This window comes from Serratia liquefaciens, from assembly GCF_027594825.1.
In the GTDB taxonomy this organism is placed as follows: domain Bacteria; phylum Pseudomonadota; class Gammaproteobacteria; order Enterobacterales; family Enterobacteriaceae; genus Serratia; species Serratia liquefaciens_A.
Map to the genome: position 1 here is coordinate 2774149 of NZ_CP088930.1, position 57267 is coordinate 2831415.

At 56.2% G+C, this 57267-nt stretch carries 54 protein-coding genes and 1 riboswitch (1 of these 55 only partly in view); of the genes, 28 read left to right on the top strand and 26 right to left on the bottom strand.

The annotated features are described in order from the left end of the window. Positions 1 to 202: 202 nt before the first annotated feature. Positions 203 to 1066 (bottom strand): glutamate racemase, encoded by an 864-nt coding sequence (gene murI, locus LQ945_RS12585; RefSeq protein WP_182823517.1) that lies wholly within the window; start codon positions 1064 to 1066, stop codon positions 203 to 205. Continuing rightward, positions 1011 to 2882, bottom strand: a complete 1872-nt coding sequence (gene btuB, locus LQ945_RS12590; RefSeq protein WP_182823519.1) for a TonB-dependent vitamin B12 receptor BtuB — start codon at positions 2880 to 2882, stop codon at positions 1011 to 1013. Before btuB ends, murI begins: the two co-directional genes overlap by 56 nt. Positions 2883 to 2949: 67 nt before the next feature. Beyond that, a riboswitch (cobalamin riboswitch) is annotated at positions 2950 to 3163 on the bottom strand. Positions 3164 to 3283: 120 nt separating this feature from the next. Here btuB and trmA point away from each other — a divergent pair. Continuing rightward, positions 3284 to 4387, top strand: a complete 1104-nt coding sequence (gene trmA, locus LQ945_RS12595; RefSeq protein WP_182823521.1) for a tRNA (uridine(54)-C5)-methyltransferase TrmA — start codon at positions 3284 to 3286, stop codon at positions 4385 to 4387. A gap of 43 nt (positions 4388 to 4430) precedes the next feature. Here the strand turns inward: trmA and LQ945_RS12600 are convergent, their stop codons facing one another. Both LQ945_RS12600 and fabR read right to left on the bottom strand, forming a co-directional pair. Beyond that, positions 4431 to 4799 carry a YijD family membrane protein gene (locus LQ945_RS12600; protein WP_020837513.1) on the bottom strand — a complete coding sequence of 123 codons (369 nt, stop codon included), beginning with the start codon at positions 4797 to 4799 and terminating at the stop codon, positions 4431 to 4433. A 12-nt stretch (positions 4800 to 4811) separates the two neighbouring features. Beyond that, positions 4812 to 5444, bottom strand: coding sequence for an HTH-type transcriptional repressor FabR (fabR, locus tag LQ945_RS12605; protein ID WP_020837514.1), 633 nt, complete (start codon positions 5442 to 5444; stop codon positions 4812 to 4814). Positions 5445 to 5659: 215 nt separating this feature from the next. Here fabR and sthA point away from each other — a divergent pair, with 215 nt between their 5' ends. Continuing rightward, a complete protein-coding gene (gene sthA / locus LQ945_RS12610; RefSeq protein WP_020837515.1) occupies positions 5660 to 7057 on the top strand; it encodes a Si-specific NAD(P)(+) transhydrogenase in 1398 nt (465 codons plus the stop codon). Here sthA and oxyR read toward each other — a convergent pair. Then, positions 7040 to 7957, bottom strand: a complete 918-nt coding sequence (gene oxyR, locus LQ945_RS12615; protein WP_020837516.1) for a DNA-binding transcriptional regulator OxyR — start codon at positions 7955 to 7957, stop codon at positions 7040 to 7042. The two genes, sthA and oxyR, sit on opposite strands and share 18 nt — an antisense overlap. A gap of 151 nt (positions 7958 to 8108) precedes the next feature. Here oxyR and LQ945_RS12620 point away from each other — a divergent pair, with 151 nt between their 5' ends. Together LQ945_RS12620 and LQ945_RS12625 are read left to right on the top strand one after the other, a co-directional pair. Continuing rightward, positions 8109 to 8840 (top strand): glutathione peroxidase, encoded by a 732-nt coding sequence (locus tag LQ945_RS12620; protein ID WP_044554933.1) that lies wholly within the window; start codon positions 8109 to 8111, stop codon positions 8838 to 8840. 77 nt (positions 8841 to 8917) lie between these two features. Then, positions 8918 to 10366, top strand: coding sequence for a dihydrolipoyl dehydrogenase (locus LQ945_RS12625; RefSeq protein ID WP_270100895.1), 1449 nt, complete (start codon positions 8918 to 8920; stop codon positions 10364 to 10366). Positions 10367 to 10427: 61 nt separating this feature from the next. On the opposite strand, the gene LQ945_RS12630 is transcribed toward LQ945_RS12625, so the two are convergent. The 5 genes from LQ945_RS12630 to argC form a co-directional block, all read right to left on the bottom strand. After that, complete coding sequence (locus LQ945_RS12630) at positions 10428 to 10703, bottom strand: hypothetical protein (RefSeq protein ID WP_270100896.1); 276 nt, start codon at positions 10701 to 10703, stop codon at positions 10428 to 10430. A 116-nt stretch (positions 10704 to 10819) separates the two neighbouring features. Then, positions 10820 to 12193 (bottom strand): argininosuccinate lyase, encoded by a 1374-nt coding sequence (argH, locus tag LQ945_RS12635; protein WP_270100897.1) that lies wholly within the window; start codon positions 12191 to 12193, stop codon positions 10820 to 10822. 78 nt (positions 12194 to 12271) lie between these two features. Further along, entirely contained in the window at positions 12272 to 13492 is a 1221-nt protein-coding gene (locus tag LQ945_RS12640) for an argininosuccinate synthase (protein ID WP_270100898.1), read from the bottom strand. Positions 13493 to 13517: 25 nt separating this feature from the next. Then, a complete protein-coding gene (gene argB, locus LQ945_RS12645) occupies positions 13518 to 14291 on the bottom strand; it encodes an acetylglutamate kinase (RefSeq protein WP_269936099.1) in 774 nt (257 codons plus the stop codon). Between the two features lie 29 nt (positions 14292 to 14320). Next, positions 14321 to 15325 carry an N-acetyl-gamma-glutamyl-phosphate reductase gene (gene argC / locus LQ945_RS12650; RefSeq protein WP_269936098.1) on the bottom strand — a complete coding sequence of 335 codons (1005 nt, stop codon included), beginning with the start codon at positions 15323 to 15325 and terminating at the stop codon, positions 14321 to 14323. Between the two features lie 216 nt (positions 15326 to 15541). Here argC and argE point away from each other — a divergent pair, with 216 nt between their 5' ends. Beyond that, positions 15542 to 16687 carry an acetylornithine deacetylase gene (argE, locus tag LQ945_RS12655; RefSeq protein ID WP_020837529.1) on the top strand — a complete coding sequence of 382 codons (1146 nt, stop codon included), beginning with the start codon at positions 15542 to 15544 and terminating at the stop codon, positions 16685 to 16687. 259 nt (positions 16688 to 16946) lie between these two features. After that, positions 16947 to 19583, top strand: a complete 2637-nt coding sequence (ppc, locus tag LQ945_RS12660; RefSeq protein WP_270100899.1) for a phosphoenolpyruvate carboxylase — start codon at positions 16947 to 16949, stop codon at positions 19581 to 19583. Positions 19584 to 19750: 167 nt separating this feature from the next. Here ppc and metF read toward each other — a convergent pair whose 3' ends face one another. From metF to metB, 3 genes are all read right to left on the bottom strand, one after another. Beyond that, on the bottom strand, positions 19751 to 20644 hold the full coding sequence (gene metF, locus LQ945_RS12665; RefSeq protein WP_269936096.1) for a methylenetetrahydrofolate reductase: 894 nt from the start codon (positions 20642 to 20644) through the stop codon (positions 19751 to 19753). A 226-nt stretch (positions 20645 to 20870) separates the two neighbouring features. Further along, positions 20871 to 23306, bottom strand: a complete 2436-nt coding sequence (locus LQ945_RS12670) for a bifunctional aspartate kinase/homoserine dehydrogenase II (RefSeq protein WP_262242464.1) — start codon at positions 23304 to 23306, stop codon at positions 20871 to 20873. 2 nt (positions 23307 to 23308) lie between these two features. Then, on the bottom strand, positions 23309 to 24469 hold the full coding sequence (gene metB, locus LQ945_RS12675) for a cystathionine gamma-synthase (RefSeq protein WP_020837533.1): 1161 nt from the start codon (positions 24467 to 24469) through the stop codon (positions 23309 to 23311). A 317-nt stretch (positions 24470 to 24786) separates the two neighbouring features. Between metB and metJ the strand changes: the two genes are divergently transcribed. Further along, positions 24787 to 25104 carry a met regulon transcriptional regulator MetJ gene (gene metJ / locus LQ945_RS12680; protein ID WP_012147461.1) on the top strand — a complete coding sequence of 106 codons (318 nt, stop codon included), beginning with the start codon at positions 24787 to 24789 and terminating at the stop codon, positions 25102 to 25104. Between the two features lie 77 nt (positions 25105 to 25181). On the opposite strand, the gene rpmE is transcribed toward metJ, so the two are convergent. Further along, the gene (gene rpmE / locus LQ945_RS12685) at positions 25182 to 25397 is read right to left on the bottom strand and encodes a 50S ribosomal protein L31 (RefSeq protein WP_012147462.1); all 216 of its coding nucleotides are present in this window, start codon (positions 25395 to 25397) and stop codon (positions 25182 to 25184) included. 199 nt (positions 25398 to 25596) lie between these two features. Between rpmE and priA the strand changes: the two genes are divergently transcribed. The 7 genes from priA (at position 25597) to rraA (ending at position 33680) form a co-directional block, all read left to right on the top strand. Further along, the gene (gene priA, locus LQ945_RS12690; protein WP_270100900.1) at positions 25597 to 27792 is read left to right on the top strand and encodes a primosomal protein N'; all 2196 of its coding nucleotides are present in this window, start codon (positions 25597 to 25599) and stop codon (positions 27790 to 27792) included. A 288-nt stretch (positions 27793 to 28080) separates the two neighbouring features. Further along, positions 28081 to 29109, top strand: a complete 1029-nt coding sequence (cytR, locus tag LQ945_RS12695; RefSeq protein ID WP_020837535.1) for a DNA-binding transcriptional regulator CytR — start codon at positions 28081 to 28083, stop codon at positions 29107 to 29109. A 65-nt stretch (positions 29110 to 29174) separates the two neighbouring features. Beyond that, positions 29175 to 30125: a cell division protein FtsN gene (gene ftsN / locus LQ945_RS12700; RefSeq protein WP_269936093.1), complete on the top strand. Its 951-nt coding sequence runs from the start codon at positions 29175 to 29177 to the stop codon at positions 30123 to 30125. A gap of 102 nt (positions 30126 to 30227) precedes the next feature. Further along, the gene (gene hslV / locus LQ945_RS12705) at positions 30228 to 30758 is read left to right on the top strand and encodes an ATP-dependent protease subunit HslV (protein WP_012147466.1); all 531 of its coding nucleotides are present in this window, start codon (positions 30228 to 30230) and stop codon (positions 30756 to 30758) included. Between the two features lie 12 nt (positions 30759 to 30770). After that, positions 30771 to 32105: an HslU--HslV peptidase ATPase subunit gene (gene hslU, locus LQ945_RS12710; protein ID WP_020837542.1), complete on the top strand. Its 1335-nt coding sequence runs from the start codon at positions 30771 to 30773 to the stop codon at positions 32103 to 32105. Between the two features lie 91 nt (positions 32106 to 32196). Beyond that, positions 32197 to 33114, top strand: a complete 918-nt coding sequence (locus tag LQ945_RS12715; protein ID WP_020837544.1) for a 1,4-dihydroxy-2-naphthoate polyprenyltransferase — start codon at positions 32197 to 32199, stop codon at positions 33112 to 33114. Positions 33115 to 33194: 80 nt separating this feature from the next. Continuing rightward, positions 33195 to 33680 (top strand): ribonuclease E activity regulator RraA, encoded by a 486-nt coding sequence (gene rraA / locus LQ945_RS12720; RefSeq protein ID WP_020837546.1) that lies wholly within the window; start codon positions 33195 to 33197, stop codon positions 33678 to 33680. Between the two features lie 56 nt (positions 33681 to 33736). On the opposite strand, the gene zapB is transcribed toward rraA, so the two are convergent. After that, the gene (gene zapB / locus LQ945_RS12725; protein ID WP_020837547.1) at positions 33737 to 33976 is read right to left on the bottom strand and encodes a septal ring assembly protein ZapB; all 240 of its coding nucleotides are present in this window, start codon (positions 33974 to 33976) and stop codon (positions 33737 to 33739) included. Between the two features lie 539 nt (positions 33977 to 34515). Here zapB and LQ945_RS12730 point away from each other — a divergent pair. The 3 genes from LQ945_RS12730 to glpX all read left to right on the top strand — a co-directional run bounded on the left by LQ945_RS12730 (position 34516) and on the right by glpX (position 38055). Beyond that, on the top strand, positions 34516 to 35361 hold the full coding sequence (locus LQ945_RS12730; RefSeq protein WP_270100901.1) for an MIP/aquaporin family protein: 846 nt from the start codon (positions 34516 to 34518) through the stop codon (positions 35359 to 35361). A gap of 43 nt (positions 35362 to 35404) precedes the next feature. Next, complete coding sequence (gene glpK / locus LQ945_RS12735; protein ID WP_270100902.1) at positions 35405 to 36913, top strand: glycerol kinase GlpK; 1509 nt, start codon at positions 35405 to 35407, stop codon at positions 36911 to 36913. 131 nt (positions 36914 to 37044) lie between these two features. Then, entirely contained in the window at positions 37045 to 38055 is a 1011-nt protein-coding gene (gene glpX, locus LQ945_RS12740) for a class II fructose-bisphosphatase (protein ID WP_270100903.1), read from the top strand. Positions 38056 to 38088: 33 nt separating this feature from the next. Here glpX and emrD read toward each other — a convergent pair whose 3' ends face one another. Further along, the gene (gene emrD / locus LQ945_RS12745) at positions 38089 to 39273 is read right to left on the bottom strand and encodes a multidrug efflux MFS transporter EmrD (protein WP_270100904.1); all 1185 of its coding nucleotides are present in this window, start codon (positions 39271 to 39273) and stop codon (positions 38089 to 38091) included. 296 nt (positions 39274 to 39569) lie between these two features. Here emrD and LQ945_RS12750 point away from each other — a divergent pair, with 296 nt between their 5' ends. Together LQ945_RS12750 and fpr are read left to right on the top strand one after the other, a co-directional pair. Next, positions 39570 to 40193 (top strand): helix-turn-helix transcriptional regulator, encoded by a 624-nt coding sequence (locus tag LQ945_RS12750; RefSeq protein WP_270100905.1) that lies wholly within the window; start codon positions 39570 to 39572, stop codon positions 40191 to 40193. 3 nt (positions 40194 to 40196) lie between these two features. Then, positions 40197 to 40943: a ferredoxin--NADP(+) reductase gene (gene fpr / locus LQ945_RS12755; protein ID WP_044554917.1), complete on the top strand. Its 747-nt coding sequence runs from the start codon at positions 40197 to 40199 to the stop codon at positions 40941 to 40943. A gap of 16 nt (positions 40944 to 40959) precedes the next feature. On the opposite strand, the gene LQ945_RS12760 is transcribed toward fpr, so the two are convergent. Then, positions 40960 to 41385 (bottom strand): DUF805 domain-containing protein, encoded by a 426-nt coding sequence (locus LQ945_RS12760; protein WP_041415101.1) that lies wholly within the window; start codon positions 41383 to 41385, stop codon positions 40960 to 40962. Positions 41386 to 41584: 199 nt separating this feature from the next. Between LQ945_RS12760 and LQ945_RS12765 the strand changes: the two genes are divergently transcribed. Then, positions 41585 to 42175 carry a DUF1454 family protein gene (locus LQ945_RS12765; RefSeq protein WP_182823549.1) on the top strand — a complete coding sequence of 197 codons (591 nt, stop codon included), beginning with the start codon at positions 41585 to 41587 and terminating at the stop codon, positions 42173 to 42175. Positions 42176 to 42302: 127 nt separating this feature from the next. After that, the gene (gene tpiA / locus LQ945_RS12770) at positions 42303 to 43070 is read left to right on the top strand and encodes a triose-phosphate isomerase (protein ID WP_041415104.1); all 768 of its coding nucleotides are present in this window, start codon (positions 42303 to 42305) and stop codon (positions 43068 to 43070) included. A 66-nt stretch (positions 43071 to 43136) separates the two neighbouring features. On the opposite strand, the gene LQ945_RS12775 is transcribed toward tpiA, so the two are convergent. From LQ945_RS12775 to cpxP, 4 genes are all read right to left on the bottom strand, one after another. After that, a complete protein-coding gene (locus LQ945_RS12775; protein ID WP_044554942.1) occupies positions 43137 to 44126 on the bottom strand; it encodes a sulfate ABC transporter substrate-binding protein in 990 nt (329 codons plus the stop codon). A 192-nt stretch (positions 44127 to 44318) separates the two neighbouring features. Beyond that, a complete protein-coding gene (gene pfkA / locus LQ945_RS12780) occupies positions 44319 to 45281 on the bottom strand; it encodes a 6-phosphofructokinase (protein WP_020837567.1) in 963 nt (320 codons plus the stop codon). Between the two features lie 231 nt (positions 45282 to 45512). After that, positions 45513 to 46415 (bottom strand): CDF family cation-efflux transporter FieF, encoded by a 903-nt coding sequence (fieF, locus tag LQ945_RS12785; protein ID WP_262241296.1) that lies wholly within the window; start codon positions 46413 to 46415, stop codon positions 45513 to 45515. A gap of 297 nt (positions 46416 to 46712) precedes the next feature. Then, on the bottom strand, positions 46713 to 47207 hold the full coding sequence (gene cpxP, locus LQ945_RS12790) for a cell-envelope stress modulator CpxP (protein ID WP_041415106.1): 495 nt from the start codon (positions 47205 to 47207) through the stop codon (positions 46713 to 46715). Between the two features lie 148 nt (positions 47208 to 47355). Between cpxP and cpxR the strand changes: the two genes are divergently transcribed. From cpxR to LQ945_RS12815, 5 genes are all read left to right on the top strand, one after another. Further along, positions 47356 to 48054: an envelope stress response regulator transcription factor CpxR gene (gene cpxR, locus LQ945_RS12795; RefSeq protein WP_004953234.1), complete on the top strand. Its 699-nt coding sequence runs from the start codon at positions 47356 to 47358 to the stop codon at positions 48052 to 48054. Beyond that, positions 48051 to 49424, top strand: coding sequence for an envelope stress sensor histidine kinase CpxA (cpxA, locus tag LQ945_RS12800; RefSeq protein ID WP_270100906.1), 1374 nt, complete (start codon positions 48051 to 48053; stop codon positions 49422 to 49424). The genes cpxR and cpxA overlap by 4 nt, the downstream gene beginning before the upstream one ends. 63 nt (positions 49425 to 49487) lie before the next feature. Next, on the top strand, positions 49488 to 49961 hold the full coding sequence (gene trmL / locus LQ945_RS12805; RefSeq protein WP_012147485.1) for a tRNA (uridine(34)/cytosine(34)/5-carboxymethylaminomethyluridine(34)-2'-O)-methyltransferase TrmL: 474 nt from the start codon (positions 49488 to 49490) through the stop codon (positions 49959 to 49961). Between the two features lie 62 nt (positions 49962 to 50023). Beyond that, positions 50024 to 50773, top strand: a complete 750-nt coding sequence (locus LQ945_RS12810; RefSeq protein WP_270100907.1) for a CHAD domain-containing protein — start codon at positions 50024 to 50026, stop codon at positions 50771 to 50773. A gap of 133 nt (positions 50774 to 50906) precedes the next feature. After that, complete coding sequence (locus LQ945_RS12815; RefSeq protein WP_270100908.1) at positions 50907 to 51578, top strand: DUF3313 domain-containing protein; 672 nt, start codon at positions 50907 to 50909, stop codon at positions 51576 to 51578. A gap of 69 nt (positions 51579 to 51647) precedes the next feature. Here the strand turns inward: LQ945_RS12815 and cysE are convergent, their stop codons facing one another. From cysE to LQ945_RS12840, 5 genes are all read right to left on the bottom strand, one after another. After that, entirely contained in the window at positions 51648 to 52469 is an 822-nt protein-coding gene (gene cysE, locus LQ945_RS12820) for a serine O-acetyltransferase (RefSeq protein WP_044554910.1), read from the bottom strand. A 106-nt stretch (positions 52470 to 52575) separates the two neighbouring features. Next, entirely contained in the window at positions 52576 to 53595 is a 1020-nt protein-coding gene (gene gpsA / locus LQ945_RS12825; protein ID WP_270100909.1) for an NAD(P)H-dependent glycerol-3-phosphate dehydrogenase, read from the bottom strand. Then, the gene (gene secB / locus LQ945_RS12830; RefSeq protein WP_020837579.1) at positions 53595 to 54065 is read right to left on the bottom strand and encodes a protein-export chaperone SecB; all 471 of its coding nucleotides are present in this window, start codon (positions 54063 to 54065) and stop codon (positions 53595 to 53597) included. Before secB ends, gpsA begins: the two co-directional genes overlap by 1 nt. Before the next feature lie 59 nt (positions 54066 to 54124). Beyond that, positions 54125 to 54373, bottom strand: a complete 249-nt coding sequence (gene grxC, locus LQ945_RS12835; protein WP_012147490.1) for a glutaredoxin 3 — start codon at positions 54371 to 54373, stop codon at positions 54125 to 54127. 28 nt (positions 54374 to 54401) lie between these two features. Next, on the bottom strand, positions 54402 to 54836 hold the full coding sequence (locus LQ945_RS12840) for a rhodanese-like domain-containing protein (protein ID WP_020837580.1): 435 nt from the start codon (positions 54834 to 54836) through the stop codon (positions 54402 to 54404). Positions 54837 to 55134: 298 nt separating this feature from the next. On the opposite strand from LQ945_RS12840, the gene gpmM reads away from it, so the two are divergent. Both gpmM and envC read left to right on the top strand, forming a co-directional pair. Beyond that, positions 55135 to 56679 carry a 2,3-bisphosphoglycerate-independent phosphoglycerate mutase gene (gpmM, locus tag LQ945_RS12845; protein ID WP_270100910.1) on the top strand — a complete coding sequence of 515 codons (1545 nt, stop codon included), beginning with the start codon at positions 55135 to 55137 and terminating at the stop codon, positions 56677 to 56679. A gap of 9 nt (positions 56680 to 56688) precedes the next feature. Then, positions 56689 to 57267, top strand: the start of a protein-coding gene (gene envC, locus LQ945_RS12850) for a murein hydrolase activator EnvC (RefSeq protein WP_044554906.1). The gene runs 756 nt beyond the window's last position; the window shows 579 of its 1335 coding nt (coding positions 1–579); its start codon is at positions 56689 to 56691; its stop codon lies off the right edge, out of view.

Here is a 57267-nt window from a genome sequence, read left to right on the forward strand (position 1 = left end):
CTTTTCACCTGAAGAGTCAAGCTTTTTTCTTATTAAGAAACGGTGTTTTCACCGGCTTGAATCTTTCTGGCTGGGCGACTGGTTCTCGTTAGAGGAGTCGTTGTTCCCGGTCAGTGGAGGCGCATTATAGGGAGTTCTCAGAAGGCCGCAACCCCTAATTTCAATATTTTTTCCGACAGTTTAACATTTAACCAAAACAGCCTTAAAGAGGCAGTTTTTTCAACGATTTAAAGCCATATCCCTGCAGAACGGGCAATAAAGCGTCAGTATCTTCATTTAACGCCATGCAATACGCCAGATTCTCTTCCTGCGTCGACACCAGATTTTCCTGCGTCGAAATCAGCCATGCGGTACGACGGGCAATCGCCGCGCCGGAATCGATCAGTCGGGTTCCCTCAGGCAACACCTGCATCAGCTCTTCTGCTAATAAAGGGAAATGGGTGCAACCGAGTACCACGGTATCCGGTGGCTCGCGCATGCTCAGCCATGGATGGAGAATTTTCTTCAGCGCCGGCAGCGGTACGGCTTCGCCATGCAGCTTGGCTTCAGCCAGTTCCACCAGCTCAGAGGAGCCAAGCAGCTCGATCTTGCAATCGGTAGCGAAACGGGCGATCAGCTCATGGGTATAAGTACGCTGTACGGTACCGCGGGTAGCCAGCAGGCCCACCACACCATTGGCGGTCAGGCGGGCTGCGGGCTTGATGGCAGGCACCACGCCGACAACCGGGAAGGTAAAGCGTTCGCGCAGGGCCGGCAGGGAGACCGTACTGGCCGTGTTACAAGCGATGATGACTATCGCCAGAGGATGCCGGTGCTGCACCGCGCTGACAATCTCCAGCACGCGCTCAACAATAAACTCTTCGGATTTCTCGCCGTAGGGAAACGCCACATTATCGAAGGCGTATATATAGTGGAGGTCCGGCAGCAATTGCCGAACCTCTTGGTACACCGATAACCCGCCGACGCCGGAATCAAATACCAGCACCGTCGGACGGGCCGTAGCAGGGGTGTTAGAAGGTATAGCTTCCAGTGAGGTAGTATTCTCTTCCTGGAGTAGCGTAGCCATAAGCCGTCTCATAATCTTTATCAAACAGGTTGGCGATTCTACCACGAACTGTCAGATGAGATGTGACCGGATACGAAACTGCGAGATCCCACAGGCTGACACCGCCGAGTTTGACGCTTTGCTCTGGATAGGTGCTGTAGTCTTTATCATAACGCTCACCCAGGTATTGATAGGTGACCGCCCAGTCAAAATCATAGACCTGCCAATCCAGCTCATACTTCACCTGCTGTTTGGCACGACGCAACAGCACTTCGTTGGTTTTGGCATTGCGCGGATCGACATAGTCGTAACCAATGTGATGGGTTAACGGCCCCGTGTCGAATGAAGCCGTTGCTTCAATACCTTTAATAGTGGCTTTGCCAACATTGTAATAAACGTAGTTGGTCTCGCCGGTGGAATCAATCAGGTTATCAATGTCGTTGCGGTATCCGGACACGCGCCAGGTTACCGGCCCGGTCAAACCTTCAAAGCCCCCTTCCCACTGCTTGCTTTCTTCCGGCTTCAGATCGGTATTATTGCCGAAGTTGCCATACAGTTGACCCATATTAGGGGCTTTGAATGCCGTGCCGTAGGAAGCGATGAAACGGTACCCTTCAATGAACTCCCAGCCCGCGCTGGTTTGCCAGGTGCCATGCCAACCGAATTCTGAGTGATCGTCGCCGCGAACCGCCCCTTCCAGGGTGACCGGCCCGACCAACTGCTGCGCAGTAAGATAAACACCGGCGTTGCGCTGCGTTTTCTCACCGTTAACCGTGGTGGAGTCTGGCTTGATTTGCTGATGTTGCCAGTCAATCCCTGAGCTGACCGTACCCTGACCCACCTGAAGGGTATTTCCCCATTGCAGGTTGTACTGCTCGGAGTCAACCAGGCTGGCTGAGCTGTCATGCATGCCGCGACGAGGATCGTAATCATAATCCTTGCTGTGGCTGTAGCTGCCAATCAACTGCGTTGCGTAGATACCTTCCTTATAACGCAGGCCGGTATCCCAGGTCTGGCTATACAGCTTACGGGTATCAACCAGCGCGCTGGTTGGCGAAGAGTAATAAGCGTCGTAAGCCGTGCGGTTGTCATAACCGTAACCACGAACAAAACCGCTGATAGCCTCGTTGAACTGATGATCAACAGCGCCGTACAACGACTTGCTCATAAAGCCGTCGCGATCCTGCTGGCTTTGCATGCCGGTACTGCCGTAGGCCACCACATCATAGCCTTTGGTATAGGTGTAGTTACCGGCGACCGTGGCAACCGTGCTGTCGCCCAGCTGTTGCTGAGTAGACGCGTCATAGGCCTGGTAGCCGTTAGACCCCACACCGGCGGAAAGCGTAGTGCCGTTCTTTTCGCGGGTGGTAATAATGTTAACCACGCCGCCAATGGCATCGGAGCCATAAACGGCCGAACGTGGGCCACGAATATATTCAACTTTCTGCACCAGCGAGATCGGGATCTGGCTGAGATCGGAAGAGCCGCTGATACCGGCCTGATTAAGACGAATACCGTCAATCAGTACCAGCACGTGGCTGGAATTGGTGCCGCGAATGAACAGCGAGCTTTTTTGCCCCAGACCACCGTTTTGCCCCACGTCTACGCCCGGCAGGCGGCGCATCACGTCGGTCAGGCTTTTTGCCTGCCAGCGGTCGATTTCATCACGGGTGACGACGGACGTGGGTGCCAGCACGGAAGAAACCGGCTGTGGGAAGCGGTTGGCGGAAACCACCAGATTATCGCTGTTATTGGCTGTGGTGTTGTCTTGCGCCCATCCAGAAAAAGCCGTGACGGAGGAAACCACCGCCAGCAGCGTATTTTTTGTAATTGTCATGAAAAAGCATCCAAACTTAATTGGCGGATGCCGCAGGATCATGGCCGGTATTTCGCGACGGCCACGGACATTGCGACGTAACACCGGCAGGTCTTCGGGCTTGGGAGTTGCGGGCGACCTCTTGGCTACCCGCACCGGGCGATGACTTCCCGTCCTGCAATGGACAGTGTCTGCGTAAAACGCTATCGCCGTGACTTCCCCTTACCGCTGCGCGTCAGCTCCGGATTCACACCGGATTCCCTTTTCACTCGCTGCTTGAGGCCGGACGACAATGCTACGATCAATGTAAATAGATGTCTAGACTGCTATCAATGTTACAAATAATAAACAAGACAAAACTGGACTTCACGGACTGATTCCCTACAATCCCCGCTGATCAAATTTGCCTGACGAGAAGAAACATGACGCCCGAGAATTTGCCTATTGAACGTTACGATGACCAACTGGCGGAAAAAACTGCCCGGCTGAAGACGCTGATGTCACCGTTCACGGCACCCGAGCCGGAAGTGTTCCGCTCGCAAGTCGAACACTACCGCATGCGCGCCGAATTCCGCATCTGGCATGATGAAGACGAGATGTACCACATCATGTTTGACCAGCAGACCAAGCAACGCATCCGCGTCGAGCAGTTTCCTGCCGCCAGCGAATTGATTAACCGCCTGATGAGCGCACTGATCGCCGCCATCAAGCCGGATCCTATTTTGCGCCGCAAGCTGTTCCAGATTGATTACCTGTCTACGCGCAGCGGCAAAATCATCGCCTCGCTGCTGTATCACCGTAAGCTGGACGACGAATGGCAGCGGCAGGCAGAAAAGCTGCGGGATGATCTCCGTGCCCAGGGCTTTGACCTGCAGTTGATTGGTCGCGCGTCGAAGATGAAAATCATGCTGGATCAGGATTATGTAGACGAAGTCCTGCCGGTCGCCGGCCGCGACATGATTTACCGTCAGGTGGAAAACAGCTTTACCCAGCCGAATGCGGCGATGAACATACAGATGCTGGAATGGGCGCTGGACGTGACCGCCGGCTCTAAAGGCGATCTGCTGGAGCTGTATTGCGGCAACGGCAACTTCTCCCTGGCGCTGGCGCGTAACTTCGAGCGGGTGCTGGCCACAGAAATAGCCAAGCCTTCCGTTGCTGCGGCGCAATACAACATTGCCGCCAATCATATCGACAACGTACAGATTATCCGTATGGCGGCGGAAGACTTTACCCAGGCGATGAACGGAGTACGCGAGTTTAATCGTTTGAAGGGTATCGATCTGAGCAGCTATAACTGCGAAACCATTTTCGTCGATCCGCCGCGCAGCGGGCTGGATGATGAAACGGTAAAAATGGTGCAGGCCTATCCGCGTATTTTGTATATCTCATGCAACCCGGAAACGCTGTGCGCCAATCTGGAGACGTTGCAGGAAACGCATCAAATCAGCCGTCTGGCATTGTTCGATCAGTTCCCGTACACCCATCATATGGAATGCGGCGTACTGTTGGAAAAACGCGTTTAATCCCACAGGGGCGCCACGCTTGCTGCGCCCCTGCTTTTGCCCTTTACGCCGGGGTATTCTCATCCAGCGCCTTGCGCGCTTTCAGCTTCATACCAATCCAGAACACCAGCGCCACGGAAATAATCGCCGGCAGGAAGTTAGAGCCGATCTGCGGGTATTCGGCACGCACTATCGCACTGTACAGCAGTACCCCCAGCAGGAAGGTCGCCGCCGCCAGCTTAGGTATGCCATCCGGCATCGCACGGTGCAGATAACGTTGATGCAGGCAATACACCGCCAACACCAGGGCAATAATCGGGAAAATCGAAAACGGCACCACCGAGCTGAACAGCGCGGCGAACGAACCGTTGATTGAAAGGCCGGCAATCAACGCCAGCAGTAAGGTGCCATTCTCACGGCCTGGTTTTTCCATCGTTTTCTACCTTTATACGTGGGATACAGAAGTTTTTTCTTGTTCGCGGCGATACCAATAATAAGCGCCTTTGGAAATCATCCGCAGTTGCAACACTAACCGCTCTTCGAGCCGACGCCGCTGATCGATGTCGATATCCAGCGCTTCAGCACCGGCGCTAAAGACAATGGTGACCATCGCTTCCGCCTGCGCTTCGGTGAAACTGCGCGGCATGTGGTTTTCCAGCTCGAGGTAATCCGCCAGTTCGGCGATAAAATGTTGGATCTCACGCGCCACCGCCGCACGAAAGGCCGCCGAGGTCCCGGAACGTTCACGCAACAGCAGGCGGAAGGCGTTGGGATTATTGCCGATAAACTCCATAAAGGTGGATACCGAGGTGCGGATCACGCTGCCCCCCTTGGCGATACGCTGCCGCGCCTGTCGCATCAGTTGACGCAGCATCAGGCCGCTCTCATCAACCATGGTTAACCCCAGCTCGTCCACATCACGGAAGTGGCGATAAAATGACGTCGGCGCGATACCCGCTTCGCGCGAGACCTCGCGCAGGCTCAGACTGGCAAAGCTGCGTTCGGCGCTCAGTTGGCTGAAGGCCGCTTCGATGAGGGAACGACGAGTCCGTTCTTTTTGTTGTGCTCTGACGCCCATATGCATATCCAGATAAGATCCATTTTGTCAGTCTAACGCCGTAGACCCGGCAATATAGCAAATTTTATTGCAACAGCATTTATACAAACGCGCCCTGTCACAGTTTCAGCCTGCACCATTTGTGCTTTGCCTCAAAAAGCCTAATGGTGATTGGGCACTCAGCGCTATGATGTTAAGATACCGTTGTAATTTTGTATAAGACAGGTCTCTCCCCTATGCAACAGCACTATCAATTTGATGCCATAGTTATTGGCTCGGGCCCAGGTGGTGAAGGTGCCGCTATGGGGTTGGTGAAACAGGGCGCCCGCGTGGCCGTGATAGAACGGTACAATAACGTAGGCGGTGGATGTACCCATTGGGGCACCATCCCATCCAAAGCCCTCCGCCACGCCGTTAGCCGCATTATCGAATTCAACCAAAACCCGCTTTATAACAATTCACGCACGCTCAGCGCGACATTCCCTGATATTTTACGCCACGCCGATAACGTCATTAATCAGCAAACCCGGATGCGTCAGGGATTCTATGAGCGCAACCAGTGCAAGCTGTTTGCCGGTGATGCGCGCTTTATCGACGCCAACACCGTCAGCGTCAGCTATATGGACGGCACCCAGGACACCATCCGCGCCGATCATATCGTTATTGCCTGCGGCTCACGCCCGTACAACCCGTCGAGCGTCGATTTTAACCATCCGCGTATTTATAACAGTGATTCCATTCTCGAACTGAACCACGAACCGCGTCACGTCATCATTTATGGTGCCGGGGTGATCGGTTGTGAATATGCATCTATCTTCCGCGGTTTGAACGTGAAGGTGGATCTGATCAACACCCGCGATCGTCTGCTGGCGTTCCTCGACCAGGAAATGTCGGACTCGCTGTCATATCACTTCTGGAACAACGGCGTGGTGATCCGCCACAACGAAGAGTTCGAGAAGATCGAAGGCACCGAAGACGGCGTGATTGTTCACCTGAAATCCGGCAAGAAAGTGAAGGCCGATTGCCTGCTGTACGCCAACGGCCGCACCGGTAATACCGATTCGCTGGGGCTGGAGAACGTCGGTCTGGAGTCAGACAGCCGTGGCCTGTTGAAAGTGAACAGCATGTACCAGACCGCGCTGCCGCACATTTATGCCGTGGGTGACGTGATTGGCTACCCGAGTCTGGCATCTGCAGCTTACGATCAGGGCCGCATTGCCGCGCAGGCGATTTCCTCCGGCGAAGCCAGTGGGCACCTGATTGAAGACATCCCGACCGGTATCTACACCATCCCGGAAATCAGCTCCGTCGGTAAAACCGAGCAGGAATTGACAGCGATGAAAGTGCCGTATGAAGTGGGTCGCGCACAGTTCAAGCATCTGGCCCGCGCGCAGATTGCCGGCATGAACGTCGGCAGCCTGAAGATCCTGTTCCATCGCGACACCCTGCAGATCCTCGGGATCCACTGCTTCGGCGAGCGTGCGGCAGAGATCATCCACATCGGCCAGGCAATCATGGAACAGAAAGGTGAAGGCAATACTATCGAATACTTCGTTAATACGACCTTCAACTATCCGACCATGGCCGAAGCCTACCGGGTAGCAGCGCTGAACGGCTTAAACCGCCTGTTTTAACGTGGTGCCCATATAGCTTTGCATGTGCTCGCGGATCGCCTCGGCCAATTGCTCATAACGACTGCGCAATGGGGAACCGGGGCGGTACACCAGCGCAATGGTGCGCTTGGGTTCAGGTTTGAAGCAGTCCAGGTAACAGACGCCGTCGCGCTCACGCTGCGGCGGTACCGCCAGTGACGGCAACAACGTAATCCCACTGCCCGCCGCGACCATATTACGCAGCGTTTCCAGGCTGGTCGCCCGGAAGTGGGTATCTTCGTCAGCCCCTGCCTGGAAACAAAAGCCCATCGCCTGATCGCGCAGGCAGTGGCCATCTTCCAGCATCAACAACTTTTCCCCGGCCAGATCCGGCATCGCCACGCGGTCACGCTGCGACCATGGGTGATCGGAATACACCGCCAACTTCATCGGTTCGTCAAACAGCGGCACTTCAATAAAGGCTTCCGTTTCCTTCACCAGCGCCAGGATGGCGCAGTCCAGTTTACCGCTGTCGAGCTGCGCCAACAGCTGTTGGGTTTGCGCTTCATGCAGGTACATTTCCAGCTTGGGAAAGGTTTTGTGCAGCGTAGGAATGATCTGCGGCAGCAGATAAGGCCCGACGGTGGGGATCAGGCCGATATGCAGCGGCCCGGACATGGCTTCACCTTGCTGGCTGGCCATCTCTTTCAGAACTTTGACTTCGCGCAGCACGGTACGCGCCTGTTCCACCAGCAACAGGCCCGCCTGGGTGAATAACACCTTGCGGCTGGTGCGTTCGAGCAGCATCACACCCAGCTCGTCTTCCAGCTTACGGATCTGCCCACTCAGCGTGGGTTGGCTAACATGGCAAGAATCGGCGGCACGGCGGAAATGCCGGTGCTCGGCCAAAGCGACCAGGTACTCTAAATCACGAATATTCATTGTTTCCCTCCAGACCACGATAGCTCATGGCGATAGATAAGATAGCAATGAGCGATTAGATCTATCAAGCCCCGACGTCAATAATGTCACCCAACGAAGCGATACCGCGCTAACAGCTAAAAATTATTTTTCCTAATTAAGGGGTTAATTCATGTTTACCAGTCAAGAAGGCAAAAAAGTTCCTCAGGTTACCTTCCACACCCGTCAGGGCGACCAATGGATTGACGTCACCACTGATGACCTGTTCAAAGATAAAACCGTCATCGTGTTTTCACTGCCGGGCGCGTTTACCCCAACCTGTTCTTCCAGCCACCTGCCGCGCTACAACGAACTGTCCAGCGTATTCAAACAGCACGGCGTTGACAGCATTCTGTGCGTTTCAGTGAACGACACCTTCGTCATGAACGCCTGGAAGGCCGATCAGCACGCAGAGAACATCACCTTCATTCCGGACGGCAACGGCGAGTTCACCAAAGGCATGGACATGCTGGTCGAGAAAGCGGATCTGGGCTTTGGCCCGCGCTCATGGCGTTATTCCATGCTGGTTCGCAACGGCGTGGTGGAAAAAATGTTCGTCGAACCTAACAAGCCGGGCGACCCGTTTGAAGTGTCTGACGCCGACACCATGCTGAAATACCTGGCGCCGGAATTCAAAGTGCAGGAGTCGGTTTCCCTGTTCACCAAACCGGGCTGCCCGTTCTGTGCCAAAGCCAAACAAATGCTGCAGGAACGTGGCATCCAGTATGAAGAGATCGTACTGGGTCAGGACGCCACCACCGTCAGCCTGCGCGCCGTCACCGGTCGCGCGACCGTACCGCAGGTGTTTATCGGCGGTCGTCATATCGGCGGTAGCGATGACCTGGAAACTTTCCTGTCAGCCTGATTTATAAGTAATAACAAAGCCAACGTGAACTTTTGGCGGGCTCCGGCCCGCCCTTTTTTTAGCTTTCAGGAGCGGATATGAAACAGTTGAATGTTGACGTCGCGGTCATCGGCGGCGGCACCGCCGGTCTGGGCGCCTATCGCGCCGCCAAGCTTGCCACCCCGAGCGTGGTGATGATCGAGGGCGGAGCTTATGGCACCACCTGTGCCCGCGTTGGCTGCATGCCATCAAAATTGCTGATTGCCGCCGCCGAGGCGGTGCATCAAATCGAGCGGGCACCGGGTTTTGGCGTGTATCCCGCCGGTAAAACCACCATTAACGGCCGTGAAGTCATGGACCGCGTTAAACGCGAGCGAGACCGTTTCGTCGGCTTTGTACTGGAAGGCGTCGACGAGATCCCGGCCACCGACAAAATTCAGGGTTACGCCCGCTTCATCGACGACAATACTCTGCAGGTGGACGATCACACTCGCATTGTGGCGCAACGTATCGTTATCGCCACCGGTTCCCGCCCAAGCTGGCCGGCAGCGTGGAATGCGTTGGGCGACCGATTGATCGTAAATGATGACGTGTTCAACTGGACTGATTTGCCAGACTCGGTGGCCGTGTTCGGGCCCGGCTTCATTGGTCTGGAACTGGGGCAGGCGCTGCATCGCCTCGGCGTCGAAACCAAGGTATTTGGCGTTGGTGGTGCCGTCGGGCCGCTAACCGACAGTACGGTACGCAATTATGCCGCCAAGGCGTTGGGTGAAGAGTTCTATCTTGATGCCGATGTGAAAGTGGACATGATGCAGCGCGAAGGCGACAAGGTCTTTATCCGCTACCGGGATCTGGGTGGTTTGCCGCAGGAGATCATGGTGGATTACGTCCTGGCTGCCACCGGTCGTCGGCCGAACGTCGATAATCTGGGCCTTGAGAATACCCGCCTGACGCTCGATGCCAGAGGCGTGCCTCAGGCCGATCGCCTGACGATGCAAACCAGCGTACCGCATATCTTTATCGCCGGTGATGCCAGCAACCAGCTGCCGCTGTTGCACGAAGCCAGCGATCAGACACGCATTGCCGGAACCAACGCCGGGAGCTTCCCGGAAGTCACTCCAGGCCTGCGGCGCAGCGCGATTTCGGTGGTGTTTTCCGATCCGCAGATCGCCATGGTCGGCTCCACCTTCCGTGAGCTGAATGAAAAATTCAGCGCCTGCGGCTGTTTCGAAATCGGTGAGGTGTCATTCGAAAATCAGGGCCGTTCACGGGTCATGCTGCGTAATAAAGGCATTCTGCACGTCTACGGCGAGCAAGGCACCGGGCGTTTCCTTGGTGCAGAAATGATGGGGCCGGACGTCGAGCATATCGCTCATCTATTGGCGTGGGCGCACCAGCAGAAAATGACCGTCAACCAGATGCTGGACATGCCGTTCTATCACCCGGTGATCGAGGAAGGCCTGCGTACCGCATTGCGCGATCTGCAGTCAAAACTCAAACTGGGCGAGGCCGAGGCAGAGCGCTGCCAACGCTGTCCGGGCGAGTAGCACTTCCAAAAACAAAGGGCGCAGTTCTGCATATGAACTTCGCCCTTTATACATGTCAGAATCAAACGGACTCAGCGTTTAACTCTTTCCATCCATCGCCTTCACTATCATTCGCCTTTAATTCCTGCAAAGTAACACTGAAGAAATATCGACGAGGATTCCCGCACATCCAGCAACTGCAATCAGGCGCTGTAGTAACTAACTTACCTGCTCTACGGGCAATTCCCTGCGCCGTAAATGACTCCGGATAAATTATTCCGCCGTAGTAATTTTTACGATTACTTTTTAGACGATAATAGTGATGACGACGTAATCCACGCTTTCTGTTTTTGTACATTGATTTCTCCATATCCGGCAGAGACTTTGTTTGCCTCTGCCTTGCGTATGTAGAAATCAGTAAAAACAGGCACTAACTGTAAATAATGCATAAACATCCTTGTTCTTTACTTTGAGTTAAGCCAAACGCTGTTTCGCCGCGGCGATCGCGCTAGCGACCTGCTGAGGAGAAACGCCCCCCTTCGCGGAACGTTTATCCAGGCATGATTGAAGTGCCAGAATCGGGTATACGTCGTCACCAATCACCGCGCTGAATTTCTGCAAATCAGTCAACGGCAAGGCTTCCAGCGCTTTCCCCTGGCGGATCGCCTCTACGACTGCTTCACCGACGATATGGTGCGCCTCACGGAATGGCACACCTTTGGCGACCAGATAATCCGCCAGTTCAGTCGAGTTGGCGTAGCCCTGCTCCGCCGCTTCCTTACAACGCGGACGTTTCACCTGAATGCCATCCAGCACCAGCGCCGCCATCTGCAGACAGTCCATCCAGGTGTCCAACGCATCGAACAGCCCTTCCTTGTCTTCCTGCATATCTTTGTTGTACGCCAGCGGCAGGCCTTTCAGCGTCATCATCATGCCCGTCAGTGCGCCCTGCACACGGCCGCATTTACCGCGGATCAGCTCCAGCGCATCCGGGTTTTTCTTCTGCGGCATCAGCGAGGAACCGGAAGTCACGCGGTCGGACAGATCGACAAAGGCCGCTTCGCCGCTGTTGAAGAAGATCAGGTCTTCGGCAAAGCGCGACAGGTGCACCATGCTGATAGAGGCGTTAGACAACAGTTCCAGCACGTGGTCACGATCGGAAACGCTGTCCAGACTGTTACGGGTTGCCGAAGCAAAGCCCAGCCAACCGGCCAGTTGCTCGCGGTCGATCGGGTACGCGGTACCGGCCAGTGCGCCGCTGCCCAGCGGGCTGACGTCCAGACGTTTCAGCGTATCCTGCAGACGGCTTTCATCACGCGCCAGCATTTCGACATAGGCCAGACACCAGTGGGCAAAGGTCACCGGCTGCGCACGCTGCAAGTGGGTATAGCCCGGCATCACCGCATCCTGGTTGGCTTCGGCGGTTTCCACCAGCGCCTGTTGCAGTTGCACGATGGCCTGATGCAGCTCACCAATTTGTTGTTTGCACCACAATTTCAGATCGGTCGCGACCTGATCGTTACGGCTACGGCCGGTGTGCAGTTTTTTACCCAGATCGCCGACCTTGTCGATCAGCTTTTGCTCCACCCAGCTGTGAATATCTTCCGCATCGCTGCTGACAATCGCCTGCGGATCGGCCTGCACCTCTTCCAACAGCACGCTCAGCGCCTGTTCCAGCTGTTGCTGCTCGGTCGCCGTCAATACGTTGACGGTCACCAGCGCTTTCGACCAGGCTACTGACCCTACGATGTCCTGTTCTGCCAGGCGATAATCGAAGCGCAGAGAATCATTTAACTGCTTAAACCGCTGATCTGCCGCCTGACTGAACCGTCCGCCCCAAAGTGCCATACCTTACTCCTGAATTTTATGCGAATAAGGGCGCAGCACGCTGCGCCCTTACCAAGTCACGCCGAATAATCAATAAAGTTACTTGTTCTTTTTCTCGTTCAGCGCACGAATGCGTGAAGAGAGCGAAAACAGGCGGATAAAGCCACCGGCATGGCTGTGATCGTAAACTTCGTCTTCGCCAAAGGTGGCGAACTCTTCAGAGTACAGGCTGTTGGCAGATTTCTTCTGAATTGCCGTGACCTGGCCTTTGTACAGCTGCAGCACCACTTCGCCGTTCACTTCTTCGGCCAGTGCCTCAGCAGAGGCTTGCAGTGAACGACGCAGCGGTGCGAACCAACGGCCATCGTACACGACGTAAGCCATTTCCAGGCCCAACTGCTCACGCCATTTGAAGCTGTCGCGATCCAGAACCAACTGCTCAACGCCACGCAGTGCCGCCACCATAATGGTGCCGCCCGGGGTTTCATAGCAACCGCGGGATTTGATGCCCACCAAACGGTTTTCCACGATATCGATACGGCCGACACCATGTTTGGCGCCCAGCACGTTCAGGGTTTCCAGGCATTTGTACGGGCTCAACGCTTCGCCGTTTACCGCCACTACCCGGCCTTTCTCGACGGTAACAGTTACCTGCTCTGGCTGATCCGGAGCTTCCTGCGGATCGACGGTCCAGACCCAGCAGTCTTTATTCGGTGCATTCCACGGGCTTTCCAGCACGCCGCCTTCGGTAGAGATATGCCAGGCGTTTTCATCACGGCTGTAGATTTTTTCCAGCGACGCCGTGGTCGGGATGTTGCGCTCTTTCAGATAGTCCAGCAGCGCTTCACGGGAACGCAGGTTCCACTCGCGCCAAGGGGCTACCACTTTCAGGTGCGGCGCCAATGCGGTATAGGTGGTTTCGAAACGCACCTGGTCGTTACCTTTACCGGTTGCGCCGTGGCACAACGCGTCTGCACCGACCTTCAACGCCAGCTCAACCTGCGCCTTGGCGATGATCGGCCGGGCCATTGAGGTCCCCAGCAGGTAGCTGCCTTCATACAGGGCGCCGGTTTGCAGCACGGGGTAAACATAATCACGGATGAATTCTTCACGCAGATCAATCACGTGACACTCAGAGGCACCGGATTGCAGGGCTTTTTGCTCCACGCCTTCCAGATCGCTGCGCTCCTGGCCGATATCTGCCACGAACGCCACCACTTCGCAGCCGCCGTAGTTTTCTTTCAGCCAGGGAATGATGGCCGAAGTATCCAGGCCGCCAGAGTACGCCAGAACGATTTTTTTGATGCCTTGGTTTTGCATGGTCTTTTCCTTTTTAATTCTAAATTTAAGCGAGGATCCGGGTGCCAATCGACACGCCGTTAAACAGTGCAGGAAGCTGATCGGCATGGCGCCAACTGGCGATATCTACCGGGCGACCGAGGGTACGGGCTGCATCGAGCGCCGCATTCACCTTCACCACCATACCATCAGTGATGATGCCCTGGGCAATCAGTTGTTCCGCTTTTTGCGCCGTCATTTCTGCGATGCGCTGCCCTTTTCCGTCAAGGATGCCACTGACATCCGACAGCAGGATCAAATCCGCACCCAGCGTGGCGGCCAACGCGGTCGCCGCCTGATCGGCATTTACATTCATTAACTTCCCATCGGCGGTAATACCGATAGAGCTGATCACCGGCAGGTAGCCGGCACGCAGCAGAGTATTGAGCAACACCGGCGACCCCGGCTGCGCGTTGCCTACGTGGCCAAGCGCCGGATCGAGCGGAGTGACAGTGACGCTGCCGCCGTCCGCCAGGCTCAGGCCTACGGCATTAATCTGGTGTTTGATTGCCCATGCCAGCAAGGTTTTATTGGCAGTCCCGGCCAGGGCACCGGTGATAATGTCGATCTGATCGGCCGGGGTGACCCGCAGCCCATTTTTCTTCACCACCGGCAGGGAAAGCTGCTTCATCAGTTCGTCCACCACACAACCGCCGCCGTGAACGATAACCAGTGGGCGCTGATGCTGCTGGCGGTAGCTGTCCAGCGCGGTAAACAAACGCTCCAGCGCTTCTTCACTGTCTAATAACACGCCACCTAACTTGATAATTAACGGGTTCATCGCTGTTTACATCCCACGCTGGTGATTTATTAAAGTAATGACTGGGTTTCCGGGAACCCAAAACGGATATTCAGGCATTGCACCGCCTGAGCGGCTGCGCCTTTCAACAGGTTGTCTTCCACCGCCACGGCAATCAGGTGTTCGCCCTGCACGGCAAAGCCGATGTCGCAAAACGGCAACCCAACCACTGACTTCAGCGCCGGCACGCCTTTGTCGTACAGCCGCACCAGCGGTTTGTCGTCATAGGCGGCGTGATAAACGGCGGCCACGTCCTGCGCGGTCACGCCGGCTTTAAGGCGACAGGTGATGGTTTCGAGAATACCACGCGGGAAGTTACCCAAATGTGGCGTAAAAATGACCGGCACCCCCAGATGTGCGACGATTTCCGGATGATGACGGTGGTTGAAAATCCCGTACGGCTGCAGGCTCACTTCACAGAAGCTGGTGGTGACGCTGGCCTTGCGACCCGCGCCGCTAACGCCGCTGGTGGCGTTGATGACCGGCCACTGGTCGAGGTTCAACAAACCTTGGTCGATCAGCGGTTTCAGTGCCAGCTGCGCTGCCGTCGGGTAACAGCCCGGCACGGCGATCAGTTGCGCCTGCTTGATTTTGTCGCTCTGCCACTCCGCCAGGCCATACACCGCCTGCTCCAGCAGGTCGGCATGCTGATGTTCAAAACCGTAGTACTGGCTGTAGAAAGCGGCGTCTTTTACGCGGAATGCGCCGGAAAGATCGAACACCACGCAACCAGCGGCCAGGAAAGCCGGCGCGATATCGTGGCTGACTTCATGCGCCGTGGCCAGGAACACCACATCGATGCCCGCGGCAGCGGCGGCAACGTCAACCAAGGGTTGCAACGGCAGATCGACAATACCTTTTAACTGAGGGTGCAAATCGGAAAGCAATTTTCCTGCATCTGCACTTTGCGCTGAAACCGCTAAAGCGGTTATGTTCATGTGTGGGTGACGATTAAGGTACGCCGTGAGCTCCGCTCCGGCATAACCGCTGGCACCGACAATCAGCGTATTCAACATGGGGCCTTTCACCTTCTTGACTTGCGTTTGGTCGTATTCGACTCAGGTTTCCAGGCTCACCAGCGTTGTTTCGCCGTTCACCCACGAGGTCGAGCGTTGATGTTTTTATAATCATCCGGGAATCGGGTTCCCTTACGCTCCAGCTTACTGTATTTTTATTCACAATAACTGCATGAATATTGATACCAACCTAACCAAAGGCTGTCAACAGTGAAGATGAAATTACCTCCATTTATTGAGCTGTACCGGGCGTTGATCGCCACTCCGTCGATCAGCGCCACCGATGGTGCCCTCGATCAGAGTAATGAAGCGTTAATCAACTTGCTGGCCGGCTGGTTTGCCGATTTGGGCTTCCGCGTCGACGTGCAGCCGGTGCCGGACAGCCGCAACAAATTCAACCTGCTGGCAAGCATTGGCGAAGGCAGCGGCGGCTTGCTGCTGGCGGGCCACACCGATACCGTGCCTTATGATGAAGGCCGCTGGACGCGCGATCCTTTTACCCTGACCGAGCACGACAATAAGCTTTACGGACTGGGCACCGCCGACATGAAGGGCTTTTTTGCCTTTATTCTGGATGCGGTGCGTGACATCGATGCCAGCCAATTAACCAAGCCGTTGTACATTCTGGCCACCGCAGATGAAGAGACGACGATGGCCGGTGCACGTTACTTCGCCGCCTCGACCAGCATCCGCCCTGACTTCGCAATTATCGGCGAGCCGACCTCGTTGCAGCCGGTGCGTGCGCACAAAGGCCATATGGCCAACGCCATTCGCATCGTCGGCCAATCCGGCCATTCGAGCGACCCGGCGCGTGGCGTGAACGCCATCGATCTGATGCATGACACCATCGGCCGTTTGATGGAGCTGCGTAAAACGCTGCAGGAGCGCTACAACAACCCGGCGTTCGCCGTGCCCTATCCCACCATGAACTTCGGCCATATCAGCGGCGGCGATGCCGCTAACCGCATCTGCGCCTGCTGTGAACTGCATCTGGATATCCGTCCGCTGCCGGGCATGACGCTCGACAACATCAACGAACTGATGCACCAAACGCTGGAACCCATCAGCCAGCGCTGGCCGGGCCGCCTGAGTATCGAGGAACTGCATGCCTCGGTACCGGGCTACGAGTGTCCGACCGATCACCAGATGGTGGCGGTGATTGAGAAGCTGCTGGGCACCCGCACGCAGGTGGTCAACTACTGCACCGAAGCGCCGTTCGTCCAGCAGGTCTGTCCGACCCTGGTGCTGGGCCCCGGCTCTATCGACCAGGCGCATCAGCCGGATGAATACATCGATACCGGCTTTATCGAACCTACGCGCAAACTGCTGGGCCAACTGGTCAATCATTTTTGCCGTCAATAAACCTGATACAAAGTAGGGGTTATGATTTATCATTTCCCCTACCTCAAAATACGTATTAAACCAATGAAATAAGCCAGACTGATAACCGGCGTGCCGTAATTAAATTTCAGAAAATGCGCCGATTTTGATGTTTTTTTGCTAAAAATAGTGTCAATTGACCATTGGACAGGAACGTGGCGAGATGAAACAGGCGCTCTTCGCCTGACACGTGAAATTTACTTACAAGATAAAAATCATACAGAATTGGGTCAGGGGTTATATGAACGAACAATATTCGGCAATGCGAAGTAATGTCAGTATGCTCGGCAAATTGCTCGGCGATACCATCAAAGAAGCGCTGGGCGAGCATATTCTCGATCGCGTTGAAACTATCCGTAAGCTTTCCAAATCTTCACGTGCAGGCAATGAAGCGCACCGTCAGGAGCTGCTTTCCACCTTGCAAAACCTGTCCAACGACGAGTTGCTGCCGGTCGCGCGCGCCTTCAGTCAGTTTCTCAATCTGACCAATACCGCCGAGCAATACCACAGCATTTCACCCAATGGTGAAGCCGCCAGCAACCCGGAAGCGCTGGCTCAGCTGTTCACCCGGCTGAAAGACAAAAAACTCAGCACCAAAGAGCTGCAAAATGCGGTGTCTCAACTTTCTATCGAACTGGTGCTGACTGCACACCCGACGGAAATCACCCGCCGCACCCTGATCCACAAGCTGGTAGAGGTGAACACCTGCCTCAGCCAGCTCGACCATAACGATCTGGCCGACTACGAGCGCAACAAGATCATGCGCCGCCTGCGTCAATTGGTGGCTCAATCGTGGCACACCGACGAAATTCGCAAACACCGCCCGTCACCGATCGACGAAGCCAAGTGGGGCTTTGCGGTGGTGGAAAACAGCCTGTGGGAAGGGGTGCCGGCCTTCCTGCGCGAATTCAACGAACAGTTGGAAAACTCGATCGATTACAGCCTGCCGGCGGAAGCGGTGCCGGTGCGTTTCACGTCCTGGATGGGCGGTGACCGCGACGGCAATCCGAACGTCACGGCCGAGATCACCCGCCACGTGCTGCTGCTGAGCCGCTGGAAAGCTTGTGATCTGTTCACCCGCGATATTCAGGTGCTGGTGTCCGAACTGTCGATGACCGAATGTACTCCGGAACTGCGTGCACGAGCCGGTGGCGACGAGGTCCAGGAGCCGTACCGCGAAATCATGAAGCAGCTGCGCAGCCAGCTGATGAGCTCTCAGGCTTATCTGGAAGGCCGCCTGAAAGGCGAGCGCGTGCTGAAGCCGCACGACCTGCTGGTGAATAACGAACAGCTGTGGGAACCGCTGTTTGCCTGTTACCAGTCATTGCAGGCCTGCGGCATGAGCATCATCGCCAACGGTCAATTGCTCGATACCCTGCGCCGCGTGCGCTGCTTTGGCGTGCCGCTGGTGCGTATCGACGTTCGTCAGGAAAGCACGCGCCACACCGAAGCCATCGCTGAATTGACCCGCTATCTGGGCCTCGGCGACTATGAAAGCTGGTCAGAAGCCGACAAGCAGGCGTTCCTGATCCGCGAACTGAATTCCAAACGCCCGCTGGTGCCGTTGAAGTGGGAACCAAGCGCCGACACCCAGGAAGTGCTGGAAACCTGCCGGGTGATCGCCGAGGCGCCGGAAGGCTCGATTGCCGCCTACGTGATCTCCATGGCGCGCACCCCTTCCGACGTGCTGGCGGTCCATCTGCTGCTGAAAGAAGCCGGTTGCCCGTTCCCGCTGCCGGTCGCGCCACTGTTCGAAACCCTCGACGACCTGAATAACGCCGACGACGTGATGACCCAGTTGCTGAATATTGACTGGTACCGCGGCTTTATCCAGGGCAAACAGATGGTGATGATCGGCTATTCCGACTCGGCGAAAGACGCCGGGGTGATGGCCGCCTCCTGGGCACAATACCGCGCTCAAGACGCACTGATCAAAACCTGTGAAAAGGCCGGCGTAGCGCTGACCCTGTTCCACGGCCGTGGCGGTTCGATTGGCCGCGGCGGCGCGCCGGCGCATGCTGCGCTGCTGTCGCAACCGCCGGGCAGCCTGAAAGGCGGTCTGCGCGTGACCGAGCAGGGCGAGATGATCCGCTTCAAATTCGGCCTGCCGGAAGTCACCATCAGCAGCCTGGCGCTGTATGCCGGTGCAGTCCTGGAAGCCAACCTGCTGCCACCGCCAGAGCCGAAAAAAGAGTGGCGTACGCTGATGGACGAGCTGTCAGACACCTCATGCAAAATGTACCGCGGCTACGTGCGCGAAAACCCGGATTTCGTGCCTTATTTCCGCGCCGCAACGCCGGAACTGGAACTGGGCAAACTGCCGCTGGGTTCCCGCCCTGCCAAGCGCAAGCCAAACGGCGGCGTAGAGAGCCTGCGTGCCATACCTTGGATCTTCGCCTGGACGCAAAACCGCCTGATGCTGCCCGCCTGGCTGGGCGCCGGTGCCGGTCTGCAGGAAGCGGTGAAGGCCGGCAAGCAGGATCAGCTGGAAGCCATGTGCCGCGACTGGCCGTTCTTCTCCACCCGTATTGCGATGCTGGAAATGGTGTTCGCCAAGGCCGACCTGTGGCTGGCAGAATATTACGATCAACGTTTGGTGGACAAATCACTGTGGCCACTGGGCCAGCAGCTGCGCGACCAATTGGAAAGCGACATCAAGGTGGTGTTGACCATCGCCAATGACGCGCACCTGATGGAAGACCTGCCGTGGATCGCCGAATCCATTGCGCTGCGTAACGTGTACACCGACCCGTTGAACGTACTGCAGGCTGAGCTGCTGCACCGTTCGCGCCAGCAGGAGCATCCGGACGCCCGCGTTGAGCAGGCGCTGATGGTCACCATTGCCGGCGTTGCCGCCGGGATGCGCAACACCGGCTAGGTTAAGCGCCAAAGTACGGCTCCTGCTTGCAGGGGCCGTTTTTTTATCCCTCGCTGACGGATGCCTCATCTCAACAGGTTGCCCAGCAGCGGTATTGGAAGAAATTGCGCCCAACAAAAAGGGCGCTGCATTGACCCAGCGCCCTTCCCGATGATGAATAGAGTTAATTAGGCCGCGACCGGGCGCACACCCAGCGTATGGCAAATGGCGTAGCTCATCTCGGCGCGGTTGAGCGTATAGAAATGGAAATCCTTTACCCCTTCGCGGCTGAGGATCTTCACCATATCCATCGCGATATTGGCGCCGACCATTTTGCGGGTTTCCGCATCGTCATCCAGCCCTTCAAACATGCTGGTCATCCAGCTCGGTACGCGTACGTTGGTCATGGTGGCGAAACGCTGCAGTTGCTTGAAGTTGGACACCGGCAGAATGCCCGGGACGATTTCCACATCAATGCCGGTAGCGACGCAACGATCGCGGAAGCGCAGGTAGCTTTCCACATCGAAAAAGAACTGGGTAATTGCCCGGTTGGCGCCGGCATCGATTTTACGTTTCAGGTTAATCAGGTCCGCCTGCGGGCTTTTCGCTTCCGGATGCACTTCAGGATAAGCGGCAACCGAGATATCGAAATCGCCAACCTCTTTCAGCAGCGTCACCAAATCGGTCGCGTACATATCCGGCTTGCCGCTGCCCGGTGGCAGGTCGCCACGCAGCGCCACAATATGACGGATGCCACTGTTCCAGTAATCGGTCGCGATTTCACGTAGCTGAGCCGGGCTCGCATCGATGCAGGTCAGGTGTGGGGCCGCATCCAGACCGGTTCGGTCCTTGATCCCTTTGATGATGCTGTGGGTGCGATCGCGCTCGCCGGAGTTTGCGCCATAGGTCACAGAGACAAATTTAGGTTTCAGGCTGCTCAGACGATCAATGGATTGCCACAGGGTGTCTTCCATCTCGCTGGTGCGCGGCGGGAAGAATTCAAATGATACGTTAATCTGGCCGTTTAACTCCGCCAGACTCTGATTCAGCGCTTCCCGCTGGTTTGCGTGGAAAAAACTCATACCCTGCCCGCCTCTTGTCGATCGCTGTTCTGCTTGTTTTGATAAGCGTCTATACGTTTAGACGTCTAGATAGAAAATGCCGTATGTTGGCTAAAGAGTCAACAGGAAAGTGAGGGGAATACGATGATTAATCCTCACCCGTTAAGAGAAGGAATTTCATGTTCGCAACACAGAGAATTATGGCAGGAAAAACGAGGGGCGCGACGGATGCGCGCCCACAAGAAAATTAAAGCAGCTGCGCCAAACGGTTAAGGTCTGACTGGATCGCCCCGGCAGTGACGTCACGCCCGGCCCCTGGTCCACGGATCACCAGCGGATTGTCACGATACCAGCGGCTTTCGATAGCGAATACGTTATCGCAAGGCAGCAACGACGCCAGCGGATGCTCAGGGCGGACCGCTTCCACACCGACCCGCGCCTTGCCGTTGGCATCGAAGCGCGCCACATGTCGCAGCACCAGCCCCATTTCACTGGCGGCCTCAAAACGCTGCAGCATCTGTTGGTTCAACGCATCGCCATTTTCAAAGAACTGATCCACGGAGCCAAGCTCTGCGCCCGCAGGCACCAGCGACTCCACTCGCACCTGATTCGGTTCAATGTCGTAGCCCGCTTCGCGCGCCAGAATCACCAGCTTGCGCATCACGTCCTGACCGGAGAGATCGACGCGGGGATCCGGCTCGGTCAGCCCCTGTTGCCAGGCCTGATCCACCAGATCGGTGAACGGCACCGTGCCATCGAACTGCAGGAACAGCCAGGACAGCGTCCCGGAGAAGATGCCGCTAATGGCCAGAATGCTGTCACCGCTGTCGCGCAGATCGCGTACCGTATGGTTGACCGGCAGACCGGCACCGACGGTAGCGTTATACAGCCAGTGGCGGCCGGTCTTGGCAAAGGCATCGCGAATTTGGCGATAGTTGGCGCTACACGACGCTCCCGCCAGTTTGTTGGCGCTGATCACGTGGAAACCGTAGCTGGCGAAGTCCAGATACTGCTCGGCCAGATTTTCACTGGCGGTCACGTCCAGCACCACCAGATCGTCAAACGGATGCGCGCGCATCCACAAGAACAGCGACTCTTCGTCCAGTTCCTGCGCTTCATCTTCGAAGAAGGCCAATACGCGGCTGGCGTCCAGCCCGTCGTAATTGAGCAGGCTGCGGCGACTGTCCACCACGCCCGCCAGGCTGAACTCGAAGCCGCTGCGGGCGGAGATGTTTTTCTGTTCACGGGCAAACAGCTCCAGCCAGCGTGCGCCAATGTTGCCTTTGCCGAACAGCACCAGACCAATACGTTTTTCAGCGCGGAACAAGGTCTGATGCAGGCCCTGAATCAGCAGCGCGGTCGGCCCCTGACGCAGCACCGCCACCATGCTGATGCCATCCTCAGCCTGCCAGATAAACTCTACCGGTTGGTCTTTCAGTTGCTGATAGAAGCGATGGCTGTGCAGCGGATTTTTACAAACGCCGGCGCCTACCAGCGCCACCAGCGCCAAGCCTTCGCGCAGTTGCAGCTCACCCGGCAGCCCCGCGTTTTGCAGCGTGTGCAGGACGCTGTTCACCACTTCGGAGGTGTAGCACAGCTGAACCAGACTGCGGTCCGGATGAACTCCGACCGCCAGCGGTTTGATCTGCGCGCGTTTAAGCACCAAATCCAACTCTTGCTGCGCCAGTTTAAAATCATGCTGACCGGCAACCTGCAGCTCAATCAAACACACGTCGTCATGGCTGGTGACGATCTTCGCACCGGTGCCCGAGGCCAGCACGCGTTCGATACGCGTTGAACCCTGTTCCGGCTGATAACTGCAACGCAGTTGAAGATCGATATCGCTGCCGGATACCGGCTGCAAAGTACGGGTGTGCAACACCGGAGCCGCCAAACGCGCCAGTTCACTGGCTTCGTCCAGGCGCAGCAGCGGCAGCAGGCAGGCATCTTTCACCTTGCGTGGATCGGCGCTGTAGACCCCGGCCACGTCGCTCCAGATGGTCACACGCTCCGCACCGGCCAACGCACCGACCTGAGTGGCGGAATAGTCGCTGCCGTTACGTCCCAACAGCACGGTTTCGCCGGCGTCGTTACGTGAAATAAAACCGGTGACCACCAGGCGCTTGCCCGGGTGCTGCGCCAGCAGTTGTTGCAGCAGGGGATAAGAACGGCCTTCATCAACCTGCGGCTGAGCAGCACGTTCCGCCCGCAGGAAATCACGTGCGTCCAGCCAGGCCGCCTGCATATCCAGCTTGTTCAGTACCGCTGCCATCAGCCGCGCCGACCAGATTTCACCGTGGCCAACCACTTCGGCATAGATGACGTCGTCGAGCTTTTCGTCCAGCAACACGGCCAGACGCTCCAGATCCTGAATAAATTCGGCGATCAAGGGTTCCGCGGTTTCCGGCGGTAACAGACCGCTAATCAAATCGCTGTGATAACGACGCAGCGTCTGCTGTACCTGATGCGCAGAAAGGCGATCGCTCTGACTAAGCTTCAGCCAGCTAATCAGTTGGTTGGTGGTGCTGCCGGCAGCCGACACCACCATCATGTCGCCCGGCTGGCTGTATTCGGCCATGATCCCGGCCACCCGCAGATAACACTTCACGTCCGCCAGGCTGCTGCCGCCAAACTTGTGCAGTTGACGCCCGCTCACCGGCCCTGCTACCGCAATTGCATTCATGCTTACCTCGTTGCCGCCGCCTGGAAGGCTCGTTCCAGATCGGCAATCAAATCTTCACTGTCTTCAATACCCACGGAGATACGCAGCAGGCTCTCGGAAATACCGGCCGCCGCACGGGCTTCTGCCGCCATACCTGCATGGGTCATGGTCGCTGCATGCGAGATCAGGCTTTCTACGCCGCCCAACGATTCTGCCAGAGTAAACAGCTCAAGGGCAGACAGAAAACGGCGCAATAGCGCTTCATCACCGTCCAGTTCAAAGCTGAGCATCGCGCCAAAACCGCGTTGCTGACGACGTGCAATCTCGTGCCCAGGGTTCTGTGGCAGAGAAGGATGATACAGCTTTTTCACCAAGGGTTGCTGCTGTAAATAACTGACAATAGCTTCGGCGTTTTGTTGCGCCGCCTTGATACGCGGCGACAGGGTACGCATGCCGCGCAGCAGCAAATAGCTGTCAAACGCGCCGCCGGTCACGCCGATATTATTGGCCCACCACGCCAGTTCCACCGCCAGATCTTTATCTTTGGCGATCACCGCACCGGCGACCACGTCGGAATGGCCGTTAAGGTATTTGGTGCAGGAGTGCACCACCAGATCGGCGCCCAGCCCGATGGGCTGTTGCAGCGCCGGACTGAGGAAGGTGTTGTCCACCACCGTCAAGGCCCCCACTGCGTGCGCCGCATCGCATATCGCCGCAATATCCACCACGCGCAGCAGCGGGTTACTTGGACTTTCAATCAGCACCAGCTTGGGCTTTTGCGCCAATGCCTGCTGCAGCGCCTCTTCATTCCCCTGATCGACAAACAGCACGCGGTAAGCGCCACGCTTGCTGAGGCTGTCGAACAAACGGTAGCTGCCGCCGTAGCAATCATGCGGCGCCACCAGCAGATCGCCGGGCTGCAGCAATACGGTGGTCACCAGATGGATCGCCGACATCCCGCTGCTGGTCATCACCGCACCGGCACCGCCTTCCAGTTCCGCCAGCGCACGCTGAACCACGTCACGCGTCGGGTTACCGCGGCGCGAGTAGTCATGAGCACGAGGCTGATTGAAGTCGGTAAAATTATAGGTGCTGGAAAGGTGGATCGGCGGAACAACGCAGCCGTACTGTTCGTCATCGTTCAGGCCGCTACGTACGGCAATCGTGGCAGGTTTACGCGTCATAGGGTCGCTCGGCTCTCGGGATTCGGATGAATGAGGCCTAAAGATTAATCGCAGCGAGGATAGACGTCAATACATCTGGACATCTAAACTTCTTTGCGTATAGATTGAGCAAAGCCCTAATACCCGCTAAAATTATGCCAGTTTGATATGACGATACGATGTTAACCCGGAATGCATAGGCGACGCCTATTGATCGTCCGCATTCAGTGACCCTGGTCGCGTAAAATTGACATTTATTTAGTGAGAACAGTGAAGATCGGGCATAATTGGCCGGTTTTTAGAATTTTGTAATTTTTCTGACAAATTTAAGGTGTCCCATGGCTGAGTGGAACGGCGAGTATGTCAGCCCTTACGCTGAACACGGTAAAAAAAGCGAGCAAGTCAAAAAGATCACGGTATCCATTCCGCTGAAGGTCCTGAAAATCCTCACCGATGAACGGACCCGTCGCCAGGTCAATAACCTGCGCCACGCCACCAACAGCGAATTGCTGTGTGAAGCGTTTCTGCACGCCTTTACCGGCCAGCCGCTGCCGAACGACGAAGACCTGCGCAAAGAACGCAGCGATGAAATCCCGGAAGCCGCGAAGCTGTTGATGCGTGAATTGGGTGTGGATCCCGATACCTGGGAATACTAAGCGCCGGTCTGCGAAAGCAGACGGTAGAAACGAAAAAAGGCGCCGAAGGCGCCTTTTTCATCTGACGATAAGAAATCTTATTTCTTAGCGCCTGGCACGCTGAAACGCTTGTTGAAGCGGTCAACGCGGCCACCGGTAGCAACGTCACGCTGCTTGCCAGTGTAGAACGGGTGGCATTCGCCACAAACGTCCAGGTTCAGATCGTGACCCACGGTAGAGCGGATTTTGATCACGTTACCGCAAGAGCAGTTAGCAGTAACTTCTTCGTATTTTGGGTGGATACCTTGTTTCATGGGAAACCTCAGTTAAGGCCGTGTCGCTATCCAGCCCTGTTTCGCCAGACACCACACGTGGTTGATAATAAAATTTGGTATCGAATTATACCAAAGGCGGCAAATTATACAGAATTAAAAGTACCACGCAATCGGAACCGTACATTTGCCGATGCGCCGTGTAAACTGATGGACTGTTTTTTTACTCTGGATGACCTCAATGCCTGTTGTTCACGTTGCTTTGCCGGTACCCCTCGCCCGCACCTTCGACTATCTGCTGCCGCAAGGCCTGCAGCCTGCGGTCGGCGCGCGCGTAGGCGTTCCCTGGGGCAAGCAGCGGGCGATCGGTATCGTCACCGGGTGCAGCGAAACCAGCGAATTGCCGCTGGATAAGCTCAAACCGATCGACAGCGTGATCGACGACGCCTCCTTATTCTCTCCCAGCCTGTGGCGTATTCTTCGCTGGGCCAGCGACTATTACCATTACCCGATTGGCGAAGTGCTGTTCCACGCGCTGCCCATCCTGCTGCGTCAGGGAAAAGCGGCGGAAACGGCCCCGCTGTGGCAATGGTTCGCGACCGAACAGGGCCGTGCCACGCCGCCGGAAAGCCTGAAGCGTGCCCCCAAGCAACAGCAGGCGCTGGCGGCGTTGCTGCAACGCCCGGTTTATCGTCACCAGGTCAATGAACTGGCGTTAACCGAGAGCGCTTTGCAGGCATTGCGCACCAAGGGGCTGGTCGATTTACGGGCCCAGACGGTAGCAACGCAGGACTGGCGGCCCGGCTTTGAAGTGTTGGGCGAACGGTTACGTCTGAATACCGAGCAGGCAACCGCCGTGGGTGCCATCCGCAGCGAAGACACTCAGTTCGCCGCCTGGCTGCTGGCCGGGGTCACCGGTTCCGGCAAGACCGAAGTCTATCTCAGCGTGCTGGAAAACATTCTGGCAGCAGGCAAACAGGCGCTGGTGCTGGTACCTGAAATCGGCCTGACGCCGCAAACCATCGCCCGCTTTCGCGAACGTTTCAACGCGCCGGTAGAGGTGCTGCACTCCGGCCTCAACGACAGCGAACGGTTGTCGGTGTGGCTGCGCGCCCGCAGCGGCGAAGCGGCGATTGTCATCGGCACCCGCTCAGCGCTGTTTACCCCGTTTGCACGCCTTGGCGTGATCATCATCGACGAAGAACACGACAGCTCTTATAAACAGCAGGAAGGCTGGCGCTACCACGCACGCGATCTGGCGGTCTTTCGTGCCCGCGAGGAAAACATCCCGATGGTGATGGGCTCCGCGACGCCGGCGTTAGAAACGTTGCACAACGTGCAATTGGGTAAATATCGCCAGCTGAAACTCACCCAGCGTGCGGGCAACGCCAAACCGGCGGCTCAACACCTGATCGACCTGAAAGGCCTGCCGCTGAAAGTGGGTCTGTCGCAGCCGTTGCTGAAAAGCATGCAGCACCATTTGAAGGCCGGTAACCAGGTGATGCTGTTCCTTAACCGTCGCGGCTACGCACCGGCGTTACTGTGCCACGAATGCGGCTGGATTGCCGAATGCCAGCGCTGCGATCATTACTACACCTTTCACCAAAACCAACGTCAACTGCGTTGCCATCACTGCGACAGCCAGCGCCCGGTACCACACCAGTGTCCGCAGTGCGGTTCGACGCACCTGGTGTCGGTGGGGGTCGGCACCGAACAGTTGGAAAACGAACTGGCGCCGCTGTTCCCGGAAACGCCCATCACCCGCATCGATCGCGACACCACCAGCCGCAAGGGCTCGCTGGAACAGCACCTGGCGGATATTCACCGCGGCGGATCTCGTATTTTGATCGGCACCCAAATGCTGGCAAAAGGGCACCATTTCCCGGATGTCACGCTGGTGGCACTGCTGGACGTCGACGGGGCGCTGTTCTCGGCAGACTTCCGTTCCGCCGAGCGCTTTGCCCAGTTATATACCCAGGTCTCAGGTCGGGCCGGCCGGGCAGGTAAAGCCGGCGAGGTGTTGCTGCAAACCCACCATCCGGAGCATCCGCTGCTGCAAATCTTGCTGCAGCAGGGTTACGACGCCTTTGCCAAACAGACGCTGGCAGAGCGCAACAGCGTATTCCTGCCGCCCTATACCAGCCACATCATTGTCCGTTCGGAAGATCACGATAACCAACAGGCGCCGCAATTCCTGCAGCAATTGCGCAATCTGCTGGAGGCCAGCCCGCTGAAGGACGATTCGCTGTGGGTGATGGGGCCGGTTCCCGCGCTGCAGTCAAAACGCGGCGGTCGTTTCCGCTGGCAACTGCTGCTGCAACACCCTTCACGGCAGGTGTTACAACGGTTGATGAAAAGCACCCTGCCGTTAGTCGGTACCCTGCCACAGGCACGCAAGGTAAAATGGACGCTGGACATCGACCCGATAGACAGTTGATCCCAGAAAAGTCTGATTCAGTTCCTGCCAGGCAAACGTTTACCCTTGAAATTGCGAGCGAACGCTAAAAAACCTCCTCAGGTCACACTTTTTATGCAAATTAGGTAACAAAGGCAGGACATATTCTGTTTAGAATGTCTGTGAAGGCAATTTTGTCACCGCTGCACTACCGTGACCGAATGTTTAAGCGCGGATGGCGCTAAATCATAACAACTCCACCGCACGCCAGAATTTGTGAGCAAACTGAAGTAGTCGCGTTGGCATGGGGCTAACGCAAGGAGAAAGGCGTTGGAACACAAGAAAGAATTATCCATGGCAACCATGAAAGACGTTGCCGAAATGGCGGGCGTTTCAACGGCAACCGTGTCGCGTGCGTTGATGAATCCGGAAAAGGTGTCAACGCCGACGCGTCAGAAAGTGGAACAGGCCGTGCTGGCCGTAGGCTATTCTCCTCATGCTCTCTCCCGTAATATCAAGCGCAACGAATCCCGCACCATCCTGGTGATCGTTCCCGATATTTGCGATCCCTTTTTCGCCGATGTGATCCAGGGGATCGAGCAGACCGCGGCGCAGCAGGGCTACCTGGTGCTGATTGGCGACTGCGCACAGCAAAACCAGCAGGAACGCACCTTCGTCAATTTGATCATCACCAAGCAAATCGACGGCATGCTGCTGCTCGGCTCTAACCTGCCGTTCGACGCCAGCAAGGAAGAACAACGCAATCTACCGCCGATGGTGATGGCCAACGAGTTTGCCCCGGAGCTGGAACTGCCGACGGTACACATCGATAACCTGACCGCCGCCTTCGAAGCCGTGCATTATTTACATCAGCTCGGACACAAGCAAATCGCCTGTGTCGCCGGGCCTGAACAGATGCCGCTGAGCCATTATCGGCTGCAAGGTTACATTCAGGCGCTACGTCGTAATGGCATTAGCGTCGAAAGCAGCTATATTACCCGAGGTGATTTCACCTACGAAGCTGGCGCTCAGGCCCTGGCAGCGCTGATGGCGCAACCAAAACCACCGACGGCAGTCTTCTGCCATAGCGACGTAATGGCGATTGGCGTGCTGTCGCAGGCGAAAAAAATGGGGCTGCGGGTACCGCAGGACCTCTCCATCGTCGGCTTTGACGACATTAAACTGGCGCAGTATTGCGATCCGCCGTTAACCACGGTGGCTCAACCGCGCTACCAGATTGGCCAGCAGGCAATGCTGTTGTTGCTGGAGCAGTTGCACGGACAGAACGTGGCAAGCGGCTCCCGGCTTTTGGACAGTGAATTGATTATCAGAGGCAGCACGGCTGCCCCTAAACGCTAGTCAAATATTTTAGGGTTCAGTAACATGACGGACTTATCCCCTCATCAGGACACAGCGGAATAATAGTGGCACAAAAAGACTATGTAAGCCGTGGGCGCGCAGCAGGAGCTAAGCGAAAAACCCCCAGCCGTAAAAAACGCAGTTCTCCGAAGGTCTCCAAAACCGTGTTGGCGCTGGCCGTCGCACTTCTGGTGATATTTGTCGGTGGCCTCTATTTCATTACGCACAACAAGCCGGATGACGTACCGCTGCTGCCTGCGCACAGCAATCGTCCGGGCAACGGCCTGCCGCCGAAGCCGGAAGAACGTTGGCGTTATATCAAAGAGCTGGAGAATCGCCAGATTGGCGTACAAACCCCGACCGAACCGACGGCCGGCGGCGAAGCCAACTCCAAGACTCAGTTGACCGCCGAGCAGCGCCAACTGCTGGATCAAATGCAGGCGGATATGCAACAGCGTCCGACGCAGCTCAATGAAGTGCCGTATAACGACCCTTCACAGGCCGCTGCGCGTAACAACCGCCAGCAGCAACAGCAGATGCAACAGCAGCCAATCCAGCAGCAACAGGCCCAACAGCCGCAGGCGACTCAGCCGCGTAATCCGTTTAACAACGGCGCGACGACACAGCCAGTGCAGCAGCAGCCTAAGCCGCAACCTAAACCGCAGCCGGTCACACCGCCGCCTGCGCAGGTTAAGCATCCCGAGCCAAAGCCGCAGCCAAAACCGGAAACCAAGCCGGAAGTGAAGCAGGAAGCGGCCAAGCAGGAAACTGAAACCAAACCAGAATCGAAGCAGAAGTGGATGGTGCAGTGCGGCTCGTTCCGCGCCACCGATCAGGCAGAATCCGTGCGTGCACGCCTGGCGTTTGAAGGCATCGAAAGCCGTATTACCGCCGGCGGTGGCTGGAATCGCGTGGTGCTCGGCCCATACAGCAGCCGGGCTGCTGCGGACAAAACCCTGTCGCGCCTGAAGGGCGTGGGCATGTCAAGTTGCATTCCCCTCTCCGTTGGGGGTTGAAAAGCGTCAATCCCCCCCCATCTATACTCTCAATATGCCTCGTAGTGTCTGCGCAAGCAGATGCTGCGAGGGCTTCTTTCCGTCTTCAACGAGGGTCTGCTCGTGACAACAATTGTAAGCGTACGCCGCAACGGCCAGGTAGTGATCGGTGGCGATGGCCAGGCCACCTTGGGCAATACGGTAATGAAGGGCAACGTCAAGAAAGTGCGTCGCCTGTATAACGATAAAGTGATTGCCGGTTTTGCCGGTGGCACCGCGGATGCCTTCACGCTATTTGAGCTGTTCGAGCGCAAGCTGGAAATGCACCAGGGTCACCTGGTGAAAGCAGCCGTTGAATTGGCGAAAGACTGGCGTACCGACCGCATGCTGCGCAAGCTCGAAGCGCTGCTGGCCGTCGCGGATGAAAACTCATCGCTGATCATCACCGGCAACGGCGACGTGATCCAGCCTGAAAACGATTTGATTGCGATTGGCTCCGGCGGTCCGTACGCCCAGGCAGCCGCTCGTGCGATGTTGGAAAATACCGAGCTGAGCGCCCGCGAAATTGTTGATAAATCCCTCAACATCGCCGGTGACATCTGTATTTACACCAACCATTTCCACACCATTGAAGAATTGCCTTCCAAAGCGTAAGGATCGAATACTATGTCTGAAATGACCCCGCGCGAGATCGTCAGCGAACTGGACAGCTACATTATTGGCCAGAACAAGGCCAAGCGTGCCGTTGCCATCGCCCTGCGTAACCGCTGGCGCCGGATGCAGCTCAACGAGATGCTGCGCCATGAAGTCACACCAAAGAACATTCTGATGATTGGCCCTACCGGCGTCGGTAAAACCGAAATCGCCCGTCGTCTGGCGAAGCTGGCCAACGCACCGTTCATCAAGGTTGAAGCCACCAAGTTCACCGAAGTGGGCTACGTCGGTAAAGAAGTGGATTCCATCATCCGCGATCTGACCGATGCCGCGATCAAAATGGTGCGCCTGCAGTCAATCGACAAGAACCGCACCCGCGCCGAAGAACTGGCCGAAGAGCGCATCCTCGATGTGCTGATCCCGCCGGCCAAGAACAACTGGGGCCAGGCGGAAGAGCATCAAGAGCCTTCTGCTGCGCGTCAGGCATTCCGCAAGAAACTGCGTGAAGGCCAGCTGGACGATAAAGAAATCGAGATCGATCTGGCTGCCGCGCCGATGGGCGTGGAAATCATGGCGCCTCCAGGCATGGAAGAGATGACCAACCAGCTGCAGTCGATGTTCCAGAACCTCGGCGGCCAAAAGCAGAAACCACGCAAGCTGAAGATTAAAGAAGCCTTCAAACTGCTGGTGGAAGAAGAAGCGGCCAAGCTGGTGAACCCGGAAGAGCTGAAAGAACAGGCGATTGAAGCGGTTGAACAGCACGGCATCGTGTTTATCGACGAGATCGACAAAATCTGTAAGCGCGGCGGCCAGAGCTCCGGCCCGGACGTGTCTCGCGAAGGCGTGCAGCGCGACCTGCTGCCGCTGGTGGAAGGCTGTACCGTCTCTACCAAGCATGGCATGGTGAAAACCGATCACATTCTGTTTATCGCCTCCGGCGCATTCCAGACCGCCAGCCCGTCAGATTTGATCCCGGAACTGCAGGGCCGCCTGCCAATCCGCGTTGAATTGCAGGCGCTGACCACCGAAGATTTCGAGCGCATCCTGACCGAGCCAAGCGCGTCGCTGACCGAGCAGTACAAAGCGCTGATGGGCACCGAAGGCGTCAACATCGACTTCACCGCCGATGGCATCCGCCGCATCGCAGAAGCCGCATGGCAGGTTAACGAAAGCACCGAAAACATCGGCGCGCGTCGTTTGCACACCGTGCTTGAGCGTCTGATGGAAGATATTTCCTATGATGCGAGTGAAATTAATGGGCAATCCATTACAATTGATGCGGATTACGTACGTAATCATCTGGATGAACTGGTAGCGGATGAAGATTTGAGTCGTTTTATCCTATAATCGCTCAATCATGTCCAGTCAGTCATCTGTGGGAGGCATTGCCTCCCACAATTATTTCTAACGGACACAGCCACTAACTCTGAAGCGAAAAATGAGCTCATCAACTACCACCTCCCCGGCCAGAGCCTGGCTTGAAAGTTTACGACCGCGCACTCTGCCGCTGGCCTTTGCCTCGATCGTCGTCGGTTCGGCCATTGCCGCCTGGCAGGGCAGCCTGAAACCCGGCGTGGCGCTGCTGGCACTCCTGACGGCCGGTCTGCTGCAAATTCTCTCCAACCTGGCGAACGACTATGGCGATGCGGTAAAAGGCAGCGACAAAGAAGATCGCATCGGGCCGTTGCGCGGCATGCAAAAAGGCATGATCACTCAGGCACAAATGAAGCGCGCGCTGGTGGTGACGGTGGTGCTGATCGCGATTGCCGGCTGTTCATTGATCGCCGTGGCCTGCGAACAACCCAGCGACGTGGTGGGCTTCCTGGTGCTGGGCGGGCTGTCTATCGTCGCCGCCATTACCTATACCGTCGGCACCAAACCCTATGGCTATCTGGGGCTGGGCGACATTTCGGTGCTGGTGTTCTTCGGCTGGCTGAGCGTGGCCGGCACCTACTACCTGCAAACCCACGCGTTCGACAGTATCGTGATGTTGCCGGCCACGGCCTGCGGCCTGCTGGCCACTGCAGTGCTGAACATCAATAATTTGCGCGATATCGAAAGCGACCGCGCCAACGGCAAAAATACCCTGGCGGTACGCCTTGGGCCACAGAATGCGCGCTATTACCACGTGGCACTGCTGATCGGCGCAGTAGCCTGCTTCGCGCTGTTCACGCTGCTTAACCTGCATAGCCCGTGGGGCTGGCTGTTTGTCCTGGCTATCCCGTTACTGGTGCGCCACGGCCTGCGCGTGTTACGCGATCCAACGCCGGCCGGCATGCGCCCGATGCTGGAACATATGGTCAAAGCGGCGCTGTTGGCCAATGTGTTGTTCGCGATTGGCGTGGTGCTCAGTTAGCCATCGAACTGATGATTTTGCCAACAGGGCGGATAAAGGGATATACTGATTATTCCAGCGGCAAACAGACGTAAAATCCTATGAAATACGATACTTCCGAACTTTGCGACATCTATCATGAAGAGGTAAACGTTGTTGAGCCTCTATTCTCCAATTTTGGCGGGCGTACTTCATTTGGCGGGCAAATCACTACGGTGAAATGCTTTGAGGATAACGGCCTGTTATTCGAGCTGCTTGAAGAAAACGGTCGCGGCCGTGTTCTGGTGATTGATGGCGGTGGTTCGGTACGCCGTGCCCTGATCAACGCAGAACTGGCGCGCCTGGCTACCCAGAACGAATGGGAAGGCATCGTGGTTTACGGTGCGGTACGTCAGGTAGACGATCTGGAAGAACTGGATATCGGCATTCAGGCGATGGCGGCCATTCCGGTCGGCGCCGCCAGTGAAAGCATCGGCGAAAGCGACATCCGCGTAAACTTTGGCGGCGTGACCTTCTTCTCCGGCGATCATCTGTATGCCGACAACACCGGTATTATTCTGTCCGAAGACCCACTCGATATCGAGTAATCTGCAGACATGAAAAAGGGCGCCTCAGGCGCCCTTTTCGATCGTGCAATACGGAATCAGACTTCTTCCATTTTGCCCAACAGCGCGCGCAGGCGGTCTTGCCATACGTGCTGCTCTTCTTTCAGTTGCTGGTTCTCGCGTACCAGCGATTCCTGGTTGCCGGAGGCAGCCTGAACTTCCTGAGACAGAGTATTGTTTTTTTCTTTCAGCTCTTCAATTTCCATCTGCAGCAGGGTGATGGTATCGATCGCCTGCTGAACTTTTGATTCCAATTTCTCAAATACTTCAAATGACATTCTTCAGTCCCCTCATGATAGCAAGGCGTACATCTATAGGTAACGGCCGCAACTCAGGTTGCAACTGCTGCGAATATGCATCGCGCCAAGTGACACACGCTTTTATTGAAAATAACGCGCCTGTCTCGATAAAACGCTTCTTTCGATAAAAACGATTGTAAGTAGCCTGTCCCCGGCTGTCTAGCAACATCCGGCTCATCGCGCAGTCTGTTGCAATTTTCCTGCCCCCACCATCAGCAAAAACCGAAAATACCTCTCGGTCATAAATTGATTTGTTAACAGTCGGGGATAAAAGCACTGGTCAGATCACAGTTTTATGGAGCAGAAAGAACACAAAACGACGCGAATTCGCTCAATTTTATGACGAAGCACACACATTTTGATTTCGCTATTTCTCGTTTATGTTCGTTAACGATAAATTTACATCACGTCCTCAATTAATAATTGGACGAGATGAAAAAAACTGTACCCCTAGGACGGATCGATACACCTTCCGAGCCTATAAACCTATAACCGCCGTTTTGCAGGACAACAACATTATGAGCCAAACCACCAGTCCGACCCTAAAAGGCCAGTGCATCGCTGAGTTCCTCGGCACCGGTCTGTTGATCTTTTTTGGCGTAGGCTGCGTTGCCGCGCTGAAACTGGCAGGCGCCAGCTTCGGCCAATGGGAAATCAGTATCATTTGGGGCCTGGGCGTCGCCATGGCCATTTATCTGACCGCTGCCATCTCCGGTGCGCACCTCAACCCGGCCGTGACCATCGCGCTGTGGTTGTTCGCCTGCTTTGACGGACGCAAAGTACTGCCTTACATTGTCGCGCAGATCGCCGGAGCCTTCTGTGCAGCAGCCCTGGTCTACGGGTTGTACTACAACCTGTTCTTCGATTTCGAAGCAGCCAATCATATGTTACGCGGCAGCGACGAAAGCCTGGCCCTGGCCGGCATCTTCTCTACCTACCCGAATGCGCACATTTCCGTTGGCCAGGCGTTCCTGGTTGAAACGGTGATTACCGCGATCCTGATGTGTCTGATCCTGGCGCTGACCGATGACGGCAACGGCATCCCGCGCGGCCCGCTGGCCCCGCTGTTGATCGGTATTCTGATTGCCGTGATCGGCGCCTCTATGGGACCATTGACCGGCTTTGCGCTGAACCCGGCGCGTGACTTCGGCCCGAAAATGTTCGCTTATCTGGCCGGCTGGGGCAAAGTGGCCTTCACCGGTGCACGTGATATTCCGTACTTCCTGGTGCCAATCTTTGGTCCAATCATCGGTGCCTGCCTGGGTGCCTTCGGCTACCGCATGCTCATTGGCCGCAATCTGCCGTGTGACGTTTGTGTAGACGAAGAACAACCCGCCGCCAAGGCCCAGCAGCGTAAAGCGTGATTGGCACAGTTTTAAAACGGTTAACAACAGCAGGACTAAGATCATGACTGTAGAAAAAAAATACATTGTCGCTCTCGACCAGGGGACCACCAGTTCACGTGCCGTAGTGCTCGACCACGATGCCAACATTGTTGCGGTATCCCAGCGCGAGTTCACGCAGATTTACCCAAAAGCCGGCTGGGTTGAGCATGATCCGATGGAGATCTGGTCATCACAGAGCTCCACGCTGGTGGAAGTGCTGGCGAAAGCCGATATCAATTCCGATCAGATTGCCGGTATCGGCATCACCAACCAGCGCGAAACCACCATCGTCTGGGAAAAAGAGACCGGAAAACCGATTTACAACGCCATCGTCTGGCAATGCCGCCGCACCGCCGACATCTGCGAAAAGCTCAAGCGCGACGGCCTGGAAGAGTACATCCGTCACAACACCGGCCTGGTGGTTGACCCGTACTTCTCCGGCACCAAGGTAAAATGGATCCTCGACAACGTTGAAGGCGCCCGCGAACGCGCCAAACGCGGCGAACTGCTGTTCGGTACCGTCGATACCTGGCTGGTGTGGAAAATGACCCAAGGGCGGGTGCATGTGACCGATTACACCAACGCCTCACGTACCATGATGTTCAATATCCATGAGCTGGATTGGGATGAACGCATGCTGGAAGCGCTGGATATTCCACGCGCCATGCTGCCGAAAGTCCGTCCTTCATCTGAAGTGTATGGCCAGACCAACATTGGGGGTAAAGGCGGCACGCGTATTCCTATCGCCGGTATCGCCGGTGACCAACAGGCGGCGCTGTACGGCCAACTGTGCGTTCAGCCGGGCATGGCGAAAAACACCTATGGCACCGGCTGCTTCCTGCTGATGAACACCGGCAAAGAAGCGGTACGCTCAAACCACGGCCTGTTGACCACCATCGCCTGCGGCCCACGCGGCGAAGTGAACTACGCGCTGGAAGGTGCCGTGTTCATCGGCGGCGCCTCTATCCAGTGGCTGCGCGACGAACTGAAACTGATCAGCGATGCGGCCGACTCCGAGTACTTCGCCACCAAGGTGAAAGACAGCAACGGCGTGTACGTGGTTCCGGCCTTCACCGGCTTGGGCGCTCCTTACTGGGACCCGTATGCCCGTGGTGCAATCTTCGGCCTGACCCGCGGCGCGAACAGCAACCACATCATCCGTGCGACACTGGAATCCATTGCGTACCAGACGCGCGACGTGTTGGATGCCATGCAGGCAGACTCCAATACCCGTCTGCAATCGCTGCGTGTGGACGGTGGTGCGGTTGCCAACAACTTCCTGATGCAGTTCCAGTCCGACATCCTCGGTACCCGTGTCGAGCGTCCTGAAGTGCGTGAATCAACCGCACTGGGTGCCGCATTCCTGGCGGGTCTGGCTATCGGTTACTGGAATGACCTGGATGAGGTGAAGAGCAAGGCGGTTATCGAACGCGAGTTCCGTCCAAGCATTGAAACCACCGAGCGTAACTTCCGTTACAGCGGCTGGAAAAAAGCGGTTGCCCGCGCGCAAGCCTGGGAAGAGCACGACTAACGCTGTTTTGCTTTGTTAGCCTGATAACGCGCTGCCTTCGGGCGGCGCGTTTTTTTTGCCCCGCCCCCGCCGCCGCCCGCTGTGATAAACTTTGCCGATATTTTCTTCCTTTCTCACAGACAGGTTTTGCCATGAAACGTGAATTAGCCATCGAATTTTCCCGTGTTACCGAAGCCGCCGCGCTGGCGGGCTACAAATGGCTGGGACGCGGCGACAAGAACGCCGCCGACGGCGCGGCGGTCAACGCAATGCGCATTATGCTCAACAAAGTGGATATCGATGGCCGCATCGTAATCGGCGAAGGCGAGATTGATGAAGCACCGATGCTGTATATCGGCGAGCAGGTCGGCAGCGGCCAGGGCGATGCGGTGGATATCGCAGTCGATCCGATCGAAGGTACCCGCATGACCGCCATGGGCCAGCCCAATGCATTGGCGGTGCTGGCGGTTGGCGATCGCGGCACCTTCCTGCACGCGCCGGACATGTATATGGAAAAACTGGTGGTTGGCCCGGCGGCACGCGGCGCTATCGATCTTAACCTGCCGTTGGCGGAAAATCTGAATAAGGTGGCCGCCTGCCTGGGTAAACCGCTGACTCAACTGACCGTGGTCATTCTTGCCAAGCCGCGTCACGAAGGCGTTATCGCCCAGATGCAACAGCTGGGCATTCGGGTGTTCGCCATTCCTGACGGTGACGTGGCGGCCTCCATCCTAACCTGCATGCCGGACAGCGAAGTCGACGTGATGTACGGCATCGGCGGCGCGCCAGAAGGGGTGATTTCCGCCGCGGTGATCCGCGCATTGGACGGCGATATGCAATCTCGCCTGTTGCCACGTCATCAGGTGAAAGGCGACAGCGCCGAAAATCGCCGTATCGGCGAAGAAGAGTTGGCACGCTGTAAAGCGATGGGTATCGAAGCCGGCAAGGTGTTGGTACTGGATGAAATGGCGCGTAACGACAACGTGATTTTCTCTGCAACCGGCATCACCAAGGGCGATCTGTTGGAAGGTATCAGCCGTCAGGGAAATATGGCCACCACGGAAACCCTGCTGATCCGCGGAAAATCGCGCACTATCCGCCGCATTCGTTCGACCCATTACCTGGATCGCAAAGACCCGGCGCTGCACGAATTCCTGCTGTAATGAAACAGGGCGCCGATTGGCGCCCTGCAAGTTTTATGCGGTATGACCCTGATGCTGCATTCGGTTCGACAGCGGCCACCAGCACAGCAATATCAGCAGCGCCATGGCAAACATCAGCAGGCCGAGGCTGAACTGCCCGGTTTGCGGCAGCATGGCAGAAAGCCAGGTCGCCAGGCCAGACCCCATATTCTGCATACCACCGACCAATGCTCCCGCCGCGCCGGCCAGGTAGGGGAACGGCTCCATCGCACCGGTGGTGGCCAGCGGGAACATCATCCCCGCGCCGAAGAAGAACAGCGCAGCCGGCACAATCAGCGTCCAGATGTTCATCACCCCAAACCAGCCCGGGATCCACATCATCAGCCCCGCCAACAGGCAGCTGATAACCGAATGCCACACCAGAGTGTGGAAGGTTTTACCGTCGCGACCGGCATACCAGGCACCAAAGAACGCCGCCGGGATCGGCAGAATAAACAGGAGACTGACGGTCAGACCACTCAGGCCCAGCACACCGCCCATCAACACGCCACAGCTGGCTTCAAAGACGGCGATCCCCGCCAGCGCACCGATCAGCATGACCAGATAACAACTGAAGGTGCCATCAGTCAGCAGCTTGCGGAAACTTGCCAGCATGCGCCGTTTTTCGGTTTGCTGCGGCCGGGTTTCCGGCAGCCAGCGGAACATGGCAAAGGCCACGCCGGCACAGAGTATCAACAGGAAGGCATAACAGGCACGCCAGCCAAAGACCATCGCCAAAGCCCCGCCGATGATCGGCGCCAGCAGCGGACTCACCAGGATGCCCATGTTAAGCAGGCTATTGGCATACCGCAGCGAGGTGCCGGCATACAGGTCACGCGGCATGGTACGCGCCATCACCCCCGCCACGCCGGTGCCCATACCCTGAATGGCGCTGGCGGCAACCAGCATCGTCAGGCTGCTGGACAACAGCGCCCCCAGGGCCCCCATCAGAAAGATCATCATCCCGGCCAGGATCACCGGACGGCGGCCAATGCGGTCCGACAACGGGCCGTAAATCAGCTGCGAGAACCCGTAGGTCATCAGATACGCCGCCATCACGCGCTGCACTGCGCCGGAGCGCACCGACAGATCCTTGGCGATGTCAGCAATAACAGGAACATAAATGGTTTGTGCCATCTGACCGACGGCCACTAACAGGGTAAGCATCACCAACAGGTGAAAGTTTTCTATTTTTCTCATTATCTTCGTTAACGTTTTAACTCGTCACAGCGTCCCGGTATGGCCCCACATTCAGCCAGAACGGCGAGCAGCCCTCTATGGCGGCATAAGCTAACAAATCTGATTTTTTTAGCGAGTTTCAGGCAGATATTGATCCACGTCACAGTGGCAGCAAAGGCAACCAGCCTCGTAAATTAAACTGTACGTCTACCGCTTAAGAGTTAAAAAGAGCAAACTTTCAGTAGTTTAGCTTTAGCATTTAATCGATAATTATTTTCATCATCTTGAAATAAAATAACACCATAGGGATTTGGACAATGAAGACACCAGAGCTGATTTTATTGCAGTTAAAAACCCTGGGGCCACACTCCGCCAAAATGCTGGCCGAGCGTTTGGATATCACCCCCATGGGCATCCGTCAGCATCTGCAATCCCTGGAAAAACGTGAGCTGGTTTGTTACGAGGAAGCGCGCACCAAGGTGGGCCGTCCGACACGCTACTGGTCGCTGACCCATGAGGGGCACAGCCGGTTCGCCGATGGTCACGATACTTTGGCGACGACGTTGTTGGAGTCCGCCCATCAGCTGTTTGGCACTGAAGCGGTTGAACAGTTACTCAGTGCGCGCGAAGAGAAACTTTATCAGCGCTATGCCGAAGAGCTGTCGGAAGAGACCTGCCATCAGGCCAAACTCGCCCGGTTGGTGCGCCTGCGGCAACACGATGGCTACATGGCCGAACTGCTTGAGCATCCGCAAGGCGTGCTGCTGGTGGAAAACCACTGCCCCATCGGCGTAGCGGCCACCGCCTGCAGCAGCCTGTGCAACTCGGAGCTGCAACTGTTTCACCGCCTGTTTGGCCACGGCTATCGCATAGAGCGTACTGCGCATGCTATTTCCGGCTCACGACATTGCGCTTATTTGATTCGACCATTGGAGCTTTAGAGTATGGCTGATTGGGTTAATGGCAAAGTTACGCAAGTCAAACAATGGACCGACGGATTGTTCAGCATTACCGTCCACGCCCCCATAGATCCCTTTATTGCCGGGCAGTTTGCCAAGCTGGCGCTGGAAGTTGACGGTGAACGCGTGCAGCGCGCCTATTCTTACGTCAACGCCCCCAGCGATCCGAATCTGGAGTTTTACCTGGTTACCGTACCGGAAGGCAAACTGAGCCCGCGGCTCAATCAGCTACGACCGGGTTCGGAAGTGATGGTGACCAAAGAGGCCGCCGGATTTTTCGTGCTGGACGAGGTGCCGGAGTGCGATACCCTGTGGATGTTGGCCACCGGGACTGCCATTGGCCCTTACCTGTCGATTCTGCAGGAAGGCAAAGGCCTGGAGCGTTTTAAGAACCTGGTGTTGGTGCATGCCGCACGCTTTGCGCGCGATCTCAGCTACCTGCCACTAATGCAGCAGTTGCAACAGCGTTACAACGGCAAACTGCGCATTCAAACCATTGTCAGCCGTGAAGAAGTCCCCGGCTCACTGACGGGCCGCGTGCCGGCACTGATTGAGGATGGCCGCCTGGAAGCGGCGGTGGGCCTGACTCTCGATGCCGAAACTGACCACGTCATGCTGTGCGGCAACCCGCAAATGGTGCGCGATACCCAGCAAACGCTGAAAGATCAGCGCCAAATGCGCAAGCACCTGCGCCGCAAACCGGGCCATATCACCAGCGAACACTACTGGTAACGGATAGCCCCTGGTTTCAATCCGCGCCGAACTTAACGGGTTTGGCCGGCGGACCAAAACGATTGTCCTCGGGCGTGCCGACGAACGCGCCCAAATCGATCATCATCATCACAATGATCAACGTCGGGATAAAACGCCCCACGCCCCACTGCCAAACCGGCGCCAGCATCTGCCAGTTTCCCGCGGCCAGCAGCCAGGCCACAATCAGTAACAACGCCCACCAACCGGCTTTATTGCGGTCATGCAAACGCTTCACCAACACCGCCGCCGTTGGCCACAGCAGCCCAACGATAAAGAACGCAATGGTTTGGATATCCACCAGCTTATTGCTGGCGAGTGAAAAAGCCACCGCCATCAGCACTACCCACAGCACCATCCAGATCCAGAAATCACGCCGCCCAATTCGGCCCTTAAACGAAAAACACCACTGTTGTATTGTCATTGAATCCTGCGTTGTTTGCCTGCCCATATTCTGCCGTGCAGTGTAACATAGGCGCTGCCGGGCGAAGATTTCTGCCCTGCATTACGCGGAGTAACGCACAGCTTTCTTGTCAGCGAGCGATAATGGCGCGGGATCTTTGACACCCCCCTCTGTTCTCGCTTTAATCGGAGCCATCTTTGTCATTGATGCCGTATATACCATGCTGAGAAAAACCATCGCCATTGCCTGCCTGTTGCTGGGCATCGGCAGCGCCTGGGCCGATCCGCCGGATGCCCCCGCCAACGCTTCGCCTACCGCGCCTTACCTGCAGGCCGGAGCGCCAACCTTTGATCTGACGGTGGTAAAATTCCGCGAGAAATACAATCGTGATAACCCGACGCTGCCGATCGGTGAATTTCGCGCTATTGCCACCGCCGAAGACGATTCGCCGCTGCTGACGCGCGCCGCCAGCAAGCTGAACGAAAATCTCTATGCCTCAACCGCGCTGGAAAAAGGCACCGGAAAAATCAAAACGCTGCAAATTACCCATCTGCCGCTACAGCAGAGTGGCGAAGAAAAGGCTGCTCGCACCATTGCCGTCAGCTATATGGCCGCGTTGATGCGCCAGTTCGAACCGACGCTGACGGTGGAAAAAAGCCTGAGTAAAGTGGCTAACCTGCTGGAAAAAGGCAAAGGCTCGCGTTTTTACCAACAGCAGGTCGGCGCGATCCGCTATGTGGTGGCAGATAACGGCGATAAAGGGGTAACTTTCGCTGTTGAACCGGTTAAGCTGACGTTATCCGAGCCGTAACAGCAGGCTATTTAATGACGAAAAGCAAAGCCTTCGCGCTTAATCATCTCTATACTGTTGGGCAGGTAAACTGCCGGTCCGGCAGTGGTTATTTCGACTCTCGCGTTCCCTTGTTGGAGGAAAAAACATGCGTCATCCATTAGTTATGGGTAACTGGAAGCTTAACGGCAGCACTCACATGGTTAACGAACTGATCGCCGCTCTGCGCAATGAGCTGAGCAGCGTTGACGGTTGTGGCGTCGCTATCGCACCGCCTGTGATGTATCTGGACCAGGCGAAACACGCACTGGCCGGCAGCCGCATTGCTCTGGGCGCCCAAAACGTAGATGTGAACCTGTCCGGCGCATTCACCGGTGAAGTTTCCGCCGACATGCTGAAAGATATCGGTGCGCAATACATCATCATCGGCCACTCCGAGCGTCGTACTTACCACAAAGAAACCGATGCGGCGATCGCCGAGAAATTTGCCGTGCTGAAAAAAGCCGGCCTGATCCCAGTGCTGTGCATCGGTGAAACCGACGCAGAAAACGAAGCGGGTAAAACCGAAGAAGTTTGCGCACGCCAGATCGACGCCGTGCTGAAAACTCAGGGCGCAGAAGCCTTCAAAGGCGCCGTGATCGCTTATGAGCCAATCTGGGCTATCGGTACCGGTAAATCCGCTACCCCTGCGCAGGCTCAGGCAGTACACAAATTTATCCGCGATCACATCGCCAAGCAGGACGCTGCCGTAGCTGCAGAAGTGATTATCCAGTACGGCGGTTCCGTGAACGATAAAAATGCCGCCGAGCTGTTCACCCAGCCTGACATCGACGGCGCGCTGGTTGGCGGCGCATCACTGAAAGCTGATGCTTTCGCCGTGATCGTCAAAGCCGCTGCCGCTGCTAAAAAAGCCTGATTTTTCTCTGGCTGTTAAATAAAAAACCCCGGCAAGCCGGGGTTTTTTATTATTGTCATCAAGGCATCAGCGCTTGCTGATCTCGTCGAACACGCCGCCGGTGGCGAAGTGCACCTTCTGTGCCTGAGTCCAGCCGCCAAAGGTATCATCCACCGTGAACAGCTTCAGTTTCGGGAACTGCTCGGCAAACTTGGCCGCCACAGCTTCGTCACGCGGACGGTAGTAATTTTTCGCCGCGATGGTTTGTCCTTCCGGCGTATACAGATACTTCAGATAAGCCGTCGCCACATCGCGAGTACCGCGCTTATCAACCACTTTATCGACTACCGAGACAGTCGGCTCCGCCAGAATCGATTCGCTTGGGGTGATAATTTCAAACTTGTCTTTACCCAGCTCTTTCTCCGCCAGCAAAGCTTCGTTTTCCCAGGCGATCAGCACATCACCGATGCCACGTTCTACGAAAGTATTGGTTGAACCGCGTGCGCCGGAATCCAGTACTTCGACGTTCTTATACAGGTTTTTAACGAATTCCTGCGCCTTGGCCTGATCGTTATTGTTCTGGTGCAGTGCGTAACCCCAGGCCGCCAGATAATTCCAGCGTGCGCCCCCGGAGGTTTTCGGGTTCGGGGTGATCACCGAGACGCCCGGCTTAATCAAATCCGGCCAGTCGTGAATTTGTTTTGGGTTGCCTTTACGCACCAAAAACACAATGGTCGAGGTATAAGGTGCCGAGTTGTCCGGCAGGCGTTTGATCCATTCTTTATCGATGCGCCCGCGCTCGGCGATTGCGTCCACGTCATAGGCCAGCGCCAGCGTGACCACATCGGCTTCAATGCCGTTAATCACCGAGGTCGCCTGCTTGCCGGAGCCGCCATGCGACTGGCGCACCGTCACTTTATCGCCGGTCTGCTGCTGCCAGTATTTACCGAATGCGGTGTTATATTCCTGATAGAACTCACGTGTCGGGTCGTACGAAACGTTTAGCAGTTGGATATCTTTCGCCATGGCGCCGGACGCCAGCAGCATTATTGTCAGACCTACACCCCATTTACGCATACGCATCGACTCGCTCTCCCAGGAAAATTAATCACAACCTCAATCGGTTGATTTAGCATCAGAGCCTGCCAGAAACTTTCCCGCCAATTAAAGAATAAAAAATGTTGGGCTAGACGATTCTGGAATATAACTGTTACGGGCATAAAAAAAGCCCCCGCGTGCGGAGGCTTCTCGAGTTGAATCAATGCGGGATCAGTACAGCTTTTTCGCTGTATCGAGCCAGTCGCCCTTGAACGGACGCTTCATGTTTTCGATCGCATCGATGATGTCGTGGTGCACCATCTTCTCGTTCTGGATACCGACGCAACGGCCACCGTAGCCCTGCAGCAGCAACTCGATAGCGTAAGCGCCCATGCGGGAAGCCAGAATACGATCGTAAGCTACCGGCGAGCCGCCGCGCTGAATGTGGCCCAGCACGGTCGCGCGGGTTTCACGCTTGGTTTCTTGTTCGATATGGCGAGCCAACTCATCGATATCGCAGATGTGTTCGGTGATCGCCACAATCGCGTGTTTTTTGCCTTTGGCGATACCGGCCTTGATTTCGCAAACCAGGTCTTCGCGGTTGAACTCGGTTTCAGGCAATACGATAAATTCACAACCGCCGGCAATCGCCGCCGCCAGCGTCAGATCGCCGCAGTAGCGCCCCATCACTTCAACGATGGAAATACGCTGATGAGAAGACGAGGTGTCGCGCAAACGGTCAATAGCTTCCACTACGGTTTCGAGCGCGGTGAAGAAGCCGATGGTGTAGTCGGTACCGGCCACGTCGTTATCGATGGTGCCCGGCAGGCCGATACAAGGGAAACCTTCTTCCGTCAGGCGTTTGGCACCCATATAGGAACCATCGCCGCCGATCACCACCAACGCATCAATACCGCGGTTTTTCAGATTCTCAATTGCCTTGGCGCGTACGCTGTCGTCTCTGAACTCAGGGAAGCGGGCTGAACCGAGGAAAGTGCCGCCGCGATTGATCATATCGGACACGCTATAGCGGTCCAATTGTTCCATGCGATCTTCGTACAAGCCAAGGTAGCCATCGTAAATACCAAAAACTTCCAGACCTTCCGAAAGTGCAGCACGCACAACGCCACGGATTGCAGCGTTCATACCCGGCGAATCACCGCCACTCGTCAGTACACCGATTTTCTTGATCATGACTACCTCTGAACTGTAGATGCAATTTCTTAAGAATTCTGTATTCGCCGATTGTCTTGAAACCTCTCCGGCTGCAGAAAACCAGCTTTACGGTTTATTGCTGGATATTATAGCAAAAACACCCAGCTGAATTGATTCAAGTCACGCATTATTGCGGTAAAAAAACCTCATGGCACGCTGAGCTAATGCCACCGTTTATCCACTGCGCTAGTTCTCGTCATCCTGCATTAATTATAGCTCCCAACGTCCTTGCCGGCCCACGGGTACCACGGAACAAGGATCCTGGTGGATGAGAACATCAGCCCCCGGAAAGCGATGCAATAACGCCTGCTCCACCTGTTCCGCCAGAATATGCGCCTGCATCAGCGGCAGCGTATCGTCCATCTCCAGATGCAGCTGAATAAAACGCGTCGGACCGGACTGGCGGGTGCGTAGATCGTGCGCACCTTTCACCCCAGGCCATGAAGAAATCACGTCGATAATCGCCTGGCGCTCGTCGTCCGGCAGTGCCCGGTCCAGCAACGATTGCACAGCTTCATAACCCATCCGTAACGCGCTATAAAGAATGTAGACGCCGATTCCCAATGCAAACAACGCATCCGCCCGGTGAAAACCATACCAGCTTAGCGCAAGCGCTATAAGAATAGCACCATTCATCATGACATCTGACTGATAATGCAGCATATCTGCTCGCACTGCCTGACTGCGAGTTTTTCTCACTACCCAGCGTTGATAGGTGACCAGCAACAGGGTGCTGACCAACGCCACTATCGTCACGGCCATACCGATACCAGGGTCGCGCAGGGTTTCCGGCGAATACAGATGTTGAAAACCGGTCAGAAATAAAAACAGCGCCGAACCGGAAATGAACATACTTTGCGCCAACGCCGCCAACGATTCAGCCTTGCCGTGCCCGAAAGTGTGCTCCTCATCGGCCGGCTGCAGCGAGTAACGCACCACCAGCAGGTTGGTCAACGATGCGGCGATATCCACCAGCGAATCCACCAGCGCGGCCAACAGGCTCACCGAACCGGTGCGGTACCAGGCGACAATTTTGATCAGTAACAGCGTTGAGGCCAAAACGGTGGCCGCTAACGCGGCGGATTTCACCAAACGCGCATATTGCGGTTCCATAACCCATCCCGGTTAAACGTTCAGAGGGTCAGTATAACGGAATGGTGAGCAAAAAAGCCTTCGCATAGCGTCGCCTGCCGTTGCCAAGGCAGTGCGCGTCGCAAAGGGAAAACGGCCATATCGATGAAGAAAAAACCGTTCGACCAGCGCTATACGCCGTCATGGTCCATACTCTGTGGTTTAACTTTGCAGAGTAACCTAACGGCTTATCAAGCTGTAATTGATGGATAAAAAAAACCCCGCCATCATGGCGGGGGAAGACAGGGATGGTGTCTATGGCAAGGAAAAAACAGGGGACTACTCAGTCGTACTTAACTTCTGGGCAGAAGTTTGCTGCAAACCAGAAATCTGTTGCTCCATCTGCTGCATGCGCTGCTGATGTTTCTGGTCTAAAACGCTTTTTTGCTGTGGCGTCAGCAGGTTATACATTTGGTTGCGTACCCGGGCCATTTCGACCTGACGCTTAACCTGCTGCTGGGCCATCTGTTCCGCCTGGGCATACACGGCGGCTTCATCAAATTTGTCTGCGGTCACCAGCTTATGCATGGCTTCCATTTCAGCTACATTGACACCTGGCAGATCGTGGCGCGCCTGGCGCATTAAATCGCGCATTTGCTGGCGCTGTTGCTCAGTCAGGCTGACACCGTCAAACATGTGGTGTTGGCCAGGTGTTCTGGTGGTCGCATCGTTTCCGGGAGTCGGTGCAGTTTCCGATGTAGTGTCGGCAGCGAACGCAGCGGTAGAACCTATTGCCAGCATTGATGCCATAACTAATGCGGTCACCTTACGCATTTCAACTCCTCGTGCTTTCTCACTTTGCGAATCAACGAGGAGCAGTGTACTGCTGCACCTGCAAACATGCGTCAGTGCATGTAAAACTACGTAAAGTCATGGAATGCCAACAGTTGATGACGTATTTTGCGTCAGGAGGTAAAACACAATGAATAAAATTCTGCTAGTTGACGACGACCGCGAGCTGACCTCGCTGTTAAAAGAACTGCTTGAAATGGAAGGCTTTACCATCGTGGTTGCTTACGATGGCGAACAGGCGTTGTCGCTACTGGACAGCTCCATCGACCTGCTGCTGCTCGATATCATGATGCCGAAGAAAAACGGTATCGATACGTTGAAAGAGCTGCGTCAGCATCACCAGACCCCGGTCATCATGCTGACCGCTCGCGGCAGTGAACTTGACCGCGTGCTGGGCCTGGAACTGGGCGCCGATGACTACCTGCCGAAACCCTTTAACGATCGCGAACTGGTGGCGCGTATCCGCGCGATCCTGCGCCGCTCCAACTGGAGCGAACAACAGCAGAATGTCGATACCGGCGCACCAACGCTGGACGTGGACGGCCTGCAGCTCAACCCGGGTCGCCAGGAAGCCAGCTTCGACGGCCAAACGCTGGATCTCACCGGCACCGAATTTACCCTGCTGTACCTGCTGGCGCAGCACCTTGGTCAAGTGGTGTCACGCGAACTGCTGAGCCAGGAAGTGCTGGGTAAACGGCTGACGCCTTTTGATCGCGCTATCGATATGCACATCTCCAACCTGCGACGTAAGCTGCCCAACCGCAAAGACGGCCATCCGTGGTTCAAAACGCTGCGTGGTCGGGGTTACTTAATGGTATCTGCAACATGATCAACAGTTTGACGGCACGTATCTTCGCCATTTTCTGGTTCACATTGGCCCTGGTGTTGATGTTGGTGTTGATGGTGCCCAAGTTAGACTCCCGCCAAATGACCTCGCTGCTGGACAGCGAGCAGCGGCAGGGGCTGATGCTGGAACAACACGTCGAGGCCGAGTTGCAAAACGATCCGGCCAACGATCTGATGTGGTGGCGGCGCTTATTCCGCGCCATTGAAAAATGGGCCCCGCCTGGGCAGCGCCTGCTTCTGGTCACCAGCGAAGGCCGGGTGATTGGCAACATGCAGCGCAACGAAATGCAGTTGGTGCGCAATTTCATCGGCCAATCTGATAACTCCGATCATCCGAAGAAGAAGAAATATGGCCGCGTCGAACTGGTCGGCCCTTTCTCGGTGCGCGATGGTGAAGACAACTACCAGCTGTACCTGATCCGCCCTGCCAACAGCCCACAATCCGATTTTATCAACCTGATGTTCGACCGGCCGCTGCTGCTGCTGATCGTCACCATGCTGATCAGCGCCCCCTTGCTGCTATGGCTGGCCTGGAGCCTGGCAAAACCGGCGCGCAAGCTGAAGAATGCGGCGGACGATGTCGCACGTGGCAACCTGAAACAGCATCCTGAGCTGGAGGCCGGGCCACAAGAGTTCCTGGCGACTGGCGCCAGTTTTAACCAAATGGTCAGCGCGCTGGAACGCATGATGACCGCTCAGCAACGGCTGATTTCCGATATTTCGCATGAGTTGCGCACGCCGCTGACCCGTCTGCAGTTGGCCACGGCATTAATGCGCCGTCGTCACGGCGAAGGGCACGAGCTGGCACGCATCGAAACCGAAGCACAACGCCTGGACTCAATGATCAACGATCTGCTGGTGCTGTCGCGCGGACAACAGAAAAGTGAGTTGGTCCGTGAACGGCTGCTGGCCAACGAACTGTGGGCCGACGTGCTGGACGACGCCAGCTTCGAAGCCGAACAAATGGGCAAACAGCTGGAGATCACCTCTCCTCCCGGCCCGTGGGCCCTGTTCGGTAACGCCGGTGCGCTGGATAGCGCATTGGAAAATATCGTTCGCAATGCCCTGCGCTATTCGAACACCCACATTGCCGTGGCGTTCAGCGCAGACAACCAAGGCATCACCATTGTGGTCGACGACGACGGTCCCGGCGTCAGTGCGGAAGATCGCGAACAAATATTCCGGCCGTTCTATCGTACCGATGAAGCACGCGATCGCGCTTCCGGAGGAACCGGTCTGGGCCTGGCCATCGTTGAGGCGGCAGTCAACCAACACCGTGGTTGGGTGAAAGCGGAAGACAGCCCGCTCGGCGGCCTGCGTCTGGTGTTGTGGTTACCGCTCCACCAGCGCTGATAGCCTAAGACAGGCCGCTAAGATTTTGCTATTCTGCGCCCCTCGTCATGAGGGGCTTTTTACATGCTGAACATCGTTTTATTCGAACCTGAGATCCCACCCAACACCGGCAATATTATCCGCCTGTGTGCCAATACCGGTTTTCAACTGCACCTGATAGAGCCAATGGGCTTCCCGTGGGACGATAAACGCCTGCGTCGCGCCGGGCTGGATTACCATGAATTCGCCAGCATCCGGCGTCATGCCGACTACGCGGCCTTTATCGCCAGCGAAAATCCGCAGCGTCTGTTTGCCCTGACCACCAAAGGCACCCCGGCGCACAGCGCGGTCAGCTATCAGGCCGGTGACTACCTGCTGTTCGGGCCGGAAACGCGCGGCCTGCCCGCAGAGATCCTCGAAGCCTTGCCGGCACAGCAGAAAATCCGCATCCCCATGCAGGCACAAAGCCGCAGCATGAACCTGTCCAACGCCGTTGCCGTGGTGGTGTACGAAGCCTGGCGACAACTGGACTATGCGGGTGCACTGATTAAGTCTTAATCAATGACAACCTGGCCTGCGGAGACAATAATGTTTAAAGGTTACCTCTCCGGGGACATCGAATGGCTTTGGCTGAGAGTATTGTCACGCAACTACGCAGGCTCGAAAGCACGCTGAATCAGGCGCTGTTGCGTTTGCACGACATAACGGACGCTGAGGCCTTACACGACGTACGTATCAACCTGCAGCGTATCAGAAGCCTGTTGCGCCCCTTGCGCGGTATCCCTGACGTTACCCAGCTCAGCCGCGCCGCCGCTGAATTGGGTAAAATCACTACGCCGATACGCGATCTGGAAGTGCTGATTGCCGAACTGGAACAGCACCCGTTGGCATGGCAGACCAACACGCGCAAAACCGAGTTGCACAGCCGCAAACTGGCGTTGATGTCGCAACCGTTGCTGACCCACTTTCCCACTCTGCTGCATGCCTGGCCAAAAACCTTCCGCCGAACCAACCCCCGGCATACGAAACGTCGTATTGCCCTCCGCCTGAGCCTTCAGACGAAGCAGCTGTGCCTGGCAATGGCCGACTCGCATTACGACCGGCACCGGCTGCGCCTGCTGGTTAAGCGCCTGCGCTATGTTGTCGATGCCTATCCTCAACTTTCCCCCATTACGCCAGAAGCCGCCGCCAACCTGAAAACGGCGCAAAGTGCGCTCGGCGATTGGCACGATCGTTTTGTCTGGTGCCAGCAGGCCGAAAATCAGCAAGATCTGTGGCCGCTGCTGCCAGAGTGGCAAAGGGCACTGGATGTCGCGCAGGCGAAAGCGGAGAAGGCGCTGTTTTCACTTTCACGGGTGCTTAATGCCTAAAACCCGCGGTGTATCACGATCCTGTCAAAAGGGTGCGGGAACAGGGCACGCCAGGCTCCGAAAACATTCACTGCGACAGAGGATAATGAGCTATGTTTTGTAAGGGTAATCGACATTCATCATAGGAAATCGTATGAAAAAACAACGTTTGGGCGTTGCCATGGCGGTTTTGGCAGCGGGCCTGTTATTGGCGGGCTGTTCGTCCAAAGTAACCAAAACGGATCAGTACTCGGGGTTCCTGTCTGACTACAGTAAATTGCAGGAAACCACGTCACCCAGCGGCCATAAAACGCTGCGCTGGATCGACCCAAGCTACAAAGAATCCAACTACCGCGGCCTGTATTTCGAGCCGGTAGTCTATTTCCCTGCTGAAAAACCGACGACGCGCGTCAGCCAGGATACGCTGAATAAAATAAAGGCTTACGCCACCCAGCGGATCAAAGCCGCGCTTGAAAATCGCTTTACCGTACTGAACAGTCCGGCCGGCTCGCGCGTGTTGATAGCTAAGCTCGCCATCACCGCAGTTTCTGCCGAAAACGAAGATATGAAATTCTATGAGGTGGTGCCGGTCGCGGCAGTGGTTGCCAGCACCATGGCGGCCAGCGGTCACAGAACCCAAAACACCACGCTGTATATCGAAGGTGAGTTGATTGATCAGGACACCGGCAAAACCGTGCTGGAAGTCGCGCGTAAAGCCTACGGTAAAACCGTAAGCAACGACAGTTCACCGGTAACGGCAGAGGACGTCAAAGCCGCGATCGATGACATGGTCACAGACATCACCAACTTCCCTAAACAGGGTTAACCCTGGAAAGAAATACATCGGGGGAACCAAAGCTCCCCCGATTTTATGTTTATGCGCCAATCCACCCGCTTAAATACCGTCGCCGTATTCAAAACCGTGGTTAGTGCCGTTGAAATACTGGTCCATATCCATCGACGGCGTGTCGCTTTCCGGCCGACCGACAATACGTGCAGGCACGCCCGCGGCCGTCGTATGCGCAGGTACAGACTGCAGCACCACTGAGCCCGCACCGATTTTAGCGCCTTTACCCACTTCTATATTGCCGAGAATTTTAGCCCCGGCGCCAATCATTACGCCCTCACGGATCTTCGGATGGCGATCGCCGCTGGTCTTACCGGTACCGCCAAGGGTAACCGACTGCAGAATAGACACGTCATTTTCTACCACGGCAGTTTCACCGATCACGATGCCGGTAGCATGGTCAAGCATGATGCCGCAGCCAATCGTGGCCGCCGGGTGAATATCCACGCCGAAAGCGACCGAAATCTGATTCTGCAGGTAAATCGCCAACGCCTGCCGCCCCTGCAGCCACAACCAGTGGCCGATACGGTAGGCCTGCAGCGCATGGAAACCTTTCAGGTACAGCAACGGCGTTGAATATTTGTCTACCGCCGGGTCACGCAGACGCACGGCCAGGATGTCACGGGCGGCCGAAGCGATCATTTGCTGATCGGCTAGGTAGGCGTCTTCCACCACTTCACGCACCGCAATGGCCGGCATAATTGGATTTGCCAGCTTGTTTGCCAGAATATAGCTGAGCGCACCGCCCAGGTTATCGTGCTTGAGCAACGTCGCATGATAAAAGCTAGCCAGCATCGGTTCACACTCAGCCAGCTCTCTCGCCTCTGATTTAATGCTATTCCAGACCTGCTCTAACTCTTCTGACGACATCAGGTTCCTCTCCGCCTTGCAAAACAGGCTGCCTCATCGCATAGCGATCAGGCAGCCCAATTCAGTTGCCGGGGTCAGCATGCCGCCCCGCATTCTATTTTATAGGTCAAGCGTTGTGTTTTTCGTCTTTTCTGGTCCGCCCCAACAGGCTTAGCGCGGCCTCGCGGGCATCTTTGTGGCAGTACAGCACCTGGTAAATCTGTTCGGTAATCGGCATTTCAACGCCGTGCCGCTGCGCCAACGCCAATACCTCTTTGGTATTGCGATAGCCTTCGACCACCTGACCTATACTGTCCTGCGCTTCCTGCACGCCTTTTCCCTGCCCCAGCATAATACCGAAGCGGCGGTTGCGCGATTGGTTATCGGTGCAGGTTAACACCAGATCGCCCAGCCCGGCCATGCCCATGAAGGTCGAGGGATCGGCACCCAGTGCAGAGCCAAGGCGTGTCATTTCCGTCAAGCCGCGGGTAATCAATGCGGTACGGGCATTCGCACCAAACCCGATGCCGTCTGACATGCCGGCGCCAATGGCAATCACGTTCTTCACTGCCCCGCCCAACTGCACGCCGATAAAATCGGGGTTGCTGTAGACGCGGAAACTTTTGCCACAGTGCAGCAACTGTTGCAGATCTTCAGCGAACTGCGCATCGGTAGAGGCCAGTGCAATGGCGGTAGGCAGCCCGGCAGCCAACTCTTTGGCGAAAGTCGGCCCGGAGACCACCGCCAGCGGAATGGCTTCGCCCAGCGCTTCGCGCGCCACGTCCTGTAATAGCCGGCCGGTTTCTGCTTCCAGCCCTTTAGTTGCCCAAACGATACGGGCATCCGGCCGCAAATGCGGTTTCAACTGACGCAGCACGTCACCAAACACATGGCTTGGTACCACCACCAGCACATCACGGCTGGCCGCCAGCGCACGGGCCAAATCGGCTTCGAGCAACAGCGTGTCGGGGAAGGTTACGTCGGGAAGAAAGGCCTGATTGCAGCGATCGTGCTGCATTTTTTGAATCTGCTCGGGGTTATGGCCCCACAGCACCACGGAGTGGCCGTTACGCGCCAGCGTAATGGCTAATGCGGTGCCGTACGAGCCGGCACCGATAACGGTCATTGAAGCATTGACGGTGTTCATCAGGCATCCTGATGTGGTGCGGCACCTTCGCCTTCCGCCTGCTGCTGCAGATAGTTCATGAACAGCGCGTCAAAGTTAACCGGTGCCAGGTTCAGCTGCGGGAATGTACCGCGAGAAACCAGGCTGGTGATGCACTCACGCGCATACGGGAACAGAATGTTCGGGCAGTATGCGCCCAGGCAATGCGCCAGCTGCGTGCCGTCGATGCCTGCTACAGAGAAGATGCCCGCCTGCTGCACTTCACACAGGAACGCAGTTTCTTCGCCCAGAGACGCCGTCACGGTTACGCGCAGTACAACCTCATACACTTCGTCAGCCAACTGGCTGGAAGCGGTATCTAGATCCAGTTTAACTTCTGGCTGCCATTCCTGCTGGAAAACCTGCGGCGCTTTTGGCGCTTCGAAGGAGATATCCTTGGTGTAAATGCGCTGAATCTGGAAAGCCATCTCTGTGCTGTTTTGTTCTGACATGTGTGTAATACCCTTGGTTAAACGTCCTTATTGACACTCAGTAACCGGTAGCGGCCCGCTTAAAGCAGCGGATCCAGACCACCACGAGCATCGAGTTCATATAAATCATCGCAGCCGCCGATATGTTGGCCATCGATGAAAATCTGAGGCACGGTGGTGCGCCCACTGCGCGCAATCATCGCTTCGCGTTTTTCATTATCGCCATCGATGGCGATTTCGTTAAACGCGGCGCCCTTGCTGTTCAGCAGCGCTTTGGCGCGATGGCAGAACGGGCAGGTCGCTTTGGTGTAGATATCAATGTTAGCCATGGATTACCACCTCAAATACGTTAAATAATTACTTACCGCGCACTAAAGGCAGGTTTTCCCCGCTCCAGCCAGCAATCCCGTCCTTCAGCGTGGTGACGTTTTCGAAACCCGCCTTGTGGAGGTTTTCTGCCGGCTCGCGGGAAGTGGTGCCGTTGGCACAAACCACGATGATCGGCTGAGCCTTGTGTTTTTCCAACTCGCCCAGGCTGCCGCTTTTGATTTCGCTGGCGGTCAGGTTAATGGCGTTGGCCAGGTGGCCTCTGCGGAAATCATCACGGCTGCGGGTATCCACCACAACGGCATCTTCTTTATTAATCAGTCGGGTGGCTTCACCGCGGGTGATCTCTTTCACCTTGGAGAAACTGCTCTTGAACGTCATGACGATCACCGCAACCAGCAGGGCGATCCAGGCCAGGCTCAGTATGGGATGCTTGCTAACGAATTGCATAATTTCTTGCAGCATGGGGTGTAACAACTCCCGTCAGTTTAAGGAAAAAATAACTCAAGGTTCCAGAGTATACCTGCCGAGTGCAGCAAATACAGCCAATAAGCAAGTGCTAGTGCAGAAACTGCGGGCTACGCTGAGAAATTCTCTGCGCCACAGCCTAAAAGCCGCCCTTGTTAACCGCAACTTTGATCTCTCTGGGCTCTTTTTAACCGTCGGCGTTGTAAAATCGGTCGGTTTTTAGGGTGAATAGCCATCACTCCGGCACCGGGCAGATGGCTATTCACAACTTAAAATTCATAACGAGGTTAATGCAATGTCGATCAACAAAAAACCGATGGTACTGGTGATCCTGGACGGGTACGGCCACCGCGAGGAGCAACAGGACAACGCCATTGTGAACGCCAAAACGCCGGTGATGGATCGCCTGTGGCAACAGCAGCCACACACGCTGATCGCCGCATCCGGGCTGGATGTTGGCCTGCCTGACGGTCAGATGGGCAATTCGGAAGTCGGCCACGTCAACCTGGGAGCCGGCCGTATCGTTTATCAGGATCTGACCCGGTTGGATAAAGAAATCAAAGAAGGCGATTTCTTCGCTAATCCAACGCTGACGGCAGCGGTCGACAAGGCCGTTCAGGCCGGCAAAGCGGTGCATATCATGGGGCTGCTGTCGCCGGGTGGCGTACACAGCCACGAAGATCATATTCTGGCCATGATTGAACTGGCCTCGCAGCGCGGCGCCAAAACCGTTTACCTGCATGCCTTTCTCGACGGTCGTGATACTCCGCCACGCAGTGCTGAAACCTCCTTGCAACGCTTTAGCGATGCCTTTGCCAGCCGGCGCTGCGGGCGTATCGCATCGCTGATCGGCCGTTACTACGCCATGGACCGCGACAACCGCTGGGATCGCGTTCAACTGGCTTATGATTTACTGACTCAGGCCAAGGGCGACTTTGTCGCCGACAACGCCGTTGCTGCCCTGCAGGCCGCTTACCTGCGTGGCGAGAACGACGAGTTCGTCAAGCCGACCGTTCTCCAGGCTGCCGGGGAGGCCACTGCCGAACTGCACGACGGTGACGCGCTGATTTTCATGAACTTCCGCGCCGATCGCGCACGCCAGATCGTTCGTGCCTTCGTGAATGCGGATTTCGACGGTTTCCCGCGCGCCAAAGTCATCAACTTTGGTGATTTCGTGATGCTGACCGAATACGCCGCCGACATCAAAGTTCCCTGCGCCTATCCGCCGGCATCGTTGAACAACACCTTCGGCGAATGGTTAATGAAGCACGACAAAACCCAGCTGCGCATTTCGGAAACCGAAAAATACGCCCACGTCACCTTCTTCTATAACGGCGGCGTTGAAGAGCCATTTACCGGGGAGGAACGTGTGCTGATCAACTCACCGAAGGTCGCGACCTACGATCTGCAGCCAGAAATGAGCGCCGCCGAGCTGACCGACAACCTGCTGACCGCCATTAACAGCGGCAAGTACGACGCCATCATCTGCAACTATCCCAATGGCGACATGGTGGGTCATACCGGGGTTTACGACGCGGCGGTAAAAGCGGTGGAAACGCTGGACGGCTGCATCGCCCAGGTCGTCGAAGCGGTGAAAGCCGTCGACGGGCAGTTGCTGATCACCGCCGACCACGGTAATGCCGAACAAATGCGCGATCCGGCGACCGGTCAGGCGCACACCGCCCACACCAGCCTTCCGGTACCGCTGATTTACATCGGCAAGCCTGCCCGCGCAGTCAACGGCGGCAAGCTTTCAGACATCGCGCCGACCATGCTGACGCTGATGGGAATGGAAATCCCGCAAGAGATGACTGGTAAGCCGCTGTTCATCGTGGAATAATCCTTCCCTATGAGGGAAAAGGCGTTTTTTGCACTATCAAGGGTAACCCGAAGCGCAAACCCAGGCAGCCAGCCGCTGCCTGAACGCACCGCGCCAAGGAAGTTGACCACCCTGTGCGCCAGCGTATTTTACGCTGGCGTCTTGTTGTTGCCGTTAGCCAGCCAGGCGGCGGAAGACAATAAATCCCAGCTCAAAGACATCCAGCAAAGCATCGCCGAGAAAGAAAAGGCGGTTAAACAGCAGCAGCAACAGCGCAGCTCATTGCAGGATCAGCTTAAGCAGCAAGAAAAAACCATCGCGCAGGCCAGCCGCCTGCTGCGTGACACCCAGGGCACCTTGAGCCAACTGGGGAAAGATATCTCCGGCCTGAATGCCTCAATCGCCAAGCTGCAAAAACAGCAATCCACCCAGCAGGAAATCCTCGCCAAACAGCTTGATGCCGCCTTCCGCCAGGGCCAGCACAGCGCCGTGCAATTGATCCTCAGCGGTGAGGAGAGCCAGCGTAGCGAGCGTATTTTGGCTTACTTCGGCTACCTGAACGACGCGCGTCAGCAAACCATTGAAGAACTGAAGCAAACCCGCGCCGAG

What these genes read in the sequence shown, in the direction of transcription:
- trmA (WP_182823521.1), top strand. Translation starts at nt 3,284, where the DNA reads ATGACGCCCGAGAATTTGCCTATTGAACGTTACGATGACCAACTGGCG.
- rraA (WP_020837546.1), top strand. Translation starts at nt 33,195, where the DNA reads ATGAAATACGATACTTCCGAACTTTGCGACATCTATCATGAAGAGGTA.
- secB (WP_020837579.1), bottom strand. Translation starts at nt 54,065, where the DNA reads ATGTCAGAACAAAACAGCACAGAGATGGCTTTCCAGATTCAGCGCATT.
- priA (WP_270100900.1), top strand. Translation starts at nt 25,597, where the DNA reads ATGCCTGTTGTTCACGTTGCTTTGCCGGTACCCCTCGCCCGCACCTTC.
- cysE (WP_044554910.1), bottom strand. Translation starts at nt 52,469, where the DNA reads ATGTCGTCAGAAGAGTTAGAGCAGGTCTGGAATAGCATTAAATCAGAG.
- cpxR (WP_004953234.1), top strand. Translation starts at nt 47,356, where the DNA reads ATGAATAAAATTCTGCTAGTTGACGACGACCGCGAGCTGACCTCGCTG.
- trmL (WP_012147485.1), top strand. Translation starts at nt 49,488, where the DNA reads ATGCTGAACATCGTTTTATTCGAACCTGAGATCCCACCCAACACCGGC.
- LQ945_RS12750 (WP_270100905.1), top strand. Translation starts at nt 39,570, where the DNA reads ATGAAGACACCAGAGCTGATTTTATTGCAGTTAAAAACCCTGGGGCCA.
- LQ945_RS12600 (WP_020837513.1), bottom strand. Translation starts at nt 4,799, where the DNA reads ATGGAAAAACCAGGCCGTGAGAATGGCACCTTACTGCTGGCGTTGATT.
- metB (WP_020837533.1), bottom strand. Translation starts at nt 24,469, where the DNA reads ATGACGCGTAAACCTGCCACGATTGCCGTACGTAGCGGCCTGAACGAT.
- emrD (WP_270100904.1), bottom strand. Translation starts at nt 39,273, where the DNA reads ATGAGAAAAATAGAAAACTTTCACCTGTTGGTGATGCTTACCCTGTTA.
- zapB (WP_020837547.1), bottom strand. Translation starts at nt 33,976, where the DNA reads ATGTCATTTGAAGTATTTGAGAAATTGGAATCAAAAGTTCAGCAGGCG.
- argE (WP_020837529.1), top strand. Translation starts at nt 15,542, where the DNA reads ATGAAATTACCTCCATTTATTGAGCTGTACCGGGCGTTGATCGCCACT.
- LQ945_RS12760 (WP_041415101.1), bottom strand. Translation starts at nt 41,385, where the DNA reads ATGACAATACAACAGTGGTGTTTTTCGTTTAAGGGCCGAATTGGGCGG.
- LQ945_RS12730 (WP_270100901.1), top strand. Translation starts at nt 34,516, where the DNA reads ATGAGCCAAACCACCAGTCCGACCCTAAAAGGCCAGTGCATCGCTGAG.
- cpxP (WP_041415106.1), bottom strand. Translation starts at nt 47,207, where the DNA reads ATGCGTAAGGTGACCGCATTAGTTATGGCATCAATGCTGGCAATAGGT.
- argC (WP_269936098.1), bottom strand. Translation starts at nt 15,325, where the DNA reads ATGTTGAATACGCTGATTGTCGGTGCCAGCGGTTATGCCGGAGCGGAG.
- tpiA (WP_041415104.1), top strand. Translation starts at nt 42,303, where the DNA reads ATGCGTCATCCATTAGTTATGGGTAACTGGAAGCTTAACGGCAGCACT.
- hslU (WP_020837542.1), top strand. Translation starts at nt 30,771, where the DNA reads ATGTCTGAAATGACCCCGCGCGAGATCGTCAGCGAACTGGACAGCTAC.
- btuB (WP_182823519.1), bottom strand. Translation starts at nt 2,882, where the DNA reads ATGACAATTACAAAAAATACGCTGCTGGCGGTGGTTTCCTCCGTCACG.
- argB (WP_269936099.1), bottom strand. Translation starts at nt 14,291, where the DNA reads ATGAACCCGTTAATTATCAAGTTAGGTGGCGTGTTATTAGACAGTGAA.
- grxC (WP_012147490.1), bottom strand. Translation starts at nt 54,373, where the DNA reads ATGGCTAACATTGATATCTACACCAAAGCGACCTGCCCGTTCTGCCAT.
- argH (WP_270100897.1), bottom strand. Translation starts at nt 12,193, where the DNA reads ATGGCACTTTGGGGCGGACGGTTCAGTCAGGCGGCAGATCAGCGGTTT.
- murI (WP_182823517.1), bottom strand. Translation starts at nt 1,066, where the DNA reads ATGGCTACGCTACTCCAGGAAGAGAATACTACCTCACTGGAAGCTATA.
- metJ (WP_012147461.1), top strand. Translation starts at nt 24,787, where the DNA reads ATGGCTGAGTGGAACGGCGAGTATGTCAGCCCTTACGCTGAACACGGT.
- LQ945_RS12715 (WP_020837544.1), top strand. Translation starts at nt 32,197, where the DNA reads ATGAGCTCATCAACTACCACCTCCCCGGCCAGAGCCTGGCTTGAAAGT.
- glpK (WP_270100902.1), top strand. Translation starts at nt 35,405, where the DNA reads ATGACTGTAGAAAAAAAATACATTGTCGCTCTCGACCAGGGGACCACC.
- LQ945_RS12815 (WP_270100908.1), top strand. Translation starts at nt 50,907, where the DNA reads ATGAAAAAACAACGTTTGGGCGTTGCCATGGCGGTTTTGGCAGCGGGC.
- fabR (WP_020837514.1), bottom strand. Translation starts at nt 5,444, where the DNA reads ATGGGCGTCAGAGCACAACAAAAAGAACGGACTCGTCGTTCCCTCATC.
- metF (WP_269936096.1), bottom strand. Translation starts at nt 20,644, where the DNA reads ATGAGTTTTTTCCACGCAAACCAGCGGGAAGCGCTGAATCAGAGTCTG.
- LQ945_RS12640 (WP_270100898.1), bottom strand. Translation starts at nt 13,492, where the DNA reads ATGCAAAACCAAGGCATCAAAAAAATCGTTCTGGCGTACTCTGGCGGC.
- sthA (WP_020837515.1), top strand. Translation starts at nt 5,660, where the DNA reads ATGCAACAGCACTATCAATTTGATGCCATAGTTATTGGCTCGGGCCCA.
- glpX (WP_270100903.1), top strand. Translation starts at nt 37,045, where the DNA reads ATGAAACGTGAATTAGCCATCGAATTTTCCCGTGTTACCGAAGCCGCC.
- ppc (WP_270100899.1), top strand. Translation starts at nt 16,947, where the DNA reads ATGAACGAACAATATTCGGCAATGCGAAGTAATGTCAGTATGCTCGGC.
- LQ945_RS12775 (WP_044554942.1), bottom strand. Translation starts at nt 44,126, where the DNA reads ATGCGTAAATGGGGTGTAGGTCTGACAATAATGCTGCTGGCGTCCGGC.
- gpsA (WP_270100909.1), bottom strand. Translation starts at nt 53,595, where the DNA reads ATGAACACCGTCAATGCTTCAATGACCGTTATCGGTGCCGGCTCGTAC.
- fpr (WP_044554917.1), top strand. Translation starts at nt 40,197, where the DNA reads ATGGCTGATTGGGTTAATGGCAAAGTTACGCAAGTCAAACAATGGACC.
- pfkA (WP_020837567.1), bottom strand. Translation starts at nt 45,281, where the DNA reads ATGATCAAGAAAATCGGTGTACTGACGAGTGGCGGTGATTCGCCGGGT.
- oxyR (WP_020837516.1), bottom strand. Translation starts at nt 7,957, where the DNA reads ATGAATATTCGTGATTTAGAGTACCTGGTCGCTTTGGCCGAGCACCGG.
- fieF (WP_262241296.1), bottom strand. Translation starts at nt 46,415, where the DNA reads ATGGAACCGCAATATGCGCGTTTGGTGAAATCCGCCGCGTTAGCGGCC.
- LQ945_RS12625 (WP_270100895.1), top strand. Translation starts at nt 8,918, where the DNA reads ATGAAACAGTTGAATGTTGACGTCGCGGTCATCGGCGGCGGCACCGCC.
- gpmM (WP_270100910.1), top strand. Translation starts at nt 55,135, where the DNA reads ATGTCGATCAACAAAAAACCGATGGTACTGGTGATCCTGGACGGGTAC.
- LQ945_RS12630 (WP_270100896.1), bottom strand. Translation starts at nt 10,703, where the DNA reads ATGTACAAAAACAGAAAGCGTGGATTACGTCGTCATCACTATTATCGT.
- LQ945_RS12810 (WP_270100907.1), top strand. Translation starts at nt 50,024, where the DNA reads ATGGCTTTGGCTGAGAGTATTGTCACGCAACTACGCAGGCTCGAAAGC.
- cpxA (WP_270100906.1), top strand. Translation starts at nt 48,051, where the DNA reads ATGATCAACAGTTTGACGGCACGTATCTTCGCCATTTTCTGGTTCACA.
- LQ945_RS12620 (WP_044554933.1), top strand. Translation starts at nt 8,109, where the DNA reads ATGTTTACCAGTCAAGAAGGCAAAAAAGTTCCTCAGGTTACCTTCCAC.
- LQ945_RS12765 (WP_182823549.1), top strand. Translation starts at nt 41,585, where the DNA reads ATGCTGAGAAAAACCATCGCCATTGCCTGCCTGTTGCTGGGCATCGGC.
- LQ945_RS12840 (WP_020837580.1), bottom strand. Translation starts at nt 54,836, where the DNA reads ATGCTGCAAGAAATTATGCAATTCGTTAGCAAGCATCCCATACTGAGC.
- LQ945_RS12670 (WP_262242464.1), bottom strand. Translation starts at nt 23,306, where the DNA reads ATGAATGCAATTGCGGTAGCAGGGCCGGTGAGCGGGCGTCAACTGCAC.
- rpmE (WP_012147462.1), bottom strand. Translation starts at nt 25,397, where the DNA reads ATGAAACAAGGTATCCACCCAAAATACGAAGAAGTTACTGCTAACTGC.